The 56973-nt window shown below is 71.1% G+C and carries 56 protein-coding genes (1 of these 56 only partly in view); 32 read left to right on the top strand and 24 right to left on the bottom strand.

The genetic code is table 11. The features are described from left to right. Together ADK67_RS15870 and ADK67_RS15865 are read left to right on the top strand one after the other, a co-directional pair. Positions 1–289, top strand: partial view of an aldehyde dehydrogenase family protein gene (locus tag ADK67_RS15870; protein WP_053717201.1) — the final stretch only. The gene continues 1250 nt to the left of window position 1, outside the view; only the last 289 of its 1539 coding nucleotides appear in the window; the start codon falls outside the window, past its left edge; it ends in the stop codon at positions 287–289. An 18-nt stretch (positions 290–307) separates the two neighbouring features. Then, a complete protein-coding gene (locus ADK67_RS15865; RefSeq protein WP_053717200.1) occupies positions 308–1444 on the top strand; it encodes an acyl-CoA dehydrogenase family protein in 1137 nt (378 codons plus the stop codon). A gap of 634 nt (positions 1445–2078) precedes the next feature. Here the strand turns inward: ADK67_RS15865 and ADK67_RS15860 are convergent. The 3 genes from ADK67_RS15860 to ADK67_RS15850 are packed head-to-tail and all read right to left on the bottom strand — an operon-like array spanning position 2079 to position 5209. After that, a complete protein-coding gene (locus tag ADK67_RS15860; RefSeq protein ID WP_053717199.1) occupies positions 2079–3578 on the bottom strand; it encodes an aldehyde dehydrogenase (NADP(+)) in 1500 nt (499 codons plus the stop codon). Continuing rightward, positions 3575–4396, bottom strand: coding sequence for an NAD-dependent epimerase/dehydratase family protein (locus tag ADK67_RS15855; protein ID WP_082403509.1), 822 nt, complete (start codon positions 4394–4396; stop codon positions 3575–3577). Before ADK67_RS15855 ends, ADK67_RS15860 begins: the two co-directional genes overlap by 4 nt. Positions 4397–4426: 30 nt before the next feature. Continuing rightward, positions 4427–5209 (bottom strand): IclR family transcriptional regulator, encoded by a 783-nt coding sequence (locus ADK67_RS15850; RefSeq protein WP_053717248.1) that lies wholly within the window; start codon positions 5207–5209, stop codon positions 4427–4429. Between the two features lie 729 nt (positions 5210–5938). On the opposite strand from ADK67_RS15850, the gene ADK67_RS15845 reads away from it, so the two are divergent. The 6 genes from ADK67_RS15845 to ADK67_RS15820 all read left to right on the top strand — a co-directional run bounded on the left by ADK67_RS15845 (position 5939) and on the right by ADK67_RS15820 (position 12025). After that, complete coding sequence (locus tag ADK67_RS15845) at positions 5939–6841, top strand: 5-dehydro-4-deoxyglucarate dehydratase (protein WP_053717198.1); 903 nt, start codon at positions 5939–5941, stop codon at positions 6839–6841. Beyond that, the gene (locus tag ADK67_RS15840; RefSeq protein ID WP_053717197.1) at positions 6838–8094 is read left to right on the top strand and encodes a glucarate dehydratase family protein; all 1257 of its coding nucleotides are present in this window, start codon (positions 6838–6840) and stop codon (positions 8092–8094) included. Before ADK67_RS15845 ends, ADK67_RS15840 begins: the two co-directional genes overlap by 4 nt. A 14-nt stretch (positions 8095–8108) precedes the next feature. Next, on the top strand, positions 8109–9230 hold the full coding sequence (locus ADK67_RS15835) for a hypothetical protein (RefSeq protein ID WP_231648207.1): 1122 nt from the start codon (positions 8109–8111) through the stop codon (positions 9228–9230). A gap of 216 nt (positions 9231–9446) precedes the next feature. Next, positions 9447–9932, top strand: a complete 486-nt coding sequence (locus ADK67_RS15830; protein ID WP_053717195.1) for a hypothetical protein — start codon at positions 9447–9449, stop codon at positions 9930–9932. An 89-nt stretch (positions 9933–10021) separates the two neighbouring features. After that, positions 10022–10537 (top strand): hypothetical protein, encoded by a 516-nt coding sequence (locus ADK67_RS15825; protein ID WP_053717194.1) that lies wholly within the window; start codon positions 10022–10024, stop codon positions 10535–10537. Positions 10538–10687: 150 nt separating this feature from the next. Then, a complete protein-coding gene (locus ADK67_RS15820; protein ID WP_053717193.1) occupies positions 10688–12025 on the top strand; it encodes a jacalin-like lectin in 1338 nt (445 codons plus the stop codon). A 4-nt stretch (positions 12026–12029) separates the two neighbouring features. Here ADK67_RS15820 and ADK67_RS15815 read toward each other — a convergent pair whose 3' ends face one another. Then, positions 12030–12284, bottom strand: a complete 255-nt coding sequence (locus tag ADK67_RS15815) for a hypothetical protein (protein ID WP_053717192.1) — start codon at positions 12282–12284, stop codon at positions 12030–12032. 107 nt (positions 12285–12391) lie between these two features. On the opposite strand from ADK67_RS15815, the gene ADK67_RS15810 reads away from it, so the two are divergent. Then, entirely contained in the window at positions 12392–13240 is an 849-nt protein-coding gene (locus ADK67_RS15810; RefSeq protein WP_053717191.1) for a helix-turn-helix domain-containing protein, read from the top strand. After that, positions 13237–13425, top strand: a complete 189-nt coding sequence (locus tag ADK67_RS15805; protein WP_053717190.1) for a DUF397 domain-containing protein — start codon at positions 13237–13239, stop codon at positions 13423–13425. The genes ADK67_RS15810 and ADK67_RS15805 overlap by 4 nt, the downstream gene beginning before the upstream one ends. Before the next feature lie 2 nt (positions 13426–13427). Here ADK67_RS15805 and ADK67_RS15800 read toward each other — a convergent pair whose 3' ends face one another. Continuing rightward, on the bottom strand, positions 13428–15083 hold the full coding sequence (locus ADK67_RS15800; protein ID WP_053717247.1) for a fumarate hydratase: 1656 nt from the start codon (positions 15081–15083) through the stop codon (positions 13428–13430). Between the two features lie 105 nt (positions 15084–15188). On the opposite strand from ADK67_RS15800, the gene ADK67_RS15795 reads away from it, so the two are divergent. Next, the gene (locus ADK67_RS15795; protein WP_157620433.1) at positions 15189–16124 is read left to right on the top strand and encodes a phosphotransferase family protein; all 936 of its coding nucleotides are present in this window, start codon (positions 15189–15191) and stop codon (positions 16122–16124) included. Positions 16125–16307: 183 nt separating this feature from the next. On the opposite strand, the gene ADK67_RS15790 is transcribed toward ADK67_RS15795, so the two are convergent. The 4 genes from ADK67_RS15790 to ADK67_RS15775 all read right to left on the bottom strand — a co-directional run bounded on the left by ADK67_RS15790 (position 16308) and on the right by ADK67_RS15775 (position 19798). Continuing rightward, positions 16308–17300 (bottom strand): sigma-70 family RNA polymerase sigma factor, encoded by a 993-nt coding sequence (locus ADK67_RS15790; protein WP_053717189.1) that lies wholly within the window; start codon positions 17298–17300, stop codon positions 16308–16310. Between the two features lie 202 nt (positions 17301–17502). Beyond that, entirely contained in the window at positions 17503–17928 is a 426-nt protein-coding gene (gene dtd / locus ADK67_RS15785; protein ID WP_053717188.1) for a D-aminoacyl-tRNA deacylase, read from the bottom strand. Then, the gene (locus ADK67_RS15780) at positions 17925–19412 is read right to left on the bottom strand and encodes a DUF7782 domain-containing protein (RefSeq protein ID WP_053717187.1); all 1488 of its coding nucleotides are present in this window, start codon (positions 19410–19412) and stop codon (positions 17925–17927) included. Before ADK67_RS15780 ends, dtd begins: the two co-directional genes overlap by 4 nt. Positions 19413–19459: 47 nt before the next feature. Then, positions 19460–19798, bottom strand: a complete 339-nt coding sequence (locus ADK67_RS15775) for a hypothetical protein (protein WP_231648206.1) — start codon at positions 19796–19798, stop codon at positions 19460–19462. Between the two features lie 49 nt (positions 19799–19847). Between ADK67_RS15775 and ADK67_RS15770 the strand changes: the two genes are divergently transcribed. Beyond that, positions 19848–20528, top strand: a complete 681-nt coding sequence (locus ADK67_RS15770) for a TetR/AcrR family transcriptional regulator (protein WP_157620431.1) — start codon at positions 19848–19850, stop codon at positions 20526–20528. Here the strand turns inward: ADK67_RS15770 and ADK67_RS15765 are convergent. Continuing rightward, the gene (locus tag ADK67_RS15765) at positions 20518–22011 is read right to left on the bottom strand and encodes a PucR family transcriptional regulator (RefSeq protein ID WP_053717186.1); all 1494 of its coding nucleotides are present in this window, start codon (positions 22009–22011) and stop codon (positions 20518–20520) included. The genes ADK67_RS15770 and ADK67_RS15765 overlap by 11 nt on opposite strands. A 236-nt stretch (positions 22012–22247) precedes the next feature. Between ADK67_RS15765 and ADK67_RS15760 the strand changes: the two genes are divergently transcribed. Continuing rightward, positions 22248–22562, top strand: coding sequence for a DUF3099 domain-containing protein (locus ADK67_RS15760; RefSeq protein WP_053717185.1), 315 nt, complete (start codon positions 22248–22250; stop codon positions 22560–22562). Here the strand turns inward: ADK67_RS15760 and ADK67_RS15755 are convergent. Next, complete coding sequence (locus ADK67_RS15755) at positions 22544–23434, bottom strand: carbohydrate kinase family protein (RefSeq protein WP_053717184.1); 891 nt, start codon at positions 23432–23434, stop codon at positions 22544–22546. The genes ADK67_RS15760 and ADK67_RS15755 overlap by 19 nt on opposite strands. Positions 23435–23465: 31 nt before the next feature. Next, positions 23466–24374, bottom strand: a complete 909-nt coding sequence (locus ADK67_RS15750; protein WP_053717183.1) for a pseudouridine-5'-phosphate glycosidase — start codon at positions 24372–24374, stop codon at positions 23466–23468. Positions 24375–24405: 31 nt separating this feature from the next. On the opposite strand from ADK67_RS15750, the gene ADK67_RS15745 reads away from it, so the two are divergent. Continuing rightward, positions 24406–24657 carry a DUF3039 domain-containing protein gene (locus ADK67_RS15745; protein WP_053717182.1) on the top strand — a complete coding sequence of 84 codons (252 nt, stop codon included), beginning with the start codon at positions 24406–24408 and terminating at the stop codon, positions 24655–24657. Between the two features lie 19 nt (positions 24658–24676). On the opposite strand, the gene ADK67_RS15740 is transcribed toward ADK67_RS15745, so the two are convergent. After that, positions 24677–25831 carry a YihY/virulence factor BrkB family protein gene (locus ADK67_RS15740; RefSeq protein ID WP_157620429.1) on the bottom strand — a complete coding sequence of 385 codons (1155 nt, stop codon included), beginning with the start codon at positions 25829–25831 and terminating at the stop codon, positions 24677–24679. Between the two features lie 174 nt (positions 25832–26005). Here ADK67_RS15740 and ADK67_RS15735 point away from each other — a divergent pair, with 174 nt between their 5' ends. The 5 genes from ADK67_RS15735 (at position 26006) to ADK67_RS15715 (ending at position 32568) form a co-directional block, all read left to right on the top strand. After that, positions 26006–27715, top strand: a complete 1710-nt coding sequence (locus ADK67_RS15735; protein ID WP_053717181.1) for a DEAD/DEAH box helicase — start codon at positions 26006–26008, stop codon at positions 27713–27715. Between the two features lie 179 nt (positions 27716–27894). Beyond that, on the top strand, positions 27895–29028 hold the full coding sequence (locus tag ADK67_RS15730) for a sugar ABC transporter substrate-binding protein (RefSeq protein ID WP_053717180.1): 1134 nt from the start codon (positions 27895–27897) through the stop codon (positions 29026–29028). Positions 29029–29151: 123 nt separating this feature from the next. Further along, positions 29152–29925 carry an ATP-binding cassette domain-containing protein gene (locus ADK67_RS15725; RefSeq protein ID WP_053717179.1) on the top strand — a complete coding sequence of 258 codons (774 nt, stop codon included), beginning with the start codon at positions 29152–29154 and terminating at the stop codon, positions 29923–29925. Positions 29926–29963: 38 nt separating this feature from the next. Further along, a complete protein-coding gene (locus ADK67_RS15720) occupies positions 29964–31394 on the top strand; it encodes a sugar ABC transporter permease (RefSeq protein WP_053717178.1) in 1431 nt (476 codons plus the stop codon). Between the two features lies 1 nt (position 31395). Then, positions 31396–32568 (top strand): ROK family transcriptional regulator, encoded by a 1173-nt coding sequence (locus tag ADK67_RS15715; RefSeq protein ID WP_053717177.1) that lies wholly within the window; start codon positions 31396–31398, stop codon positions 32566–32568. Here ADK67_RS15715 and ADK67_RS15710 read toward each other — a convergent pair. The 6 genes from ADK67_RS15710 to ppgK form a co-directional block, all read right to left on the bottom strand. Next, complete coding sequence (locus tag ADK67_RS15710; protein WP_063797611.1) at positions 32461–34575, bottom strand: tetratricopeptide repeat protein; 2115 nt, start codon at positions 34573–34575, stop codon at positions 32461–32463. The two genes, ADK67_RS15715 and ADK67_RS15710, sit on opposite strands and share 108 nt — an antisense overlap. 8 nt (positions 34576–34583) lie before the next feature. Continuing rightward, positions 34584–34934 carry an RIP homotypic interaction motif-containing protein gene (locus tag ADK67_RS15705; RefSeq protein ID WP_231648205.1) on the bottom strand — a complete coding sequence of 117 codons (351 nt, stop codon included), beginning with the start codon at positions 34932–34934 and terminating at the stop codon, positions 34584–34586. A 151-nt stretch (positions 34935–35085) separates the two neighbouring features. Continuing rightward, positions 35086–35265: a DUF7455 domain-containing protein gene (locus ADK67_RS15700; protein ID WP_015800348.1), complete on the bottom strand. Its 180-nt coding sequence runs from the start codon at positions 35263–35265 to the stop codon at positions 35086–35088. A 415-nt stretch (positions 35266–35680) separates the two neighbouring features. Next, positions 35681–37174: a vanadium-dependent haloperoxidase gene (locus ADK67_RS15695; RefSeq protein ID WP_053717175.1), complete on the bottom strand. Its 1494-nt coding sequence runs from the start codon at positions 37172–37174 to the stop codon at positions 35681–35683. 178 nt (positions 37175–37352) lie between these two features. Continuing rightward, positions 37353–38654, bottom strand: coding sequence for an RNA polymerase sigma factor (locus ADK67_RS15690; protein WP_053717243.1), 1302 nt, complete (start codon positions 38652–38654; stop codon positions 37353–37355). 197 nt (positions 38655–38851) lie between these two features. Beyond that, a complete protein-coding gene (ppgK, locus tag ADK67_RS15685; protein WP_053717174.1) occupies positions 38852–39613 on the bottom strand; it encodes a polyphosphate--glucose phosphotransferase in 762 nt (253 codons plus the stop codon). A 95-nt stretch (positions 39614–39708) separates the two neighbouring features. Here ppgK and ADK67_RS15680 point away from each other — a divergent pair, with 95 nt between their 5' ends. Then, positions 39709–40509 carry an inositol monophosphatase family protein gene (locus tag ADK67_RS15680; protein WP_082403513.1) on the top strand — a complete coding sequence of 267 codons (801 nt, stop codon included), beginning with the start codon at positions 39709–39711 and terminating at the stop codon, positions 40507–40509. Between the two features lie 464 nt (positions 40510–40973). On the opposite strand, the gene cei is transcribed toward ADK67_RS15680, so the two are convergent. Next, positions 40974–41696 (bottom strand): envelope integrity protein Cei, encoded by a 723-nt coding sequence (gene cei, locus ADK67_RS15675; protein ID WP_053717172.1) that lies wholly within the window; start codon positions 41694–41696, stop codon positions 40974–40976. Positions 41697–42126: 430 nt separating this feature from the next. Between cei and ADK67_RS15670 the strand changes: the two genes are divergently transcribed. After that, positions 42127–42426, top strand: a complete 300-nt coding sequence (locus ADK67_RS15670) for a DUF4193 domain-containing protein (protein ID WP_053717171.1) — start codon at positions 42127–42129, stop codon at positions 42424–42426. 208 nt (positions 42427–42634) lie between these two features. Here ADK67_RS15670 and ADK67_RS15665 read toward each other — a convergent pair whose 3' ends face one another. After that, positions 42635–43099 carry a DUF3093 domain-containing protein gene (locus tag ADK67_RS15665; RefSeq protein ID WP_053717170.1) on the bottom strand — a complete coding sequence of 155 codons (465 nt, stop codon included), beginning with the start codon at positions 43097–43099 and terminating at the stop codon, positions 42635–42637. Positions 43100–43123: 24 nt separating this feature from the next. Between ADK67_RS15665 and dut the strand changes: the two genes are divergently transcribed. Both dut and ADK67_RS15655 read left to right on the top strand, forming a co-directional pair. Then, the gene (gene dut, locus ADK67_RS15660; protein ID WP_053717169.1) at positions 43124–43591 is read left to right on the top strand and encodes a dUTP diphosphatase; all 468 of its coding nucleotides are present in this window, start codon (positions 43124–43126) and stop codon (positions 43589–43591) included. Between the two features lie 5 nt (positions 43592–43596). Further along, a complete protein-coding gene (locus ADK67_RS15655; RefSeq protein WP_053717242.1) occupies positions 43597–44256 on the top strand; it encodes a DUF3710 domain-containing protein in 660 nt (219 codons plus the stop codon). Positions 44257–44263: 7 nt separating this feature from the next. On the opposite strand, the gene ADK67_RS15650 is transcribed toward ADK67_RS15655, so the two are convergent. Further along, entirely contained in the window at positions 44264–44941 is a 678-nt protein-coding gene (locus ADK67_RS15650; protein ID WP_053717168.1) for an alpha/beta fold hydrolase, read from the bottom strand. A 105-nt stretch (positions 44942–45046) separates the two neighbouring features. Here ADK67_RS15650 and ADK67_RS15645 point away from each other — a divergent pair, with 105 nt between their 5' ends. The 3 genes from ADK67_RS15645 to ADK67_RS15635 all read left to right on the top strand — a co-directional run bounded on the left by ADK67_RS15645 (position 45047) and on the right by ADK67_RS15635 (position 46636). After that, positions 45047–45424, top strand: coding sequence for an OB-fold nucleic acid binding domain-containing protein (locus ADK67_RS15645; protein WP_053717167.1), 378 nt, complete (start codon positions 45047–45049; stop codon positions 45422–45424). Beyond that, positions 45421–46221 (top strand): DUF3159 domain-containing protein, encoded by an 801-nt coding sequence (locus tag ADK67_RS15640; RefSeq protein WP_082403506.1) that lies wholly within the window; start codon positions 45421–45423, stop codon positions 46219–46221. Before ADK67_RS15645 ends, ADK67_RS15640 begins: the two co-directional genes overlap by 4 nt. Positions 46222–46450: 229 nt before the next feature. Next, positions 46451–46636 carry a hypothetical protein gene (locus ADK67_RS15635; protein WP_053717166.1) on the top strand — a complete coding sequence of 62 codons (186 nt, stop codon included), beginning with the start codon at positions 46451–46453 and terminating at the stop codon, positions 46634–46636. Between the two features lie 367 nt (positions 46637–47003). Here ADK67_RS15635 and ADK67_RS15630 read toward each other — a convergent pair whose 3' ends face one another. Continuing rightward, a complete protein-coding gene (locus ADK67_RS15630; protein WP_053717165.1) occupies positions 47004–47660 on the bottom strand; it encodes a potassium channel family protein in 657 nt (218 codons plus the stop codon). Then, on the bottom strand, positions 47660–48496 hold the full coding sequence (locus tag ADK67_RS15625; RefSeq protein ID WP_442974147.1) for a potassium channel family protein: 837 nt from the start codon (positions 48494–48496) through the stop codon (positions 47660–47662). Before ADK67_RS15625 ends, ADK67_RS15630 begins: the two co-directional genes overlap by 1 nt. Here ADK67_RS15625 and ADK67_RS15620 point away from each other — a divergent pair. The 6 genes from ADK67_RS15620 to ADK67_RS15595 all read left to right on the top strand — a co-directional run bounded on the left by ADK67_RS15620 (position 48405) and on the right by ADK67_RS15595 (position 56670). Then, on the top strand, positions 48405–50414 hold the full coding sequence (locus tag ADK67_RS15620; RefSeq protein WP_053717163.1) for an APC family permease: 2010 nt from the start codon (positions 48405–48407) through the stop codon (positions 50412–50414). The genes ADK67_RS15625 and ADK67_RS15620 overlap by 92 nt on opposite strands. Beyond that, on the top strand, positions 50411–51640 hold the full coding sequence (locus ADK67_RS15615; RefSeq protein WP_053717162.1) for a class I SAM-dependent RNA methyltransferase: 1230 nt from the start codon (positions 50411–50413) through the stop codon (positions 51638–51640). Before ADK67_RS15620 ends, ADK67_RS15615 begins: the two co-directional genes overlap by 4 nt. A 74-nt stretch (positions 51641–51714) precedes the next feature. Then, positions 51715–53613 carry a 1-deoxy-D-xylulose-5-phosphate synthase gene (gene dxs / locus ADK67_RS15610; protein ID WP_053717161.1) on the top strand — a complete coding sequence of 633 codons (1899 nt, stop codon included), beginning with the start codon at positions 51715–51717 and terminating at the stop codon, positions 53611–53613. Positions 53614–53842: 229 nt separating this feature from the next. Next, positions 53843–54475: a slipin family protein gene (locus tag ADK67_RS15605; protein ID WP_053717160.1), complete on the top strand. Its 633-nt coding sequence runs from the start codon at positions 53843–53845 to the stop codon at positions 54473–54475. A 373-nt stretch (positions 54476–54848) separates the two neighbouring features. Beyond that, positions 54849–55526 (top strand): response regulator transcription factor, encoded by a 678-nt coding sequence (locus tag ADK67_RS15600; RefSeq protein WP_053717159.1) that lies wholly within the window; start codon positions 54849–54851, stop codon positions 55524–55526. Next, the gene (locus ADK67_RS15595; protein WP_442974149.1) at positions 55516–56670 is read left to right on the top strand and encodes a sensor histidine kinase; all 1155 of its coding nucleotides are present in this window, start codon (positions 55516–55518) and stop codon (positions 56668–56670) included. The genes ADK67_RS15600 and ADK67_RS15595 overlap by 11 nt, the downstream gene beginning before the upstream one ends. The last annotated feature ends 303 nt before the right edge of the window (positions 56671–56973 follow it).

The following is a 56973-nucleotide window of genomic DNA, read 5'->3' as shown; positions in this document are numbered from 1 at the left end:
CGAACTGCTGGCCGCGATGAACGCGAGCAACGGCGCGCTGGTGGCGTCGCTGTCGTGCGATGACGAGGCGGTCGCCCGCCGGCTGGCCGGTGAGGTGAACGCGTTCAAGTTCGGCCACAACAAGGCCCGCTCACGCGGCGACCGTGACGAGGTGTTCGGCGGACGCGGGGCGTCGTGGCGCGGCGCGTTCGTCGGCGGCCCGTTGTTGGTGCACGCCGTCACCGAAGGCCCGCCTGGCGAACGGCTCTACGGCAACTTCCCGTCGTACTCCCTGTACCCGCCCACCTGACGTCGGTCGGAGGCTCGCATGGCTGCCGGTCTGGACCGGATCGTCCGCGGCGTGGTCGCACCCGCCGCCGCGGCCGTCGACCGTGACGGCACGTTCCCCAGGGCGTCGGTCACGGCGCTGGGCGGGCTGCTCGGCATGACGATGTCCCGTGCGGTCGGCGGTCGTGGGTGCGGGCTGGCCGAGGCGTCGGACGTCGTCGAACGCGTCGCGGCGGCGTGCGGCAGCACGGGTGTGGTCCTGCGTTCGCACTTCGCGGCAGTGGCCGCACTGGACCGCTTGGGCGATCGGGCGTTGCGGTCGACGGTCGCGGCCGGCGGGCATCTGAGCACGGTCGCCGTCTTCACGCCGGGGTCGCACTTCCTGCTGCCGGCGGGCACGGCTTCGCGTCGTGGTGACGTGGTGGACCTGCGTGATCGAAAGAGCGGTGTCGTGGCGGCGGGGGAGGCCGACAGTTACGTCTGGTCGAGCGCACCCCTCGCCGCCCACGGCACCACCACGTTGTGGCTGGTGCCCGCCAACGCCCCGGGCCTGCTGGTGCCCGTTGACCGTCCGGGCATCGGCCTGCGCGGCACAGTCTCCACCACCGTCTGGGCAGATCCGGCCCACGTCCCCGTGGACTGCCTGCTGGGTGCCGACGGTCAATCGTTCGACACCGTCGTGCACCACGTGCTGCCCTGGTACGTCGTGCTGGGCGCGTCGGTGGCGTTGGGCATCATGTCCGGTGCCATCGACGCCGTTGCGCAGTACCTGGCAACCGCCGACCTGCTCCGCCTGCGTCTACGCGCCGACGCCGTGCGCGTGCTGCATACCGACGCCGTCGCCGCCGTGGACTGGGAACCTGACCGGGCGAGACGCAAGCTCTGCCAGCTGGCCGTGCACGCCGCCGAAGCCCTGGCCACCGTCACCGACCTGGCCCTGAAGGCGTCCGCCGACACACCTGCACCCACTCGAACCACCGTGGAACGCCACTTCCGCGAGGCGAGATCCCTGAACACCCACCCACCGACCGCGGACGCCTTCACCGAGTTCACCGCACGCGCCGAGCCGGATCACCCCAGGAGACCCGGCTCGGCACGCGACCAGCCAACTTCCGACCGGCCTCGGTCGACCACCCCGTCGCTGACCAGGCCGTCCGCTGATCACTGGATCCACTAACGAGTGAATCTCAGAATACGGATCAAAGGAAACGCCGTTATCACAACCTTGAAACGTCGGTTGAAACGAAGAGGAGGCCCGACCAACCCCCCGTCCGACCGCCCACTCGAACCCGAGCCCAACCCCGAGCCCCCCACCCGGAGTCCCACCCACGCTCGCGGTGCTCGCGTTGCGGCGGGCGAGGTGGTGAGCGCCGATCGGCTCACCGACGTGGTGTGGGGTGATCGGCCGCCGGCGGACACGGTGCAGACCCACATGTCGGCGTTGCGGCGGGTGCCGGGAGGGCCCGGCGCGATCGAAGCGCGAAGCTCCGGCTACGTGCTCGACGTGGCGACGGATCTGGCACAGGCCCAGCGCCTCATCGACGCGGCCGAACAAGCGAGGGACCAGGTTCGTCGCGTTGGAGGGCCGGAGCCACTTCCTGCACGTCGGCGACTCCCGTGCGGTCGTGGACGCGGTGGTGGGCTTCCTCGCCGAACCGCTCCCCGCGCCGTGATCACACACGCCTGAACAGCGCGAACGGGCCGGCTCAGCAGAGCTGAGCCGGCCCGAAGCTCGAAGCGCTCGAAGCGCTCGAAGCGCTCGAAGCGCTCGAAGCGCTCGAAGCGCTCGAAGCGCTCGAAGCCAGTGAGCCTCAGTGGACTCCGAGCACCCCGTCCACCCGGCGCGGGATGCCCAACGGGTTGCCTTCACGCAGCTCGGCCGGCAGCAGGGCGTCGGGCCAGGACTGGTAGGTCACCGGTGCCACCCACCGCCGGATCGAGGTGGCCCCGACGGACGTGTGGAGCGGGCTGGTGGTGGCCGGCCACGGGCCGCCGTGGTGCATGCCCCAGGCCACGGCGACACCGGTCGGCCAGCCGTTGAAGATCAGCCGACCCACGACCGGCCGCAGGGCCTCGGCGACGCGTCCCGCGTGCTCGTGCTCGGACTCGGCGGCGTGCACGGTGCCGGTGAGGGTGCCGGGCAGCCGGGGGAGGACGGACTCCAGTTCGGCCGGGTCGTCGTAGGTCACCACGACCGCCGCCGGGCCGAAGTGCTCCTCGGTCAGCTTGTCGAGGTTGTCCGCGAACGTCGCCAGCGGCACCTGGAAGAGGCGCGGTTCGACGCTCCAGCCTTCGGCGGGTGCGCTGCCCTCGGCGACCAGGTCGGCCAGGCCGGAGGAGGCCAGGTCGTCGGTGCCGGAGCGGTACGAGTCGCGCATGCGCTCGTTCAGCATCGGGCCGCCCGCGGTGGTCGTGACGGCGTCCGCCAAGGCCGGGACGAGGGAGGCCGGGGCGAAGAGCAGGCCGGGGTTGGTGCAGAACTGGCCGACGCCGAGGGTCAGCGAGCCGACGAACTCGGCCGCGAAGCCCTCGGGGCGCGCGGCGGCGGCGTCGGGCAGGACCACGGTCGGGTTGACGCTGCCCAGCTCGCCGTAGAACGGGATCGGGTCGGGGCGGGCGGCGGCCAGGTCGAACAGCGCGCGACCGCCCGCGGTGGAGCCGGTGAAGCCGACCGCCTTGATCGCGGGGTGCTTGACCAGCGTCACGCCGGCCTGCTGCCCGTGCACGATCCCGAACACGCCCGCCGGCACGACGGAGGCCACGATCCGCGCCGTCTCCCGCGACGTGCCGGGGTGCGACGGGTGCGCCTTCACGATCACCGGGCAGCCCGCGGCCAGCGCGGACGCCGTGTCGCCGCCCGCCACCGAGAACGCGAACGGGAAGTTCGACGCGGCGAAGACGCCCACCGTCCCCAGTGGACGGAGCATGCGCCGCAGCACGGGCCGCGGCGGGATGATGCCCGGGTTCGCCGAGTCCAGCGTCGCCTCCACGTAGCTGCCCTCGCGCAGCACGTCGCCGAACAGCCGCAGCTGGTTCGTCGTCCGCTTCAGCTCCGTGGTCAACCGCGGCACGCCCAGCGCCGTCTCGGCCTCCGCCAACTCCACCAGCTCGGCGGAAGCCGCGTCGAGAGCGTCCGCCACGGCGTCCAGCACCGAAGCCCGCTCCACGGCCGGCAACGACGACCAGGCCGGGAACGCCGCCTCACCGGCACGCGCCAGCTCGTCCACCGAGACGTCCGACGTCTCCGGCACGGCCTCGCCCACCGGCTCACCGGTCCGCGGGTTGTACCCCTGCACCGAACCGCCGCTCATCGACCGGCCTCCTTCACCGCGGTGTCGAACTCGGGCGTGCACCACACGCCGCCCAGGTACGTCAGGGCCGGGGAGTCGGGATCCGGCGAGCCCGCGGCCAGCACTTCCTCCGCGTAGACCTCGGAGTTGTCGGCGGACTTGTAGCCCAACGCCTCCGCCTCGCCCAGCGAGAACCACCGCCGCGTGTTGTCCGAGACGCCCCACACCACCCGGAACCCGGGCGACGGCGCCGACAGGCACGCCTCGAACAGTCGCGCCCCGTCGTCCGGCGACAGCCACGTCGACAACATCCGCGCGTCACGCGGCTTCTCGAAGCACGACCCGATCCGGACCGCGATCACGTCCATCCCGTACCGCGACGCGTACAGGCTGCCCAACGCCTCCAACGCCACCTTGCTCACGCCGTAGTACGTGTCCGGCTGCGGGAACAGGTAGTCGCCCGCCTCGCCGGCGGAACGCTCGTAGTACCCGACGGCGTGGTTGGAGCTGGCCAGCACCACCCGGGACACCCCGGCCCGCCGCGCCGCCTCCAGCACCACGTGCGTGCCGTTGATGTTGACGTCCAGGATCTCCGCCCACGGCCGCTCCAGGCTGTGCCCACCGAGGTGGATCACCGCGTCGACGCCCGCGCACGCCTCCTCCATCGCGGCCTGGTCGGTCACCGAGGCCGTGACCAGCTCGACCCGCTCACCGTCGGCGGCGGCCGGCAGCGGCGCGATGTCGAGCAGGCGCAGGGTCCGGTCCGGCGCGGCCAGTCGGGTGCGCATGAGCGTGCCGACTATGCCGGCGGCGCCGGTGATGAGGATTCGTCCGGTCACGTCGAGCCCTTTCGCAAATCGGAACAGGAATCAGCGGCCGAACTGGCGCAGCAGTTCGGTGATCGTGCGGGCCGCGTGCAGCAGCGCTTCGATGACCTGGCGCTCGTGGTCGGGGTCGAGCCTGCCCAGCGGCACCGAGCAGCTCATCGCGTCGAGCACCGGGTTGCGGTAGGGCAGGGCGACGGCGAAGCAACCGAGGCCGGGCGTGTTCTCCTCGCGCTCGTGCGCGTACCCGACGGCGCGGAACCCCGCGAGCTGGGCGTGCAGCGCCGGGCGTTCGATGATGGTGTTCGGCGTCAACGGCGTCAGCCGCGCGGGCAGGATCGCGTCGACCTCGGCGGGTGCGCGCGCGGCCAGCAGCGCCTTGCCGAGCGACGTGGCGTGCGCGGGCAGCCGCCGTCCGACGCGGGACACCACGCGCAGGTGGTGCTCGGACTCGCGGCTGGCCAGGTAGACCACGTCCGCGCCGTCGAGGCGGGCCAGGTGGACCGTCTCGTTGATCTCCCGGCGCACCTGCTCCATGACGCGGATGGCGACCTGCACCACCGGGTCGTGGTCGAGGTACGACGTGCCGACGAGCAGGGCGCGCACGCCGATGCCGTACGTGCCGCGGGTGGGGTCGAGCTCCACCCACCCCCGGGCGACGAGCGTCTGCAACAGCATGTAGAGGCTCGACTTCGGGTAGCTCAGCTCGCGGTGCAGTTCGGTCAGGGTCAGCGGGCGGTCCGATGCCGACAGCACTTCGAGCAGTTCCACAGTCCGATCGGCCGACTTGACCGCGTTCGGCCGAGCGGGTGACGCGGGTCCAGTCACCAAGTCCTCCACGGGAAACGTTCCGGCAACACGCTCTTGACACGTCGCTGCGCCGATTCTTACAGTCCGCCCAACACGTTCACAAGTACGACCCCGCTTCACATATATGAACAGTATGGCCGTGAACAGGAGTCGCCGTCCATGACACTCTCCCGCCGGTGCGCCACGGCCGTCGCTGTAGTGACCGTTGCGGGCCCGATCACGCACCCGACCTGCGGCTACCGGCCGTCCGACGGAGCGGCGCACCGCCACGCGCCGCCCTCGGCCCGAACGCGCCGCGCCGCGAGGTCGACCAAGGTCTACACGAAGTCTCCCGGCGCGCGGCTCCGCGTCGAGGCAGACCCCACCGGGACGGCGGCCTCCGCCGAACCGGTGAATTCCCGCGAACGGCCCGGTTTGCGCAACTCCTGGACTCGGGCCGTCCATTCGCTCAGGGTGGCCCGGTGACACCGGTCGACACCGCCTTGGACGTGGGGGCGACGGCTAGTGGCGGCGGTGCCGTCGCGGCCCACCCCGTGGGGCGATCCCGACATCGGGGTCGCCCCACGGAACCGCGCCCGAACCACTGTCACGTCGGCGGGGACTCGCTCATCAGCGCCGATGGTGCCCCTGCTGCTCCACTTCGCCGCGTCAGCGCGTTCGCCGCCTGCGCGCTGCCGCGCGAGGAAACGCACAAGTCCTTCCTGCGTGGGATCACCACGGGAGCGATCAAGGGATGAAGGTCTGGGTATGCAACTGGATGGGGTGCTGTTCTTCCCGGTGACGCCGTTCGACGCGGACGGCGCGCTCGCGGAGGACGTGCTGGCCGAGCACGTCAAACGAGGGGTGGCGGCGGGCGCGGGCGGCGTGTTCGTGGCCTGCGGCACGGGCGAGTTCCACGCGTTGGAGCCGTCGGAGGTCGAACGGGCGGTGGCCGTCGCGGTCGAGGCGACCGCCGGGCGGGTGCCGGTGTTCGCGGGCGTCGGCGGCCCGCTGCCGACGGCCAAGCGGATCGCCCAGGCCGCCGAGCGGGTCGGTGCGGACGGTCTGCTGCTGCTGCCGCCGTACCTGGTGACCAACCCGCCGAAGGGGCTGGTCCGGTACGTGACGGAGGTGGCGGGCGCGTCGAACCTGTCGCTGATCGTCTACCAGCGCAACAACGCGGTGTTCACGCCGGAGACGGCGGTGGAGGTCGCGTCGCTGCCGACCGTGGTCGGGTTCAAGGACGGGCTCGGCGACATCGACCTGCTGCACCGCATCGTGCTCGCGGTGCGCTCGGCGATCGACAAGCCGTTCCAGTTCTTCAACGGCCTGCCGACCGCGGAGCTGACCGTGCCCGCGTACCGGGGCATCGGCGTGGACCTGTACTCGTCGGCGGTGTTCTGCTTCGCGCCGGAGATCTCGCTCGGCTTCTACCACGCCGTGCACAACGGTGACGACGCGTTGGTCAACCGGTACCTGCTGGAGTTCTACAAGCCGCTGGTCGAGTTGCGCGACAAGGTTCCCGGCTACGCCGTGTCACTGGTGAAGGCGGCGGTTCGGGCCACCGGGCTCGACGTCGGCGGCGTCCGCGCGCCGCTGCTCGACCCGACGCCCGAGCACGTGGCGGAGTTGGAGAAGGTCGTCGCGGCCGGTCGGAGCCTGTCCGCATGAAGATCACCGACATCGTCATCACCCCCGTCGCGTTCCGCGACCCGCCGCTGCTGAACTCGGTGGGCGTGCACGAGCCGTGGGCGCTGCGCACCATCGTGGAGGTGCACACCGACGAAGGGATCTCCGGGCTCGGCGAGAGCTACGGCGACATCGGCCACCTCACCCGCATGCGCACGGCCGCGCCCGCGCTGGTGGGCCTGGACGTGCACGCGTTGAACGAGATGCACTCGCGGATCGCGACGTCGCTCGGCGGCGAGGCGGGGTCGGACCGGCACGGGCTGACCGGGCCGCTGACCGTCGAGTCCACTGTGGACCGGGTGTTCTCGCCGTTCGAGGTCGCGTGCTGGGACATCCGGGGCAAGGCGCTCGGCCGCCCGGTGAGCGACCTGCTCGGCGGTGCGGTGCGGACCGCCGTGCCGTACAGCGCGTACCTGTTCTACAAGTGGGCCGGCCACCCCGGCGCGGAGCCGGACGAGTTCGGCGAGGCGCTCGACCCGGCGGGCATCGTGGCGCAGGCCCGGATGCTCATCGAACGGCACGGGTTCGGCTCGATCAAGCTCAAGGGCGGCGTGTACCCGCCCGGGCAGGAGATCGAGGCGATCCACGCGCTGCGCGAGGCGTTCCCGGACCACCCGCTGCGGCTGGACCCCAACGCGGCGTGGACGCCGGAGACGTCGCTGAAGGTCGCCGAGGAGCTCGACGGCGTGGTCGAGTACCTGGAGGACCCCGCGCCGGACATCGACGGGATGGCGGAGGTCGCGGCACGCGCGCCGATGCCGTTGGCGACGAACATGTGCGTGATCGCGTTCGAGCACATCGCCCGGTCGGTGGAGGTGGACGCGGTGCAGGTCATCCTGTCCGACCACCACTACTGGGGCGGCCTGTCGCGGTCGAAGGAGCTGGCCGGGATCTGCCGGACGTTCGGCATCGGCCTGTCCATGCACTCCAACTCGCACCTGGGCATCAGCCTGGCCGCGATGACGCACCTCGCCGCGTCGACGCCGAACCTGAACTACGCGTGCGACACGCACTACCCGTGGAACGCCGCGGACGACGTGATCACCACGCCGTTCACGTTCGTGGATGGCGCCATCCCGGTGCCGACCACGCCCGGGCTGGGCGTCGAGCTGGACCGGGACGCGTTGGCGCGGCTCGCGGAGAACTACCGGACGTGCGGCCTCGTGCAGCGCGACGACACCGGTTACATGCAGAAGCACGACCCGTCTTACGAGAGGAAGCGCCCCCGGTGGTGACCACCGTTGCGCACGTGTACCCCTGGGATGTCGTAGGCGACCCGGCCGCCGTCGACCGGATCGCGTCGTTGGGTGTGGACGCGGTGGCCCTCGCCGCGTCGTACCACACGGTGCGGGCCGCGACGCCGTTCCACCCTTCGCGTCGGATGGTGGACGCGCGGCACGCGGCGTTCTACCTGCCGGTGCGGGAGGAGGCGTGGCGGGGCAAGCGGCTGGTGCCCGCTACGCCGTCGTGGATGGAGGGTGACGACTCCTACGGCTCGGCGGCCGAGGCCCTGCGGGCGGCCGGGTTGCCGGTGTACGCGTGGACCGTGCTGACGCACAGCAGCCGGCTGGGCGATGCTCATCCGGACGTGGCCGTGCGTAACGCTTTCGGTGACCTGTACCCGTACGCGCTGTGCCCGGCGAACGACGACGTGGTCGAGTACGCCCGGACGCTGGTGTCCGAGGTGCTGGAGCTGGGGCGGCCGGACGGGATCGTGCTGGAGGCATGCGGGCCGCTGGGGTTCTTCCACGGCGGGCACCACGAGAAGACGGATGGCGCGGACTGGTCGGCGGTGCAGCAGAAGCTGCTGTCGCTGTGCTTCTGCGGGGCTTGCGTGCGGCGTTATGACGACCCGGAGGGGTTGCGGGCGCTGGTGCGCGCGGGGGTCGACAACGCTGTCACCACCGTGGAGGAGGCTCTCGGCGAGCGTGCCGCCTCCGTCCGCGACGTGCGCACCGGGCTGTCCCGTGCGCTCCGCCGTGACCTCGTGGGGTTGATCAGGTCGACGTCGCCGGGCACGCGCATCGCCGCGCACGCGACGGCCGACCCGTGGGGCACCGGACCGTTCGCCACGGTGGCCGGGGGAGTCGACGCCGACGTCGACGTGCTGACCCTGACGTGCTGGCCGGGCGTGGACGCGTCGCTGCCCGCGATCCGCGCGTTGCGGGCGGAGGCTGACGTGCGCACTGCCGCGTATGTGCTGGCCCTGCCGCCGAAGCCGGCGGACGGCGACGAGCTGCTGAAGGAGTGGCTGGCCTACGCGGAGGCCGGCGTCCAGGAGTTCCACCTGTACCACGCGGGCCTGGCCTCGGCGGCCCGCCTGGACGCCCTCCGCCACGCCATCACCGGCCTGAACCACTCCCTCCGCTAACCCGCGTGTCCTACGTTCCGAACGCGCGTGTCCTACGTTCAGGTACCCCATGTTGAACACTCGGAACAGCCGAGCCGGTGTTCTGAACGCTCAACATGGGTGTTCCGAACGTAGGACACGCGTGACGCGAACGTAGGACACGCGCGGGTTCACTGGATTGGGTAACTGTGAAGAAGGGTGGGCAACCCGAGGGGTGGGTTGGTCCGTCCTTGGAGCATGAGAAGCCTGGGAACCGCAATCGGCGCGGGTGTGCTGCTGGTCGTGCTCGCCGCCTGCGCAACGTCCACGCCCGTCGGTTCGGGCAACGGTGGGCCGACGCTGACCACCTCGGCCTCGTCGGAGGCACCGGCCACGACGCCGGCGGAGCCGGAGTTCGAGAGCGCCGTGCCGCCGGACGGCAAGGAAGTGCCCAAGGACAAGATCGACGCGGCCGCCGTCCCCGAGGGCAACCCCACCACCACGTGGACCGAGGGTGACGGCAGCGTGCTCGGCGTCATCGCCCAGGAAGCCGGCTGCGGCAAGGCGAGCGTCGAGATCGCCGAGCAGAACGCCCAGGTGGTGAAGGTGGTGCTGGTCGAGACCACGCCGCTCGACCAGCCGGTCTGCACGATGGACATCCGCTACCCGCCGCTGACCGCGAAGCTCGACGCGCCGCTCGGTGACCGCACGGTCGTCCTCAGCACCCGACAGGACCAGAAGTAAATCCCTCCGGTGCCCGGTCGACCTCGTCCCGGTCGGCCGGGCACCGAACACCTTTGCAACCCCACGACCCCGAGTACCGTCCTTCAGCTATGAGGAACGTCAAGGTCGCCGTCGCCTTCACCCTGCTCGCGCTCGCGGGGTGCAGCACCACCACCGGCAGCGCCCCGCCCGGCGAGTCGTCCAGCACGGTCACCACGACCGGTTCGCCATCGGCTCCGACAACGTTGTCATCCTCCGGTGACGCCCAACCGACCCCGCCACCGCAGAGGACCAGCGCCGCGCCGCTGGAGGGGCCGACCGAGGTGGCGGCCGCCCAGGTCGACGCGGGCACCCTGCCAGACCACTACAAGCGGCAGGCGTGGACGTCGGCGGACGGCCGCACGATCCAGGTCGTCGGCGTCGGGGGCGGCTGCCGGACGGCGAGCGCCGAGGTCACCGCCCAGTCCGGCGACCAGGTGTTGATCACCCTCGTCACCACGGTCAGCACACCGCCGCCGGGCCGCAACTGCACGCAGGAACTGCGCGACGTGCCGCTGAACGTCACCCTCGACGCACCCCTCGGCTCACGCCGCCTCGTCCTGGAGGCACGCCAGGGCCGGGCCTGACCGCCACGCGAAGCCGAGACCGCCGCGGGAGCGGAAGGCGCGGGAGCGGAAGGCGCGGAGGGTGCGGGACGGCGCCGACCGGGTGAATACCTGAGGAAGTTTCGCGTCACGGGTTCCGGCGTCACGGGGGGACCGCCAGACTCCGATGGCGTGAGACGACCTCTCGGCCTCGTGCTCGCCGTCGTGCTCGCGACGGCGGGCACCACCGCGCTGACGACCGCAACGACCGCATCCGCCGCGCCCACCACGGCCGCCGACACCAGCGGGCAGTTCTCGGTGTTGACCTACAACGTCGCCGGGCTCCCGGAACCGCTCTCCGGGTCGGACCCGGCGAAGAACACGCCGCTCATCGGCGCCCGCGTCCGCGACTACGCGGTGGTCAACGTGCAGGAGGACTTCAACTACCACGCCGCCCTCTACGCCGCCGACAACCACCCGCACCGCACGCCGACCAGCGGGGGAGTGCCGTTCGGCGACGGCCTCAACACGCTCTCCGCCTACCCGTACAGCGACTTCACGCGGGTGAAGTGGAGCCAGTGCAACGGCACGGACTGCCTGACACCCAAGGGCTTCACGCACGCCCGCCTCCGCCTGGCCGAAGGCGTGTACGTCGACCTCTACAACGTCCACGCCAACGCCGGCAGCACGGACGCCGACCTGGCCGCCCGCCGCGCGAACATCACCCAGCTGTCGCAGTACGTCACCCGGAACTCCGCCGGCAACGCCGTGATCATCATGGGCGACACCAACACCCGCTACACCCGTACGGGCGACAACATCCGCGACCTGGTCCGCGCCAACGGCCTCACCGACGCCTGGGTCGAGCGGGTCAGGGCAGGTGTCGAGCCCGCCGCCGGCGCACCCGCGCTGGTGTGCGACCCGGCGAACGTCACGGAGACGTGCGAAGTCGTGGACAAGGTCTTCTACCGCGACAACGCCCACATCGACCTCACCGCCACCTCCTACCGCAACGACCACGCCTCCTTCCTCGACCCGGACGGCAAACCGCTGTCCGACCACTACCCGCACGCCGTCGACTTCTCCTGGCGGCTGGCCGACCACCTGCGCCTGAGCGACCAGTTCGGCGGCCCGCACGGCACACCGTTCACCGACGTCGAGGCCGTAGACCCCGGCGCGACGGTGCGCGAGGTGACCCTGAGCGGAGGCGCACGCCTCGACCGCGTCGGGCTCACGCTCGCCGACGGCACCGCGCTCGCCCACGGCGGCACCGGCGGCACCCCGACGTCGCTCACCCTCCAGCCGGGCGAGCACCTGACGGCGGCCACGCTCACCCAAGGTCAACGCGACGGCCGCACCCGGATCTTCTCCGTCCGCATCACCACCAACCTCGGCCGAACGGCCGCCGCGGGCACGCCCACCACCGACCAGGTCACCTTCACCGCGCCCGCGGGCTGGCACATCGCCGGCTTCACGGGCCGCGCCGGCGCCGAGGTCGACAAGCTCGGCGTGATCTACACCCGCGGCTGAGCGCTCACTCGGCGGTCGCGAAGGACGCCACCCCGTCCCACGCCAGCCACAGGTCACCGTCGACCTGGTCCTCGTCCGCGGCGATCGTGCCCGTCTCGCCGACGTAGAGGCCCAGGTCGCACCGGTGGGCCAGCAGCGTGCGCTCCATCCACGCCTGCAACCCCTCCTGCCCGTCCACGGGCTCCCGCGTGATCGTCCGGAAGTACACCCCGGTCCCGGACGTCTCGATCAAGCTCACCTGGTAGAAACGCGACCCCATCTCCGCTCACTCCCCGCTCATGGTTGTATACTCGCTGAATTCGGGACGACTATCTCGTACGTACAGGATGTGGACAAGTCCCGATCGGGTGATGATCGAGGAGAGCGATGACCAGCCCACACCGCAGTGCCGCCCGCATCCAGATCGGCACCACGCTGCGCCGCATGCGCGAAGAAGCCGGCGTGCCCCGGGAACGGGTGGGCGAGGTGCTGCACTGCACGATGACCAAGATCAGCAACATCGAGAACGCGATCAGCGGCGTCAAGCAGGCCGAGCTGGAGAAGCTGCTCGACCTCTACCGGGCCGACGAGGCGACCCGCGAGGACCTGCTCACGCTCAACTCCGAGGCGCACCGCCGCCGGCCCAAGAGCAAGATCGGCGGCACGATCCAGCCCTGGCTGCGCCGCATCCTCGACGTGGAGGCCATCGCCACCGAGGCCCTGTACTCGTCGTTCGAGCTGCTCCCGGCCGTGCTGCAGACCGAGGAGTACGCCCGCACGCTGATGAGCGGCATCGGCCTCGGCGGTGAAACCTTGGAGAAGAACCTCCAGCTGCGCCTGGAACGACGTGCCCTGCTGACCGACCGTGAACCGCCGCTGAAGCTGTGGGCGGTGATCGCGGAGCCGGCGTTCCGGGCGAACGTGGGCGGCCCGGAGGTCATGCGCGACCAGCTCAAGCACGTGCTCGCGATGACCGAGCTGGACAACGTCGTGGTGCAGGTGATGCCGCAAGGGGCCGGGGCGCACGCGTTGACCGGTACTACGCTGACCTTGTTCCGGCTGCCCGACAAGCTGCCGTCGCTCGTGAGCGTCGACACCCCGTACGGCGCCCAGTTCGTGGACGGGCACGACCAACTGGAGAAGACGAGCCGGTGGTTCGACTACACCCGGGCGAAGGCGTTGGGGGTGGAGGAAAGCCGCGAACTCCTGACCCGGATCACGGAGGAGACCACATGACCCTGAAGCCCGGCGAGTGGACGAAGTTCAGCGGCGGAGGCGACAACTGCGTCGAGGTCATGCGCACGGCCGACGAGGTGCTGGTCCGCAACAGCAACCGGCCTGAAGAAGTCCCACAGCGCTTCACGTACAGCGAGTGGGACTTCTTCACGCGCGGCGCCAAGCTCGGCGTGTTCGACCTGTAGAGCTACTTCCGGAACGAGATCTGGAGGGTCGGGGCGGAGGTCTCGGCGAAGAAGTCGTTGCCCTTGTCGTCCACCACGACGAACGCCGGGAAGTCCTCCACCTCGATCTTCCAGACCGCTTCCATGCCCAGCTCGGCGTACTCCAGCACCTCGACCTTGCGGATGCAGTCCTGGGCCAGCCGCGCCGCCGGTCCGCCGATCGAGCCCAGGTAGAACCCGCCGTGCGTGGCGCACGCGGCCGTCACCTGCTTGGACCGGTTGCCCTTGGCCAGCATCACCAGCGACCCGCCGGCGGCCTGGAACTGCTCGACGTAGGAGTCCATCCGACCGGCCGTCGTCGGCCCGAACGACCCGGACGCGTACCCCTCGGGCGTCTTGGCCGGTCCGGCGTAGTACACCGGGTGGTCCTTGAGGTACTGCGGCATCGGCTCGCCCGCGTCCAGCCGTTCCTTGATCTTGGCGTGCGCGATGTCCCGCGCCACCACCAACGGCCCGGTCAACGACACCCGAGTCTTCACCGGCAACGCCGACAGCGTCGCGCGGATCTCCGACATCGGCCGGGTCAGGTCGATGTTCACGACCTCGTCGGACAGGTTCTCGCCGGTCACGTCGGGCAGGAAGTGCGCCGGGTCGCGTTCCAGCTGCTCCAGGAAGATGCCCTCGGGGGTGATCTTCGCCTTGGCCTGCCGGTCCGCCGAGCACGACACCGCGATGCCGACCGGGCAGGACGCGCCGTGCCGGGGCAGCCGGATCACGCGCACGTCGTGGCAGAAGTACTTGCCGCCGAACTGGGCGCCGATGCCGAAGTTCCGGGTCAGCTCCAGCACCTGCTGCTCCAGGTCGACGTCCCGGAACGCGTGCCCCGCGGCGGAGCCCTCGGTGGGCAGGCCGTCGAGGTAGCGGGCGGACGCGAGCTTGGCGACCTTCAGGTTCTGCTCGGCCGACAGACCGCCGACGACCACGGCGAGGTGGTACGGCGGGCACGCGGCCGTGCCGAGCGAGCGCAGCTTCTCGTCCAGGAACTTGGCCAGCCGCGACGGGTTCAGCAGCGCCTTCGTCTCCTGGTACAGGAACGTCTTGTTGGCCGAACCGCCGCCCTTGGCCATGAACAGGAACTCGTACTTCGGCTCCACGCCGGGCGCGGTGAACAGGTCGATCTGGGCGGGCAGGTTGGTGCCGGTGTTCTTCTCGTCCCAGAAGTTGACCGGCGCCATCTGCGAGTACCGGAGGTTCAGCTCCTGGTAGGCCTCGAAGATGCCGCGTGACAGTGCCTCTTCGTCGGTGCCGCCGGTGAGCACGGACTCGGTGCGCTTGCCCATCACGATGGCGGTGCCGGTGTCCTGGCACATGGGCAGCACGCCGCCGGCGGAGATGCACGCGTTGCGCAGCAGGTCCATCGCGACGAACCGGTCGTTGCCGCTGGCCTCGGGGTCGTCCACGATCGCGCGCAGCTGGGCCAGGTGCGAGGGCCGCAGCAGGTGCTGGATGTCCCGGATCGCCTCCTTGGCCAGCAGCGTCAACGCGGCAGGCTCGACTTGGAGGAACGTCCGGCCCGCGGCCTCGACGACCGACACGCCGTCCGGCGTCACGAGCCGGTAGTCGGTGTGGTTGTCCTTGGCCAGCGGCAGGACGTCGGTGTACTGGAAGGTCGGTGCCAGAAGGTTCGACGAGGTCACGTCGCGGGCTCCCTTGCGCGCTTCGGGTTCCGCCGAACTTATACCGATCGCGCCGCCGAGTCCGTACGGCGTGGTGTGATTCGCATCGTGTTCGACAGCCTCACCAAGCGCCGGCTCCCCGTAGCCGCCCTCGATGCCCTGGTCCGGCGCGTCCTCGGCGTTCCGCTCGCCGCGCACGTCGAGCTGACCGAGGGCATGTTCAACACCGCCTACCTGCTCACCGCGGCCGACGGTCGCGAGACCGTGCTGAAGGTCGCGCCGCCGCCGGACGTGCCGCTGCTCACGCACGAGCGCGGCCTGATGCGCACGGAGGCGTTGGCGTTCGAGCTGATGGCGGCGCACGGCCTGCCCGTGCCGGAAGTGCTGCTCCACGAGGACGACTTCTTGCTGATGACGGCCCTCAAGGGCGAGTCGTGGCGATCGGCGCGGCCGCGGCTGAGCGACGCCGAGCACGGCGCGCTGCGGCGTGAGCTGGGCGCGATCGTCCGCGAGCTGCACACCATCCGGGGTGACGTGTTCGGCTACGCCCAGGGCCCGAACGCGGCGACGTGGCGCGCGGCGTTCATGGCGATGGTGGACGCGGCGCTGGCCGACGCGGAGCGGTTCGGCGTGGAGCTGCCCGACGTGCGGCCGGCGGTGGAGGCCCAGGCGCACCTGTTGGACGAGGTCACCGAGCCGGTGCTGGTGCACTTCGACCTGTGGGACGCGAACATCTTCCTCGCCGGCGGCCGGGAGGAGGGCTTCCGGATCGAGGGGATCATCGACCCGGAACGGGCGCTGTTCGGCGACCCGTTGGCGGAGATGGCGACCGTGGCGTTGTTCACCGACCTGGACGACGACTTCAAGGCCGGTTACGGCATCTCGGGGTTCACCGAGGCCGAGGAGACCAGGATCGCGCTCTACCGCGCGTACCTGTGCGTGGTGATGATCGTGGAGGGCGTGCCGCGCGGTTACGCCGGCGAGGAGCACGAGGCGCACGTGCGGTTCTTCCGCGAGAAGCTCGTGGAGTACCTGGGGCTCTAGGAAATGCGGAAGGCCGGGCCGGCCCCCGACCGCCCCGACCTTCCTCAGCGTGCGAGCACCTCCGCGTAATGGGGCGGAGGTGTCGCTTGGCTCGTGTAACGCACGACCGTGCCGTGACTGGCGTCACAAGTCAATCCCGCGCAGCGGTGACCGACCCCTGAATCGTCGCTGTATCGCGTCAGCTCAGCTCGCGTAGGCCCGCAGCTTGGCGGCCCGCTCGCCCTGCCGCAGCTTCGACATGACCTCCCGCTCGATCTGCCGCACCCGCTCCCGCGACAGCCCGAACTGCTTGCCGATCTGGTCCAACGTGCGCGGCTGGCCGTCCTCCAGGCCGTAGCGCAGCCGGATCACCGCCTGCTCGCGCTGGTCCAGCGTGGCCAGGACCCGGCGCAGGTCGTCCTGCAGGAGCCCGGAGATGACCGCGCTCTCCGCGTCCGTGGCGTCGGAGTCCTCGATGAAGTCGCCGAGAGGGGCGTCCTCCTCGGTGCCGACCGGCATGTCGAGGCTCACCGGGTCGCGAGCGTGGTCGAGCAGGTCGACCACCTTCTCCGGCGACAGGCCCGACTCCTTGGCCAGCTCCTCGTTGGTCGCCTCACGGCCCAACTGCTGGTGCAGGTCCCGCTTGATCCTGGCGAGCTTGTTGACCTGCTCCACGAGGTGGACGGGCAGTCGGATCGTGCGACCCTGGTCCGCCATTCCCCGCGTGATCGCCTGGCGGATCCACCAGGTCGCGTAGGTCGAGAACTTGAAGCCCTTGGTGTAGTCGAACTTCTCCACCGCGCGGATCAGGCCCAGGTTCCCTTCCTGGATCAGATCGAGCAGCGGCATTCCGCGGCCGGTGTATCGCTTCGCAAGCGAAACGACCAACCGGAGATTCGCTTCGAGAAGGTGGTTCTTTGCCACGTGACCATCGCGGATCAACGCGCGCAGTTCACGCTGGCGATCTTCCGGCAGGTCCGGATGGGTCTCCAGCTTGTGCTGCGCGAAGACGCCCGCCTCGATCCGCTTGGCGAGCTCCACTTCGTCCGCCGCGGTCAGCAGCGCTGTCTTGCCGATCCCGTTCAGGTACACCCGAACCAGGTCTGCGGCCGGTCCCTGGGCGTCGAGGTCCAACTCGGCGCTCGTGGTGGTCGTCTCGTTCCCGACCTGACGGTCGAGGAGCTTCGGGACGGTCATGGAGCTCCCTCCCCCTTGTGTCGCGGGCTGGCAGTGCGGTCGTGTCGCACACTCCGCGCTGCGCTGCGCGGCACACCTTTCGGTGTCTGACACTGGGGGAAACGCGAACCGGGCCGAAATGGTTCCCGCTTCCCACGACCAGAAGACGTCACTGCCGTCACAGCGGTTGCGCCGCGAATCCTGAGGATTGGCTGAGAAGGATCTAGAGTTCCACCAACACGGTGAACGGACCGTCGTTCACACTCCGCACCGACATCATCGCGCCGAACCGTCCCGTTTGTACCCGGGCGCCCTTCCGGCGCAGTTCCGAGACCACTTCCCCGACCAACGGCTCGGCGTGCTCCGGCCGGGCGGCGGCGGTCCACGACGGCCGCCGCCCCTTCCGCGTCTCTCCGTAAAGTGTGAACTGGCTCACCACGAGCAGGGGTGCGCCGGTCGTGGCGCACGACTCCTCGTCCCTCAGGACGCGCAACTCGTAGAGCTTTCGGGCCATCACGTGCGCCTTGTCGGCGGTGTCGTCCACGTGCACGCCGAGCAGCACCAACAGGCCCGGCTCGTCGATCGCGCCGACGACCTCGCCCTCCACGGTGACCGACGCCTCTGTGACACGTGCCACAACCGCTCTCACGCGGGGACCACCATGCCGTGCCGGACGAGGTCGCGGACGACCGGGAGGGCGGACTCGGCGAGCGCGTCGGCGTCCAGGTCGTGCGCGTAGGCCAACAGGGTGACCAGGTCCTCCAGTGGCAGCGCGCCCCGGAAACCCGCGAGCAGCTTCGCCGCGGTCTCGTCCAGCTCGTGCTGCCAGCCGGGGCCGTCCACGCGGTGCAGGCGCCGCACGACGGCCTCCCAGCCCTCGTCGGTGGGCGAGGAGACCTCTTCCAGCAGCACGGTCTCCGGCACGGTGAACCGGGTGCCCAGGAGCGTGGCGTTGTCGGTGGCGCGCAGCCAGGCGACCCGGTCCAGCCAGGCGGCGGACTCGGGGCCCAGCGGGTCGTCGAACGCGTGGCGCAGGTCTTCGCACACGACCTCGGCGTGCTGGGCGTCCGTGCGGCGGAGCGTGACGAAGCCGAACCCGATGCCCTCGACGTCGTTCTCGGCGAACCAGTCCAGCCAGGCGGCGGCCTTGGCGCGTCCTTCGGCGCTGCGCGGGTCGACGCCCGCGTCGCGCAGCCACGTGCCGACGTACAGGGCGGGGTCGGCGACGTCGCGCTGCACGAACCAGGCGTCCACGCCGCCGCGCGGCAGCCACGTGGAGACGCGGTCGGCCCAGTCCTCGCCCTTGCGGTGCAGCCAGGAGGCCAGGAGCTGGCCCACGCCGCCCTCGTTGAGGAACGCGGGCATCTGGCGCACGACCAGGGCGCTGGCGTCGTCACCGGCGAGGCCGGAGTCGCGGTAGGTGTAGTCGACCCGGGGCGGGCCCACCACGAACGGCGGGTTGCAGACGACCTGGTCGAACCGCCGGCCGCGCAGGGGGCCGAACCACTCGCCCTGGCGCAGCTCGACGTCGACCTCGTTGATCCGGAACGTGCCCGCGGCCAGGGCGAGCGCGCGTTCGGACAGGTCGGTGGCGGTGAGCTTCTCGGCGTGGCGGCTCGCGTGCAGGGCCTGTACGCCGCAGCCGGTGCCCAGGTCGAGCAGGGTGCCGACCGGGCGGCGCGACGTGGCGCGGGCGAGGCTGATGGACGCGTGGCCGACGCCGAGCACGTGGTCGGCGGGCACGGGGCCGCCGCGCTGGTCGGCGTCCTGGTCGGCGATGACCCACCAGGAGCCCTCGTCGTCGCCGTAGGGGCGGATGTCGAGCCCGGCCCGCAGGCCGTCGCCGTCACCGCGGAGCACCTCGGCCTTGACGGCGGTGTCCAGGTCGACGTCCGGGAGCGCGGCCCGCACGGCGGCCTCGGACTCGGTGTCGCCGAGCAGGAACAGGCGGACCAGGGTGCCGAGCGCGCCGGCGTCCCGGGTGGCCCGCCGGGCGGCCTCCGGTTCGCCGCGGCCCAGGGCGGCGTGGGCCTGGGGTCCGAGGACGTCGACCACGCCGTCCGCGTCGTAGTCGGCGGCTCGGAACGCCTCGCGCAGCCGTGTGGTCAGGTCGGCAGAAAGATCAGGGAGCACGTCGCCATGGTCTCGCGCCCCACCCGGTCGCGCCGGACCAGCCCCCGTCACGCGAGGCCGGCCACGAAGTCCGCGAAGTTCCGCTCTGTCTGCGCGCGGAAGCCGATGAACAGGCGGTTGGCCAGCGGCACGGCCCACCGGCCCCGCCGGGCGACGTTGCGGACGCGGTGGGTGAGCCGTGCGCCATCGGCCGTCGCGTCCACCTGGTACTCGCCGCGGTACCACCAGCCGCCCTGCACGGCGACCGTGCGCAGCTCGCGGTCCACCTCGATCCGGCCGCCGCCGGCCTCGGTGATCGCCGCGACCACCTTCGCCAGCACGGCGTCCGGCGCCACGGGCACGGTCGCGGACAGCTCCACCATCGGCTTTCGAACAGTGTTCGTCACGCGAACGATGTTCCAGACGAACGGTGTTCGTGTCAAGTACGGTGTTCGCATGACGCAGGACCCGCCCTGGCGCACACCACCCCTCAAACCGGCCGCCAAGCCGCGCCTGTCCCAGGAGCTGATCGTCCGCACCGGGCTGGACGTGCTGGTCCGGGAAGGTCTCGACGCGGTGAGCATGCGGCGCGTCGCCCAAGCCCTCGGCACGGGACCGGCGTCGCTCTACGCCCACGTCGCCACCAAGGACGAACTGGTCGAGCTGATGCTCGACCAGGTCCTGGAAGAGGTCCCGCTCCCCGCGCCCGACCCGGACCGCTGGCGGGAGCAGGTCCGCGAGCTGCTGCGCGCCCAGGTCCGGGCCATGCAGGCGTACCCCGGCATCGCCAAGGTGGCCTGGCAGGTGATGATCCCGGTCGGCCCGAACGCCCTGCGCCACGCCGAAGCGCTGCTCAGCCTCCTGCGCGCGGGCGGCCTGTCGCTCACCCGTGCCGCGTACGCCGCCGACGCCCTCGCGCTCTACACCAAGGCGTTCGCGTACGAGGGCAGCACGTGGACCGCGGTCGACCAGACCGAGATCGCGGCCCGCGGGCGGCAGATGGGGGAGTACATGAGTTCCCTGCCGCCGGACGCGTTCGCGAACATGCTGGCCACCGGGCACCTGTTCACCGCCGAGACCGCCGCCGAGCGGTTCGAGTTCGGCCTGGACATGCTGCTGGGCGGGCTCAGGGTGTGATCGCCAGCGTGATGGCCATCGCCAGCCGCTGTTCCGGGTCGTCCAACGGCAACGACGTCACCGCCGCCATCCGCTGCATCCGGTACCGCAGCGTGTTCGGGTGCACCGACAGCACCCGTGCGGCCTCCCGCGAGTCGCCCTGAGCCGCCAACCAGGCCCGCAACGTCAACGCGTACTGCGTGCCGTGCTCGGCGTCGTGCCGGATGAGGTCCGCCACCGGCCCGCGCGCCGGCAGCCGCCCGGCCTCCGCCACCGCCGCCAACCGCCGCAGCAACACCCGCGCCCACGCCCGGTCGTACACCACCGGCTCGCCCTCGGACAGCGCCAGGCACTCGTCGGCCTCGCCGCGGGACGCGGGCAGCGACGCGGCGTCCGCCCGGCCACCGACCCCGGCCAGCACGACGGCCTCCGCGGGCAGCTCACGGCCCAGCGCGCGCACCCAGTCCACCGCCGCCGACGGGTCGTCCCCGCACGGCAGCACGGTGTAGAGCACGTTGCCGAACAACGCCGACCGGCCGGGCCGCGACCAGCCGAAACCGGCCGTCGCCCGGGAGAACGCCAGCAGCGCCGCACCGTGCTCGCCCTCGCCGGCGTGCGCCTGCACGGCGATCACCCGCAGGTCGGTCGACGGCAACCCCAGCCGGGCCAGGTTCGCGGGCAGCCCGGAGTCCAGCGCCTCGATCACCAGGTCCGCCTCGGCCTGGCGCTCCAGGTCCGCCGACGCCCGCGCCCGCAGCAGGTGCAACGCCGCCGTCCGCGCTCCGTCCACCAGCGCCGCCGCGCGCACCGCGTCCACCGGGTCGTCCACCTCGACCCACACCGAACCCAGCAGCTCGCGCCCGGCCCGCACCGCCGCCACCAGCCGCCCGCCCAGCTGGTCGGTCAGCTTCGGCACGAACAGCGGCTCGTCGGACCTGGCCAGGTGGGTGAACACGCCGTAGTCGTCCAGCGCCTGCCAGGCCTCCTCCGGCACCCGCCTGCCCAGGATCGTCTGCACCCGCACCGGGTCGACGCCCTGCTGCCGGTACGAGTACGCCAGCACCCGGGACTGCTGGTCCTCGATCGTCACGGGCCCGCCGACCACCGCCGCGATCACGTCCGCCACCGCGAACAGGTCACCGGCGCCCTGGCCGCCGAGCACGAGGGTCTGCGCGACGTTCGCCAACTGCCCCCACGGCACCGACGGGTCCACCAGCAGCACCGCCGCCCCGGACCGCTTCGCCGCCGCGAGCACCCGTTCGTCCAACGGCGGCGCCCCGTGCAGCACGACCGCCGCCGCCGCGGTCGACCCGACCAGCCGTGCCGCCGCCGTCGGCGAGGGCACACCCAACCCGAGCAGCACGTCGTCCGCCGCGGCCGCCGTGTGCTCCGCCGGATCGTGCAGCGCCACCCCGCGCAACTCCACGTCCCGCCCGCGTGGCGCGCAGCTCAGGTGCGTGCCGAGGCTCCCCAGCACGTCGACCAGGCGATCAAGGGCGACCACAGCCCGGATGGTAGGTCACGCCACTCCGCCACGCGGCCGATCGACCACCCCGCGACATCGCGTCGATCGTTCGCGACTCATTCTCCGGCGATCACGCTTTTCGATCGTCGGAGAATCAGGCGCGAACGATCGACTTCCGGGCGATGTCGCCGCCGTCTGCGGAGCAGCGGCCATCAACACAACGAAAACGCAAACCGCAGGTATCCGTCCCGTCCGCGTGGTGGGACGATAGAGGCATGGTCAGTCCCGAGCGCGACGGCACACCGGTGCTCATCACGGAGGCGGCGCCCTCCTACGAGGAGCAGCACGCCGCGCGCAAGCGCAAGTACGCGATCATGATGGGCGCCCGCATCCCGTGCCTCATCCTGGCGATGGTCTTCTACCAGACGTGGTGGCTGGCCCTGGCGTTGATCGTGCTGTCCGTGCCGCTGCCGTGGATGGCCGTGCTGATCGCGAACGACCGGCCTCCCCGCAAGGCGGAGAAGGCCAGCCGTCTCGTCAAGGAGCACCGGGCGATCGAGTCGCGCCCGCATCACATCATCGAAGGCTGACCCGCCCCCGAAGGCTGTGCCCCGACCGCGGACACCGCCCGTGCCGCCGCGCGCACCCCGCCGAGCAGCGCGTCCAGCCGCGACCCGCCGGACAGCCACGCCGCCAGCAACCCCGCGTCGAACGCGTCACCGGCGCCCGTCGAGTCCACGCACTCGACGTCCTCGGCCGGCACGGACAGCACACCGTCCCGGTCCACCCAGCTCGCGCCGTCCGCGCCGGACGTCAACGCCACCGCGCCCACCACGTCCAGCAGGGCCGCGGCCGACGCCGGCTCCGCCGACCCGGTGAGCGCCACCAGCTCCTCGGTGTTGGGCAGCAGCAGGTCGACGCCGCGGATGTCGTCCAGGAACCCGTCGTAGATCAACGCCGACGACTGCGGGTCCACCGACGTGGTCAGGCCCGCCTCACGGGCCGCGCGCAGCACCGCCAACCCGGCGGGCCGCGACGACGCGTCCAGCAGCACGTACCCGGACAGGTGCAGGTGCGAGGCGTCCCGCAGCAGCCCCTGGTCCAGGTCGCCGGGGGAGAAGCGGGCGTTCGCGCCCCGGTCGGGCAGCATGCTGCGCTGGCCGGTCTCGTCCACCAGCACCACCACGCAGCACGTCGCCGCCTCGGTGTCCACGGCGAACGCGCACCGCACCCCGGCCGACGTCAGCTCGGCGTGCACCTGGCGTCCGGCCGAGTCCGCGCCGACCCGCGCCACCAGCACCGGCGACGTGCCGCACGCGGCCAGCCACACCGCCGTGTTGGCACCCGCGCCGCCGGGCTCGATGGTCACTGCCGCGCGCGAGTCGCCACCGTGCACGATGGGGCCGGCGTGCCGGGCCACCACGTCCAGCCCGGCGTCGCCTACGACGACGATCCCGGTCACGCCGCCCCCTCGCCGAGGCGGGCCGATGACCTCACGACGCCAGCTCCACGGCCACCGCCGCGGCCAGGGTGGCGTTCGACACGACCAGGGCTTCGTTGGCGTCCAGGCTCACGCCGCCGCTCGCGGTGTGGAAGTGCTCCAGCAGCACGGGCGTGACCTCCTTGCCGTGCACGTTCCGCTCGCGCAGCAGCTCCAAGCCCTCCGCCAGCAGCCGTTCGTGCAGGTCGGCGTCCATCTCGAAGTCGACCGGGATCGGGTTGGCCAGCAGCACGCCCGCGGCACCGGGCACCCCGCGGTGCGCCGCGACGACGGCGGCGGCGTCGGCCGCCGAGTCCACCCGCCACGGCACGCCGAACTCCGATTCGCGCCGGTAGAACGCGGGGAAGCGGTCAGTGCCGAAGCCGATCACCGGCACCGAGCGGGTCTCCAGCAGCTCCAGCGTCGCGCCCATGTCCAGGATCGACTTCACGCCCGAGCACACCACCAGCACCGGCGTCGTGGCGAGCACGTCCAGGTCGGCGGAGACGTCCCACGTCTCGCGCGCGCCCCGGTGCACGCCGCCCAGACCACCGGTGGCGAACACCCCGATGCCCGCGGCGTGCGCCAGCGCGGCCGTGCTCGCGACCGTCGTCGCGCCGTCGCGCTGCAACGCGTACGCCGCGCCCAGGTCCCGCCGCGACAGCTTGACCAGGTCGTTGGCCGGGTCGCACACGTAGTCCAGCTCGGCGGGGGTCAACCCGACCTTGGGCACGCCGCCGAGCACGGCGATCGTGGCGGGCACCGCGCCCGCGGCGCGCACCACGCCTTCGAGCCGTTCGGCGACTTCGCGGTTGCGGCCGGGCGGTAGCCCGTGGGACAGGATCGTGCTCTCCAACGCGACCACCGGCCGGTTCTCGGCCAGGGCGGATCGGACCTCTTCGGTGACGCTCGGCGTGCTCACGAGGGGCCATCATCCCAGGTACGCTGTTCGCGTGAGCACGCAGACTCTGCCCGAGGTGGAGACCCGGCCGGAAGGCACGGACCACACCGGGGACGACACCCCGAAGATGTTCCACTACGTGCGCAAGGCCAAGATCGCGGAAAGCGCGGTGATGGGCACGCACGTGGTGGCGTTGTGCGGCGAGGTGTTCCCGGTGACGAAGTCGCCCAAGCCGGGCTCTCCCGTCTGCCCGGAGTGCAAGAAGATCTTCGACGGCCTGCCTAAGGGCGGCGGCGGCGAGTAAGTCCGCACGCTAGGACGCACTAGGACGGCCCCGGCACCGACCCGCCGGGGCCCGAGCCCTGCCCGCTCACCGGCGTCTCGCGCGCCGGTCGGCGCTCCACCGGCAGCGGCACGGTGTGGTTGGTGTCCGCGGGCGACGGCGCGGTGTGGTTCAGGTCCGGCCTGGCGTCCGGCGGCGGGCCCTGCCACGTCTGCTTGCCCTCGTCCGACCGGATGCGCTCGGCCGCGCGCTCCAGTTCCAGGCGCTGCCACCGCCGCCGCTGGCGCCGGGTCATCCTCGCCGGCCACATCTCCTGCAACGCGCTGTTGAAGTACGCGCCCAGCGTGATCGCCAACCCGATCAGGTAGGCGAACAGCAGGAACGCGATCGGCGTCGCCAACGCCCCGTACGTGTACCCGGTGGTCGTGATCCACTGGATGTAGAGCCGCAGCCCGATGGACGACAGCAGGAACACCGCCATCGCCAGCACGGCGCCCGGCACCAGCCGGTGCCACGGCAGCTTGTTCGGCAGCGACAGCTTGTAGAGCGTCGCCAGCGCCACCACCAGCAGCACCGCGATGCCCGGGTAGTAGAACGCGCTCAGCCACGACTCGATCGTCGGCTGCCACGACGTCGGGAACACCTGCGGCAGCAGGTCGGGACCCAGCGCCACCACCGGCAGGCCGATGATCAGCAGCACCAGGCTCGCCATGTACAGCAGCAGCGCGAAGATCCGCTGCCACACCTCGTTGCGCACGCCGTACTGGTCGTGCGCGGCGGTGATCGCGTCCACGAACGACGACATCGCCGACGACCCGGCCCACAGCGAGATCAGGAAGCCGACCGAGACGATCTCGCCCTTGCCGGTGGTGAGGATCTGGTCGACGGTGGGCACGATCACCCCGTTGACCACGTCCTGGCTGAAGATCGTCCGGCACGTCGAGATGATCCGGTCCTTGACCGCGCTCACGACCTCCGGCCCGAACCAGTCGCCGAGGTACCCGAGGCTGCCCAGCAGACCCAGCAGCAGCGGCGGGAACGACAGGACCTGCCAGAACGCCGCCTCGGCCGCCTCGGAGAAGATGCTGCCGTCCCAGGCCTTGGACAACGTGCGCGCCAACAGACGCAGGGGTCCCTTGCGACCCGCGCTGCGTGCTGTCTCGTCCCTCGGCGATCCCATCGCAACATCAAGCATGGTGCATGCCGGGTGATTTCGCGGCATCGGCGACCATGCGGCACGCGCGCAGCGGGTAGGCTGTCGATGCCCTCGACGGTCACCCGCACCGAGGGCATTTGCGTGTCCACCACCGCAACACCGCCGCACGACCCCCGCGGCACCGCCGCTGATCAGCGCAGAAAGGGTTCGAGGTTGTCGCAACCGCAAGTCGCCACGACCCGTCCCCTCCGCGCCTGGCAGCGCCGCGCGCTCACCAAGTACCTGGCCGCGAAGCCCAAGGACTTCCTGGCCGTCGCCACGCCCGGCGCGGGCAAGACGACGTTCGGCCTGCGCGTCGCCGCCGAGCTGCTGGCCGACCGCACGATCGAGGCCGTCACGATCGTCACGCCCACCGAGCACCTCAAGCACCAGTGGGCGCAGGCGGCGGCCGAGGCGGGCATCGCGATCGACTCGAACTTCCGCAACACCAACGCGATGACCTCCCGCGACTACCACGGCGTCGCGCTCACCTACGCCCAGGTCGCCGCCCACCCGATGCTGCACCGGGTGCGCACGGAGAACCGCAAGACGCTCGTGCTGCTCGACGAGATCCACCACGGAGGCGACGCCAAGTCGTGGGGTGACGCGATCCGCGAGGCGTTCACGCCCGCCGTGCGGCGGATCTGCCTGACCGGAACGCCGTTCCGCTCGGACGACTCGCCGATCCCGTTCGTCAGCTACGAGCCGGGCCCGGACGGCGTGCAGCGCAGCCGCGCGGACCACTCCTACGGCTACGCCGACGCGTTGCGCGACGGCGTGGTCCGGCCGGTGATCTTCCTGGCCTACTCGGGCGAGGCGAGCTGGCGCACGAGCGCGGGCGAGGAGTTCTCCGCCCGGCTCGGCGAGCCGTTGACGCAGGAGCAGACGGCGCGGGCGTGGCGGGTGGCGCTCGACCCGACGGGCGAGTGGATGCCGTCGGTGCTCAAGGCCGCCGACATGCGCCTGACCCAGCTGCGCCAGGGCGGCATGCCGGACGCGGGCGGGCTGGTGATCGCCACCGACCAGACCGTGGCCAAGGCGTACGCCGAGATCCTCAAGCGCAGCACGGGCCACGACGCGACCCTGGTGCTGTCCGACGACCCGAAGGCGTCCGGTCGGATCGCCGAGTTCGCCGCCTCGCAGGACCGCTGGCTGATCGCGGTCCGCATGGTGTCGGAAGGCGTGGACGTGCCGCGGCTGGCCGTCGGCGTGTACGCCACCAGCGCCTCGACGCCCCTGTTCTTCGCCCAGGCCGTCGGCCGGTTCGTGCGGCAGCGCGCCAGGGGTGAGACGGCCAGCGTGTTCCTGCCCAGCGTGCCGGTCCTGCTCGGGCTGGCCAGCGAGCTGGAGCAGCAGCGCGACCACGTGCTCGGCAAGCCGCACCGCGAGAAGGACGGCTGGGACGACGAGCTGCTCGCCCTGGCCAACCAGGCCAAGGACGAGCCGGGCGAGGAGGAGAAGGCGTTCACCGCGCTGGGCGCCTCCGCCGAACTCGACCAGGTGATCTACGACGGCTCGTCGTTCGGCACGGCGGCGTTCGCGGGCAGCGACGAGGAGCAGGAGTACCTGGGGCTGCCGGGCCTGCTGGAGCCCGACCAGGTGCGCGCGCTGCTGCGGCAACGGCAGGAGAAGCAGCTGGTCGAGGCCAGCAAGCGCCCGGTCGCCGCGCCGCCGCCCGCCGCGACACGCCCGGCGAGCGTGCAGGAACGGCTGGCGCAGCTGCGCAAGGAGCTCAACACCCTGGTGGCCATGCACCACCACCGCACGAAGAAGCCGCACGGCAAGATCCACAACCAGCTGCGCGAGTACTGCGGCGGCCCGCCGACGGCGATGGCCAGCATCGAGCAGCTCGAGGAGCGGATCGCCACGCTGCGCTCGTGGTGACCTTTGTTGTGACCTGACGTAACGGACTACTGCATTAGACGTAGTCAGATGTCCGTTCGGTTACCTCCTCGTTAGCGCATCGTGCCTACTTTACCGGTCAAGTGTGCTTCCGGTCACCGCCTGTCCCGGCATACGTTGTGCGCCACAACATTTACGCTCCTGCGTGAAAGGGATGGCGGATGCGCAGCAAGAGCCTCGCTCTCATCGCCCTTGGCACCGGCCTTGCCGTTGCCATGACGGCATGTGGCGCCAACACGTCCGGCGGGAACACCGCGCCGGACACCAACACGAACAGCGGCTCGGGCGGCGCGAAGGTCGGCGTCATCCTCCCCGAGACCGCCAGCTCCGCTCGCTGGGAAGGCTTCGACAAGCCGCTGCTGAAGAAGGCGCTGGAGGCCGAGGGCCTCCAGGCGGACATCCAGAACGCCCAGGGTGAGGCCCAGAAGTTCTCGACCCTCGCCGACGGCATGATCAACGCCGGCGTCAAGGTCCTGATCATCGCCACGCCGAACAGCGAGATCGGCGCGACGGTCGCGAAGAAGGCCGAGGCGCAGGGCATCCCGGTCATCGACTACGACCGGCTGAACCTGGGCGGCAGCTCGAAGTACTACGTCTCGTTCGACAACGAGAAGGTCGGCGAGCTGCAGGGCCAGGGCCTCGTCGAGGGCCTCGCCGCGCTGGCGCCGACCAAGAAGCCGGCCGAGATCATCGAGATCGAGGGCGCGCCGACGGACAACAACGCGACGCTGTTCTACAACGGCCAGCAGAAGGTCCTCAAGCCGAAGTACGACGCCGGCGACCTGAAGCTCGTCCAGTCGAAGCCGATCGACAAGTGGGACAACCAGGTCGGTGGCACCACCTTCGAGCAGATCCTGACCGGCAACGGCCAGAAGGTGGACGGCGTGGTCGCCGCCAACGACGGCCTCGCGGGCGCGATCATCACCGTGCTGAAGAAGTACGGCCTGAACGGCAAGGTCCCGGTCACCGGCCAGGACGCCACCCCGGAGGGCCTCCAGGCCATCCTGCGCGGCGACCAGTTCATGACCGTGTTCAAGCCGATCAACGAGCAGGCCGAGGCGACCGCCAAGCTGGCCGCCGCGCTGGCCAAGGGCGACACGGCCGCCGCCGACAAGATGGCGACCGGCGTCACCAAGGACACCACCGGCAACCGGGACGTCAAGTCGGTCCTGCTGCCGGCGCAGCTGATCACCAAGGACAAGGTCAAGGTCGTCGTGGACGCCGGCTTCGTCAAGGCGACCGATGTCTGCGTCGCCGACCTGGCGGCCGTCTGCACCGAGCTCGGCATCAAGTAAGACAAGGCTCGCGCCGGGGCGGGGTGTGGGAGACGCACCCCGTTCCGGCGCGCCCACCCACGTGTGGGGCTGCACCCGAGAACGGGTTGGACCCCTTCAGACGGGTTAGACGGAGGAATTCCAGTGAGCGAGCCGATCCTCGAGCTGCGCGGCATCAACAAGAGCTTCGGTCCCGTGCACGTCCTGCACGACATCGACTTCGACGTGCACCCGGGCCAGGTCACCGCCCTCGTCGGCGACAACGGCGCGGGCAAGTCGACGTTGGTCAAGTGCATCGCGGGCATCCACCCCACCGACTCAGGCCAGGTCCTGTTCAACGGCGAGGAAGTCCACATCCACGGCCCGCGTGACGCCGCGCACCTGGGCATCGAGGTCGTCTACCAGGACCTCGCGCTGTGCGACAACCTCGACATCGTGCAGAACATGTTCCTCGGCCGGGAACGCGGCAAGCTGGGCCTGCTCGACGAGGCCGACATGGAGCAGGCCGCGCGCAAGACGCTGACCTCGCTGTCGGTCCGCACGGTCAAGTCGGTGCGCACGCAGGTCGCGTCGCTGTCCGGCGGCCAGCGGCAGACCGTGGCCATCGCCAAGGCCGTGCTGTGGAACAGCAAGGTCGTGCTGCTGGACGAGCCGACCGCGGCGCTCGGCGTCGCGCAGACCCGCCAGGTCCTCGACCTGGTGCGCAGGCTCGCCGAGCAGGGCCTGGGCGTCGTGCTGATCAGCCACAACATGAACGACGTGTTCGAGGTCGCCGACCGCATCGCGTGCCTGTACCTGGGCCGGATGGCGGCCGAGGTCAACACCAAGGACGTCACCCACGGCCAGGTGGTCGAGCTGATCACCGCCGGCCGCTCCGGGGACCTGGGCATCGCCCGCCCCGAAACCGCGACCATCTGATGCCGCCGCGCAAAGCTCCCCACGACGAGGAACGCAGCATGTCCAACACCACGAGCGAGACCGCCCCGGACGCCCCCCAGGGCGCGGCGATCTCCGACTTCGGCATCGACACCACGTCCCAGTCCACCGGCGAGGCGGTGCGCGACTACGCGGCCCGGCTGCGCGGCGGCGAACTCGGCTCCCTGCCCGCGCTGCTCGGCGTGGTCGTGCTGCTGATCGTGTTCAGCTCCCTCGCGGACACCTTCCTCACCCTGGGCAACATCGCCAACCTCCTCGCGCAGGGCGCGAGCGTCGTGATCATCGCCATGGGCCTGGTGTTCGTCCTGCTCCTGGGCGAGATCGACCTGTCCGCGGGCACCGCGTCCGGCGTCACCGCCTCGGTGATGGCGCTGCACCTGATCCACGGCGGCAACCTGCTCGGGGGCATGGGCGACACCGTCTTCTACCTCTTCTGCGGCCTGCTGGCGCTGGCCGCCGTGCTGGCCGGGATCATGCGCATCTGGGCGGGCGTCGCCCTGTCGGTGGTGGCACTGGCCGTCGCCCTGATCGGCGTGCCCGCCAACCCGTGGGTCGAGATGCTGCTGGCCGTCTGCGTCGGCGCCGCCATCGGCTGCATCACCGGCTTCCTCGTCGCCCGCGTCGGCATCCCGTCGTTCGTCGTGACCCTGGCGCTGTTCCTCGCCTGGGGCGGCGTCATCCTCCAGTTCATCGGCGAGGGCGGCACGCTCGGCCTGCGCGACGACATCATCTTCAACGTCGCCAACGGCAACTTGAGCACGGCGGGCTCGTGGGCGCTGTTCGTCGTCGCCGCGGGCGGCTACGGGGCGGTCGTGCTCGGCCGCCACTTCAGCAGGCTGCGCCGCGGCCTGGTCGCGTCGCCCACCCCGATCGTGCTGGTCAAGGTCGGCGCGGTCCTCGTGCTGGGCGCGGTGGCCACCTACGCGTTGACGCTCAACCGCTCCAAGAGCGACCTCGTGGTGATCACCGGCGTGCCGTTCGTGGTGCCGATCGTGCTCGTCCTGCTGGTCATCGGCACGTTCGTGCTCGAGCGCACCCGCTACGGCCGGCACGTCTACGCCGTCGGCGGCAACCAGGAAGCCGCCCGCCGCGCCGGCATCAACGTGGCGCAGATCCGGATGAGCGTGTTCGTGATCGCCTCCTCGATGGCGGCCATCGGCGCGATCGTCTACTCGTCGAAGGTCGGCTCGGTCGACCCGAACGCGGGTGGCGGCAACACGCTGCTCATGGCGGTCGGCGCGGCCGTGATCGGCGGCACGTCGCTGTTCGGCGGCAAGGGCAAGCTGCGCGACGCGGTCATCGGTGGCGCGGTGCTCGCGATCATCCAGAACGGCATGGGCCTGCTCGACCAGCCCGCCGCCGTGGTGTTCATCGTGACCGGTCTCGTGCTGCTGCTGGCGGCGAGCGTCGACGCGCTGTCCCGCCGCCGGGCGGCGTCCGCCGTCCGCTGACGTGAGCCCACCGACCGCGGGAGCCCGACCCGACGAGGTACGAAGGCACAATCGAACGGCGCTGCTGCGCCGACTGCACGTGGACGGGCCCTCCACCAGGGCCTCGCTCGCGGCTGAGCTGGGCCTCAACCGCAGCACGATCAAAGCCCTGGTGGACGGCCTGGCCGAGTCGGGCGTGGTGGCCGAACGCGTGCCGGCGCAGCGCTCCGGCGCCGGCCGGCCGTCCCTCCTCGTGCTGCCGCAACCGCACGCGGCCGTCGTGATGGCCATCGACGTCCGCGTCGAACAGGTGGCGATGGCCATGGTCGGCCTCGGCGGCGACATCCTCGGCCGGGACTCGTGGAACCTGCACCACCGGTCCCGCGATCCCGGCGAGGTGATCACGCACATCGCCGACTCGGCCAAGCTCCTCGCCGACGAGCTCGACGTGCAGGCGGTCGGCGTCGGCGTCTCCGTGCCCGGTGTGGTGCGCCGCGCCGACGGTCTCGTGCACGAGGCGCCGAACCTGCACTGGACCGACGTGGCGCTGGGCGAACGGCTGTCGTCGGTGCTCAAGGTCCCCGTCCAGGTCGGCAACGACGCCGAGCTGGGCGCCTTGGCCGAACACGTGCGCGGCGCGGCGCGCGGATCGTCGGACATGGTCTACATCTCCGCCGACGTCGGCATCGGCGGCGGCGTGATCTCCAGCGGCCAACCGCTGCGCGGCACCGGCGGGTACGTCGGCGAACTGGGGCACATGGTCGTGCGCCCCGGCGGCCGCCGCTGCTACTGCGGCTGCCAGGGGTGTTGGGAGACCGAGGTCGGCGAGGCGGCGCTGTGCCGTGCCCTGGCCCTGCCCGAAGACGCGCCGCGGGGGACGGTGGTGGCGGAGCTGCGGTCGTTGGCCGGTTCGCCGGACAGCGTCGCGCACCGGCTGGGCGAGTTCACCGAGTGGCTGTCCATGGGGTTGATCACGGTGGTCAACATGCTCGGGCCGGAACTGGTGGTGCTGGGCGACTTGTTCACCGCGCTGCCGGAGTCGTTGGTGGACCAGCTGCGGCGCACCGTGCAGAAGCGTTCGCTGGTGTCACGTGCCGTCGGCGGGACGAGGATCGTCTCGTCGCCCCTCGGCCGTGACGCCAAGCTCATCGGCGCCGCCGAGCTTGCCTTCGAGCCCGTCCTGGGCGAGGTCTGACAGGACCTGGATGGATCGGCGCGTGAGTACGACGTCGGGGTGGGCGGGTCCGAGCACACGCAGTTGGTCGGCCAGCACCGCCTGGAGCTCGGTGATCGCGACTGGACCACGCCAGAAGGCCAGGGTGTAGTGAGCGGCCAGGGTGCCGGGGTGATCGGGACCCTGGACCCGGCGGCGGTCGTGCAGCAGTTGTTCCAGCTCGACCATCGCGCGCGCGTAATCGCCTGTTTCCGCACGCAGGCATGCGAGGTTGTGGCGGGCGAGGAAAGTGCGGGGGTGGTCGGGTCCGATGACCCGGAGGTGGTCGGCGACCACCCGTTCGAACTCCGCGATCGCCTCCGCGCGGCCACCTGACTCGATCCGCCACCCGGCGAGGTTGTTCCTCGTGAAGACGGTGTCCGGGTGGTCCGCGCCCAGGACCCGGAGTCGGTCGGCGAGCAACTGCTCGAACTCCGCGACCGTGTTCGCGGTGTCGCCTGCCACCGCTCGTCGGTTGGCGAGGTTGTTCCTGGCGGTCAGGGTGTTCGGGTGGTCCGGCCCGAGGACGCGGGCGGAATCCGCGACCACGCGCTCGTACTCGGCGGCGGCTTCGACGTGGTGCCCCGCCTGTCCGCTCCAGTACGCGATGGCGTTGCGGGTGTGGAGGCTGTCGTGGTGGTCCGGCCCGAGGTGGTGTTCCGCTTGTCGTCTCAGGTCTCGGAAGTAGTCGATGGCCTCAGCGAGCAGACCTGCGTCGCCCAGGGATCTGCCCGCGTGGAGCAGGACCGCGTGTCCCTCCGGTTCCCAGAGCGCCGGCGACGTGTGGCTGTGCAGCGCGTTCGTGGCGGACCGGAGAGCCGCGGCCAGGGCGCTGTCGGTCGCGTGTGCCGGCCAGGCGAGGAGGAGCGCGTTCGCCGCGAGGTGCGCCAGGGGAGTGAGCCGCTCCGGCTCGATGGTGTCGCGGACGGCGCGTTGGAGCAGCGCGTGTGCCTGAATCGTGCTGGTGTCGAGGGTGATCAGGCTCAGCCGGTGCAGGCATCCCAGCGCGTCACCGACGGCATCGGCATCCACATCGAGGTGCGCCAGGACATTGGCCCTCGTGACCACCGCGACCGGGGTACCGGCGGGATCGAGCAGGCTGATGATCTCCAGCAGTGGTCGCGCGAGACCTTCCGGGCGGAGCGCGTCGGCGCGTTCGATCGACAACGACCAAGTCGCCGCGACCGTGGCCTGGTGCTCGTCGGGCAGTTCGCCTGCCGCGGGCAGCACCTGGGCCAGGGTTCGGCGGTCTGCCAATCGTTTGCGGTAGTCGGCGACGGTGAGCAGTGGCTTGTCCGCGATGAACGCGGTGGCCTGCGCCAAGGCCAGTGGCAAGTGACCCAGATCACTCGCCAGTGCTCGCAGGTGTTCGGTGTCGCGACCGGGGAGCTTCGCGGTCAGGTAGGCCAGTGACTCGGCCTCGGTGAACACGCCGACCTCGATCAACCGGCGATCGTCACGGGACAGCGCGGCATCACGGCGGCGGGTCGTCACGACGACCTGACCGGTCGGGGTGTTCGGCGGCCACAAGCCCTTGAGGTCGGCGGGGTCCTGCACGTCGTCCAGGACGATCAGCCACCGCCGGCCGGTCGAGCTGAGCCACGTCTGGAAGGCGGCCGCCGCGTGCTCCGGGCTGATCCCGGGTGCGAGGTCGCGCAGCACCCGGCCGGCGGCCTCGGCGTAGCCGCTGATCACGGCGGTCCGCGTCACGGCCGCGAGCCACACCACCAGGTCGACCGACTCGTCCCGCCACACGGCGTGCGCGTGACGTGCCGCCAACTGGGACTTGCCGACACCGCCCAAACCGGACAGGACGATCCCGGACATTCCGGCCAACTCGGACTCGGCCGCACGGCGTTGGTACCGGTCCGCGACCGGCGGCAGCACGCCGACCCGCACGGGCCACGTCACCGGCGTCACCGGCGGCAGGTGGACGTGCTGGGTGTTCCCGTCGCCGACCTGCACGCCGAGGTTGTCGCGGACCTCCATCGGCGGAGCTACTTGCCGAAGTTCAGCGTCATCGTGTTGCCGTCGCCGATCTGCACGCCCTGGTTGTCGTGCACGTCGACGCGGTACTTGGCCGCGTTCTCCGGGTCCGCCAGCTCCAGCACCCGGCGTGCCGCCGCGACCAGCTCGGCATCGGCCCCGGCGTCCGCGGCGGTCAGAGCGGCCTTCAGGTCCTCGGGGTCGGTCGGCTCCTGCTCAACCCCACCGCGGCGCAACGCGCGCCGTGTCAGCGACTTCAGGCCCTGGTACGCGTCCTTCACGGCGGTCGAGGCCGTGTCCGTCACGCCCGCCGCCGCACCGGCGGCCAGCGCCGCCACCACGAGGTCAACCGACTCGATCACCACGCACCACTCCCGCCCGCGTCCGTCACCAACAGTATCGGCGAGACCACGACAAACGTGTCCGCCGAAAATGAGGGGGGCGGGGATCCTCTCGGATCCCCGCCCCGGACGGCTAGGGTGCTACGAGCCCCTTGGCCGGGACTCGTGGTGTTCAGCCCTGCTGCAACTCGGCAGCGAGCTCACGCAGCTTGGTGCTGTGCTCACGGGCGTGGTGCCCGCAGAACAGCAACTCGCCCCCGGAGGGGAGCACGGCGCGAACCTGGGCAGCAGCCCCGCAGCGGTCGCAGCGGTCGGCAGCGGTCAACGCGGGGCGGGTGAGCGTCGTAGTCATGGAAATCTCCCTCCGTCCCGGCACCGGGGATCGGTGCCCTCACACCTAGCTGCGACCACTTCGCATCTGGCGGGTGCGCCGTGTTCGCTGCCTTCACTCTTGCAGACGTTCGGGCGGAAGTCAGTGTTCCCCTGACCGTGGCGACCCGCGTCACTCCTGATTTACCCGGCGCCCGGGTGGTCGGAACCTGTCGTTTCCACCGGTTCGATCCGCCCGTGCTCACGTTCCGCTGTCGTGCCAACGGTTTTCCGACCTGCGAATACGGCGTTCGACGCACCCTTGATGCTCCAGAAGGGCGGTCCTCGCGAGTCCTCGGTGTGACGGGTAACACTTTGGTCAGCCCAGAGCGAACACGGCGCCGCGTTCCACGATCCGGACATGATCCGTCCGGTTCACGAGCCGTTCGACTGCCCGTTCAGATGGTCACGCGCCGCCCGTCGAACCGCGTCAGGCCGAACGACGCGTCCTCGTGGTTGACCCGGACGTGGTCCCGCAGCACCCCGATGCCGACCGCCTCGCCGAGGAGCAGGGACTCGGTGAAGTCCGACCGCCAGTGCACGCCGCCCATGTTCCGGGCGGTCGCGACGTTCGCCGCCACCTTGTCCAACTCGCCGCCGACGGTGAGCGCCTCGCCACCGGTGTAGGGGACGAGGGCCGTGCCGGCGGCGTTGGCCACGACGGGCTTCGGCAGCGCCCACGACTCGTCGAACCACGCCTTCAGCACCGTGACGCACGCGCCGGCGACGGTCGCGTGACCCGAGCCGTACGACGGGTGCGTCGGCGAGCCCTCCGGGAACGCCTGCGGCAGCAGGTACGAGCCGTGCTTCTCGTAGGTGAGCTTGACCGCCTCCGAGTCCAGCACCTCGCGGTCGATCATGGCGTAGTCCCGCAGCCCGGACAGGTGCGCGTGGATCCGACCGCCGAACGCCTCCGGCCGCAGCCTGCGGTGCACGTACCACTTCTGGAACCACATCGCCTTCAACGCCCGCGTCGCCACCTCGGTCACCAGCGACAACAGGTGCGGCGGGCCGTAGGTGCCGAAGCCGATCTGGTTGGCCGAGTGCCGGTACGGGTTGCCCGCGTCGACCGGCGCGTTCAGGTCGAGCAGGATCAGCGCCGCGTTGAGGTACGCCTCGTACAACGCGTCGAAGTGCACGTAGTTGGCCATGTCGCGGCCGTTGCGCAGGTACCGGCGGTTGACGTGGTCCCGCTTGATGGGCGGCGTGCTCCCGCCCTCCTGCACCGCCCGCCACGCGTCGAAGTCGGTCAGGAAGTCGCGGTCCGGCCGCACGGTGTCGTGCAGCTGCGGTATGCGCAGCGTGCCGTACTGGACGTCACGCAGCAGGAACTGCGACAGGAACGGTCCCCGCAGGTCACCGCGCGTGCCGCCGCGGAAGATCGTGGCGGGCGTGACGCGGCCGTCGACCTTCGGCGCCCGGTAGTCGCTCAACCGCGACAGCTCGTCCGCGGCCTGCGCGATCAACGGGTGGCCGTCGTACTCGGTGAACGGGATGTCCCTGGTCAGGGCCATCCAGTACAGCTCGACCGCCTCGGCCGAGTTGCGCGCGCTGTCGATGCGCGGCGCGGGCGGCACGGCCAGCGACTGCGGGTCCGGGCCCTCCAGCTCGAACGCCAGGCCGGCCTGCGGGTTGGTGAGCTTGACGCCCCGGCCGAGCGGGATCCGCTCGAAGTCCTCCGACCGGCCGGTGGCCAGGGCCCTGAGCAGCGTGTTGTACGCCTCGGGGCGCACCTCGCCGACCTCGTCGTGCGGCAGGCCCTTGCTGTAGTTGGCGACGTACGGGTAGTCGCCCTCCTCGCCGTTGTTGACGTGCTCCGGCCACGGCTGCCGGTCCAACGCCTCGGCCGAGGCCAGGCGTGAAAGGCGTGCTTCAGTGCGACGTTCCGTCATGGACTTCCCCCTGTGTCGGCGCGCCCCAACGCCGCCCCCCGGCGGCTGCGCCACCACCAGAACAGCACGGAGAGTGAGCGCGAGCATCGGCCAATCGGGTGAAGAAGCACAAAAGAACCAGGGCCCCTCGACTGTTCGGTCGAGAGGCCCTGGCTCAGAGTGATCTTCAGCCTGGGTATCAGTCCAGGTAGTCGCGCAACACCTGCGACCGCGACGGGTGCCGGAGCTTCGACATCGTCTTCGACTCGATCTGCCGGATCCGCTCGCGCGTCACGCCGTAGACCTGGCCGATCTCGTCCAGCGTGCGCGGCTGGCCGTCGGTGAGGCCGAACCGCAGCCGCACCACACCCGCCTCGCGCTCGGACAACGTCGCCAGCACCGACTGCAGCTGGTCCTGCAGCAGCGTGAACGACACCGCGTCCACCGCCACCACGGCCTCGGAGTCCTCGATGAAGTCACCGAGCTGGCTGTCGCCCTCGTCACCGATCGTCTGGTCGAGCGAAATGGGCTCCCGGGCGTACTGCTGGATCTCCAGCACCTTCTCCGGGGTGATGTCCATTTCCTTGGCGAGCTCCTCCGGGGTGGGCTCGCGGCCCAGGTCCTGGAGCAGTTCGCGCTGGATGCGACCCAGCTTGTTGATGACCTCGACCATGTGCACCGGGATGCGGATGGTGCGGGCCTGGTCGGCCATCGCGCGGGTGATCGCCTGGCGGATCCACCACGTCGCGTACGTGGAGAACTTGTAGCCCTTGGTGTAGTCGAACTTCTCCACCGCGCGGATCAGGCCGAGGTTGCCCTCCTGGATCAGGTCCAGGAACGCCATGCCACGACCGGTGTAGCGCTTGGCCAGCGACACCACGAGCCGGAGGTTCGCCTCCAACAGGTGGTTCTTGGCCCGCTCGCCGTCCCGCACGATCCACCGCAGGTCGCGGCGCATCTGCGGGGTCAGCTTCTCCTGCTCGTCCTCGGCCCGGCGCACCCGCTCGGCGGCGTAGAGGCCGGCCTCGATGCGCTTGGCGAGTTCGACCTCCTCCTCCGCGTTGAGCAGCGCGACCTTGCCGATCTGCTTGAGGTAGGCGCGGACCGAGTCGGCCGAGGCGGTGAGCTCGGCGTCCTTGCGGGCTTGCCGCAGGGCCTCCGACTCCTCCTCGTCCCAGACGAAGTCGCCCTCGCCGGGCTTGGCCTCCTCCTCGGCGGGCTCCTCCTCGACCGGCTCGTCGATCAACTCGACGTCGTCGACCAGGTCTTCGGCGTCTGGAGCGCCTTCGAGGTCTTCGGGCTCCTCGCCGTCCTTCTTCACCTTGCCAGGCGCGGCAGTGGCGGCCTTGGCGGCCGTCTTGCGCGGCGCCCGCGTGGCCGTCTTCCCCGCCGCGGCGGTCTTCGCCGCCGGCTTCTTCGCCGGGGCCTTCCTCGCCGAGGTGGCCTTGGGCGTCTCCTCGGCGTCAGCCTTAGCTGCCTGAGTCGTCTTCGCGGCTGCCACGTACGCCCTTTCGCGACTGTCGATCAAGGCCGACCGAAGGGCGCGAACCTCGGTCGCCTGAGTACGGGGGATCCCCCGCCGGATCGTTCGTCAGCGGGGCACCGTTCCATTGTAACGACGAGAATCGCGTGCCGTTGCCCCCCGGCGTCATCCGAGGTGGTCCGGCACGCGTTCTCGCAGGTGGAACGCTGCGGAAATCAGTGCCGGAGACCTTGCGCGGCGGCCACGGCGGCGCCCACGATGCCCGCGTCGTTCTTCAGCGCGGCGGCCACCACTTCGGTGCGCACCTCGAGCAGCGGGAGCCACTTCTCCGCCTTCTTGCTGACACCGCCGCCCGCGATGACCAGGTCCGGCCAGATCAGGTTCTCCAGCACGTTGATGTACCGGGACACGCGGGGCGTCCACTCCGCCCACGTGAGGCCCTTGTCCTCCTTCACCGAGGCCGCGGCGCGCTTCTCCGCGTCGTGGCCGTCGACTTCGAGGTGGCCGAACTCCGTGTTGGGCACGAGCTCGCCGTCCAGGAACAGGGCGCTGCCGATGCCGGTGCCGAACGTCAGCAGGACCACCAGCCCGTCCCGGTCGACGCCGGAGCCGAACCGCATCTCGGCGATGCCGGCGGCGTCGGCGTCGTTGAGGACGACGACCTGGTCGGCGGGCCTGCCGAGGCGCTCGGCGAACAGCGCGGCCGCGTCCGTGCCGATCCACGCCTGGTCGACGTTCGCCGCCGAACGCGCGACACCGTGCTTCACCACACACGGCAGGGTGACGCCGACGGAACCGTCCCAGTTGAACTTCTCGACGATCTCGGCGACCACGTCGGCGACCGCGTCCGGGGTCGACGGCTGGGGCGTGGTGATGCGCAGGCGCTCACCGTCCAGCGCCCCCGCTTCGAGGTCCACGAGCCCGCCCTTGATGCCGGAACCGCCGATGTCCACGCCGAACCCGCGGGTCATGCCCATCCCCGTGGCCCTTCCTACTCGATTCAGTAACCGTGGCCGCAGACATTAGCCTGCAGTTCTCCGATAGTCCCGTGAGAGTGACGCAGGAGGAACAGTTGCGTTTCGATCCGCGCTCATTGGTCGACGTCGCCGTGCTCGTGGCCCGCGAAGCGGGCGACCTGGCCGTGACCATGCGCGATGCCGCCGTGACCGATGTCGACACCAAGAGCAGCGCCACCGACGTGGTGACCGCCGCCGACCGTGCGTCCGAACAACTCGTCCGCAGGAGGCTCGCCGAGCTGCGGCCCGGTGAGCCGGTGATCGGGGAGGAGGAGGGTGGCAGTGCCGCCATCGAGGGCCTGACCTGGGTCGTAGACCCGATCGACGGCACCGTGAACTACCTGTACGGGATCCCTCACTACGCCGTGTCGGTCGCCGCGCAGGTCGACGGCGCGTCCGTGGCGGGTGCCGTGGTGGAGCCCGTCAGCGGTCGGGTGTGGACGGCGGCGCGGGGCGGTGGCGCGTGGCTGGACGGCCGGCGGCTCCAGGTGTCCGATGCCACCCGATTGGATCTGTCCCTTCTGGGTTACGGCTTCGCCTACCGGGCGGAGCGGCGGCAGCGGCAGGCGGACACGTGGGCGGGCCTGGCGACCCGGGTGCGGGACATGCGGCGGGCCGGTGCGGCGTCGCTGGACCTGTGCGCCGTGGCGGCGGGTCGGCTGGACGCCTACGCCGAGCACACCCTGGGTCGGTGGGACTGGGCGGCGGGGGCGTTGCTGGCGTCGGAGGCGGGCGCGGTCGTGCACCTGCCGGGGGAGGCCCCGGAGCTGGGCGCGGACGCCACCTTCGCCGCCGCACCGGGCATCGCGGACGCCCTGTTCACCGCTCTCGTGGAGTGCGGCTTCGGCAAGGTCTGACCGGCCGGGCTGCCGGCTGCCGCTGGGTCCTGCCTGCCGCTGAACGGCCAATTGCCCGCCGAGTTCGGTCCGCCGCTGGGTCCGGTTTGCCGCTGAGCCCGGTCCGCCGGTGGCCCACTGGGTCCGGTCTGCCGCCGTGCTGTCGGCCGCTGAGCGCCGGTCCGCCGCTGGGCGTATGGGCGTGGCCGCTGGGCGTCGTGCTGTCGCAGGGGTCCTCCGGCCAGGGGGACCCCTGGATTCGATCAAACCACGAAGGACCGACAGTCGGCGTGAGCCGTGGGTGGGGTTGTGGACAACCCCGAGTCTGATGGATAACTCCAGCTCAGACCGGCCGTCGCCCCGCTCCGGTCAGCACCCGGCATCGTGTCCCGCTCGGTCAGCACGCGCAGTCGTGCCCGCTCCGGTCAGCAACTGAGGTCGGCGTCCCGCTCCTACCAGCAACCGGCGTCGTTCCCGGCTCCCGCTCAGCACTGGATGTCGCGGGCGCCCTTGAGGTTGTCGGCGTTCAGCGACAGCGGCGTGGAGCCCTCGGCGGCCTGGCCGCCCTGCTGCTCCGGCTGCTGCATCGCCCACTCGGCGAGCTGGTCGAGCACCTTGCGGGCGTCGCTGTTCGGCTTCACCTCGCTGAACTTCTGCCCGATCGCCACGTCCACCGTCGCGTCCTGGCGCTCGTCCCGCACCAGCTCCAGACAGGGCTCGACCAGGCTCAACGTCCGCGCCGCACCCGCGCCGGGCGCGCCGAACCGGATCTGGCCGCGGCACGTCATGTCCTGCGCCGGGTACACCGGGTCGTTGCCCGGCTCGGCCGCCTGCTTCATGCCCAGCTCGGCCAACGTCGTCGCCACGAACCGAGCCTGGTTGCGCTGCGTGCTCGCGTTGAACACGCGGAACTGCACGCCGCCGACCGGCACCGGATCGGTCCGGTCCAGGGCGTCGTGCGCGAGCACCGTTCCCAACGGAGGCGGCGGCTCGGCCGCGGGTGCGGCGGGCGCGCCGGACGACGGCGAGGGCACACCGCCCGGCGGGTTGCACTTGATCGCCGCGTCCACGTCGCCCGCGTCCGACAGCACCCGGTTCCACACCACCACCGCGGTCACGGCGAGCACCAGGAAAAGGATGAGGGCCGGCAACGGTCGCCGCTTCCGGTACCGCGACGACCCGCTGCTCCCCGTACCGGGTCGTCCCACGTCCGTCGACCTCCCCTGGCGCAGTGTTGACAGTGATCAGGCTATGCCGCGCCCCGCCGCCCCGCGTCTCGGGCGGGTGTGTAGCGGGGTGCGATCACCCGGTCGCGGACGGTCAACGCCCTGGTCGGGCAGCGGAGCACGGGAGGACCGGGTGGGTGGTGCCCGTCCAAGCCTATCTGGCCAGCGTGGGAAGGGCCTGTCACCCGTCTGCTCAATTAGGGGGAACCCGCTGCGCGACCCCCCGATCAATGAGCTACCCTCTCGGCGCTCCGCGCACCGCCGGACACCTGAAAGCGTCGACGAACAGGGGGTTGGCGCCCGGCCGCACGAGCGAGACCTCCGTCACTGGGGACGGAGGGCACAAATAGGGGCGCTGGTGCGTTAACCAGCGACACGAACAGTCTCCGTTGACCGCAGGGGTGAAAGAAGTATGGCGACCGACTACGACGCACCGCGTCGCAGCGAGGCGGACGAACTCGCTGAGGACTCCCTCGAGGAGCTGAAGGCGCGGCGCAACGAAACGCAGTCCGGGGTCGTCGACATCGACGAGGACGCGACCGCCGAGAACTTCGAGCTGCCGGGCGCCGACCTGTCCGGTGAGGAGCTGACGTTCAAGGTCCTGCCGAAGCAGGCGGACGAGTTCACGTGCTCGAAGTGCTTCCTGGTGCACCACCGCAGCAGGCTGGCCGAGGAAGTCAACGGCCAGTACATCTGCCGCGACTGCGCCTGAGGCACGTCCACCGGGCACGAACCCGCACGACACAGCACCGCCGAACGACCAGCACCGCACCGCACGACCGGCACCAAGGCACGACCACAGCACGACCGCACGACCGGCAGCACCAGTGTCACCGCACGACCGAACACGCACCTACGACCAGACCTGGGCGCTCACCCCCACCGCCGGGGTGGCGCCCAGTCCCCGTTGCCGGTCCACGTCACCGATCGCGCAGCAGGGCCGCCAGCTTCTCCGCCGAACGCACGCTGAACAGCCAGTACGGCGTCGGGTCCGCCGGGTCGCGCAGCTCGACCCGCACCATCGGCCCGATCCAACCCCGGTGGGTGACGAACGCCATCGGGTCCAGGTTCGGGCCCATGGCCTTCCGCTTGCTCTTCGCGTCGAACACCTCGACCTCGCCGAGCAGGTCCAGCGGCACGTGCGCCTGCCCCACCCGCAGCTCGCCGCCGGACACCTCGACCTTCGCCGAACCCATCCGCACGATCAGCAGCACCGCCAGCGGCACCGTGATCACGTACGGCAGCCACGACCGCACGCCCGGGAAGCCCATGTGGATCTCGGCGGCCAGCAGCACGGCCGCGGCCAGCGGCAGCGGCCAACCCCACCAGGGCACGTACAACCGCTCGCGGAACGCGATCGGGGCGGTCACAGCAGTCTCGCTCACGCCACCAGGGTAGTCTCGCGCGCCGTGCCCAGCGTCGAGGTCCTGTTGTCCCGGCTCGATCCCGCCGTGCCGCTCCCGGCCTACGCCCGACCGGGTGATGCCGGCGCCGACCTGGTGACCACCACCGACGTGGTGATCGAACCGGGGGAGCGCGCGGTGGTAGGCACTGGTGTCGCGATCGCGTTGCCGGAGGGGTACGCGGGGTTCGTGCACCCGCGTTCCGGCCTGGCCGCGCGCGTCGGCCTGAGCGTGGTCAACACCCCGGGCACGATCGACGCGGGCTACCGGGGCGAGATCAAGGTGTGCCTGGTGAACCACGACCTGCGCGAGCCCGTAGTGCTGACGCGCGGTGACCGGATCGCCCAGCTGGTGGTGCAGAAGGTGGAGCACGCGGTGTTCCGCGAAGTCGACGAGCTGCCCGACTCCGCGCGGGGCGCGGGTGGCTACGGCTCTACAGGCGGGCACGACGTGCTCGCCCGGACGGAGGGGTGAAGGCGATGTTCGGAAAGCGCCGCAAGCGCGGTAGGCACTCCGCGAACCGGGGGACGGCGCAACCCGAGGTCGAGTTCGACGGCGCCGAGGAGGCCGAGGACGGGCCGTTCGACTCCACGCAGGCCCCGGACGACGGCCTGAACCGGCTGGACCTCGGCTCGATCCGGCTGCCGGTGCCCGAGGGCGCGCAGCTGCAGGTGGAGATGGACCCGGCGGGCGCGGTGCGGGCGGTGCACCTGCTGACGACCGCCGGCCAGCTCACCGTGAGCGCGTTCGCCGCGCCGAAGCACGACCGGCTGTGGCCGGAGGTCAGCGGCGAGATGATCGCCCAGTTCAAGAGCGACGGTTTCCGGATCCTGCGGGAGAACGGCGAGTGGGGCGAGGAGATCATCGCCCGGAACACCACGGCGTCACCGGGAAGGACCGCGTCCGATCAAGAGGTGCACCTCCGGGTGATCGGCGTGGACGGACCGCGGTGGATGCTGCGGGGCATCGCGGCGGCGCCCACGGAGGAGCAGAGCGCCAAGGCGACCGACGCCCTCTACGCGTTGTTGCGGGACACGGTCGTGGTGCGCGGTGAGCAGGCGATGCCGGTGCGGACGCCGTTGCCGATCGAGCTGCCCGAGGCCATCGCCCGGCACATCCAGGCCCAGCAGCAGGGCTGAGACCCGGTCAGACGGGCACCGACACGGAGAAGTAGGCGTCCAGCGCGGCGCGGCCCAGGGACTCCCGGTCCGCGCCCAACGCCGCCAACGTCGTCGTGCGCAGAGCGGCACGGGGGAGTGCTCCGACCCACGTCCGGGCGACTTCCAACGGGTGAACGGGGTCGTCGGTGCAGGCCGCGACCCCCACCGGCGCCGTGAGCCTGCCCAGTTCGGCCACCGTCGGCGCGGACGACCCGGCGGCCTCCCGCAGCACGTCCGCGAGCCGCGCCCCATACCTTGGCCAAGCCCTCCGCAGCTCGTCGCCGAGCCACCCGTCGACGCCGGTCAGCGCGGTCTCGACGCCCGCCGACTCCACCACCGAGGCGCTGGCCCGTGCCGCCGACGCCGCCGGCGCGCCGTCCGCCGCGCCGTTCCAGGCGGGCAACGCCACCAGCACGCCCGCGCACCGCTCGGGGTGCCGCACCGCCCACGCCGCCGCCACGTGCGCGCCCAGCGACACCCCGCCCACGACCAGCGGCGTGCCGTCCCAGGCGGCGTCCAACGCCTCGAAGTGCTCCCGGACGCCCCGTGACGCGGGCGCGACCAGGGCCAACCCGGCCTCGGCGAGCGGGCGGGCGAACACCGAGGAGATGAACACCTCGTCGGACGCGGTGCCCGGCAGCAGAACGGCACGTGACGACCTCATGACGTGACATCCTCCCCCAGTCGGATACCCGGTCGGGTGCACCCGGTTACGCTGGCTGTTGGACGGGCTTCGTCGTCGAGGCCCCGCGCATTCCAGGAGTCGGGGATGACTGGTACTGGGGGTGGCTACTGGCGCCGCCTCGTGCGTCGGCTGACCACCGACGTGAGCGAGTTGGACGCCGACGACCTGTCTCGAAAAGCCGAGGCCGTCGGGGCCATCCGCGCGTGCGACTGCGAGTCCGGACAAGAGGTGACGGTGTTGGGTCGGTTGCGCAGCGTCGAGCTGTGCCCGCGTGACGCCGCGGCCACGCTGGAGGCGGAGTTGTACGACGGCACCGAGGGCGTGACGCTGGTCTGGCTGGGCCGTCGCCGGATCGCGGGCATCGAGCCTGGTCGCACCATCAAGGCCAGAGGTCGGATCGCCGTGCGCGACGGGCGCAAGGTGCTCTACAACCCCTACTACGAGCTGCAGAACGCTTCATGACATCGGTGAAAGAGTCCGAGAAGCAGCCCACTCTCCTCGAGCAGATGGGCGGCGTGAGCGGCCTGCTGTTCTCGTCGCTGCCCGTCGTGGTGTTCGTGCTGGTCAACGCGTTCGCCGGGCTCATGCCGGCGATCTGGAGCGCGCTCGGGTTCTCGGTCGTGATCGGCGTCGTGCTGGCCCTGCGCAAGGGCTCGGTGCAGCCGGCCGTCTCGGCGGTCTTCGGCGTCGGCATCGCCGCGTTCATCGCCTACCGGACCGGTGACGCCAAGGGCTTCTTCCTGTTCGGCATCTGGCAGAGCCTCGTCTACGGCGGCGGCTTCGTCCTGTCGATCCTGGTCAGGTGGCCTCTCGCGGGCGTGATCTGGTCGTTCCTCAACGGCCAGGGCACGGCGTGGCGCAAGGACAAGGCGAACGTCCGCGACTACGACATCGCCACCCTCGTGTGGGCGCTGGTGTTCATCGCCCGGTTCGTGGTGCAGCGGTGGCTGTACGACGAGGCGTCGGTGGGCTGGCTGGCGGCCGCGCGCCTGGCCATGGGCTACCCGCTGATGGCGGTGGCGCTGTTCGCCACGGTCTGGGCGGTGCGCCGCTCGGACAAGCGCCTGAAAGCCACCCTCGCCCGCGAGGAGGAGGAGAACCGGCAAGCCGAGGAACGCCTCCGGGCGCAGGCCGAGGCCGAGGGCAAGCGGAACATCTACGACCAACTCCTCGACCCCTCGACCGACGAGGCCCGCGGCGGCGTCACCGACAAGCCACGGGACGACACCCCCGCGCCCGCTCGCGCCGAGGAACGCTGACCCACCCGAGCTACGCCCCACCGGTCCCGCAGCACGCCAACGGGCCGGTGGGGCGGCTGGGGTCGCCTGCCGCCCGGTCACGGGTAGCGCCTAACGCGCCAGGCGGAGGCCACCGGCTCGCCGGCCACAACGCTCAGGGTGACCGGCAAGGCTCAGCGATATCCTTGACACGCGCTTCGTGCGCGTTGTGTGGCGCGTGCGATCACCGGCCGTCTTCGGAGGAGGTCGCGTGAAGATCTTCGACAAGGAACCCACCACGGTGGACATCGCGCAGAACCTGCTGGACGCGGCCCGCCAGTGGCCGCTGGGTTCGCAGGAACGCGCCAACCTCCTGGCCGAGGCCCAGCTCATCGTGTCAGTGGACATCATGACGCGCAGCAGGACGGCGTTCGGCGCGATCGACCGCCCGCGATAAGACCTGCCATCCGCGGAACGTGCGATCACCGGCGTGAACTGCGGTGACGGACCTCGCATCCCACCCCCGCGGGGAACCGGCAGAACAGAGCCTGCCGCGACCACGCCACCGCCTGCCGCCGCGAGGCTGCCGCCAGGAGACACCCGCGTAACGGCTGCACAAGCTCACAGGTGACCCACGGCCACCGGCCGTCACACCTCGCCCGAACGCGTGTTTGCGCAGGTGAACGGCTTCGCAGGCGTCCCCGCCAAGGGGACCCCTGCTTTTATCTTTCCGGAGGGAACCGACAAGAACCGGCCGCTCGCCGCTGCCTGTGGACAGCCCGAACGCCTGTGGACAACGTGACCGCTTGTGGACAAGCCGGGCGTCAGTACCCCAGGGCCGAACGGATCTCCTGCTCCACGTCCGCCGCCGCCACGAAGAGCAGTTCGTCCCCGCCCTCGAGCGTGTCGTCCGGCGTCGGCACGATCACGCGGCCGCCGCGCAGGATCGTCACCAGGGCGGCGTCCCGCGGCAGAGCCAGGCCGTTCACCGGGGATCCCGCCAACGGAGTGTCGCCCGGAAGAGTGATCTCGACCAGGTTGGCCTGACCCTGGCGCAACGTCATCAGCCGCACCACGTCCCCGACCGTCACCGCCTCCTCCACCAGCGCGGACAGGATGCGCGGCGTCGACACGGCCACGTCCACCCCCCACGACTCGGTGAACAGCCACTCGTTCGCCGGGTCGTTCACCCGCGCCACGACGCGCCGCACCGCGAACTCGGTCTTCGCCAGCAACGACACGACCAGGTTGACCTTGTCGTCACCGGTCGCCGCGATCACCACGTCGCACAGCTGCATCCCGGCGTCTTCCAGCGACGACAGCTCGCACGCGTCGGCCTGCACCCACTCCGCCTGCTCCACGGTGTGCGGCTCGAAATGCGTGCGGTCACGTTCGATCAGCATCACCTGGTGCCCGTCGGACACCAGCTCGGCCGCGATGGAACGACCCACCGCACCGGCACCCGCAATCGCGATACGCACTAGCTCTCCTCGGGCGCGTGGGCCGCGGCGGCGGCCACGTCGGTCACGGTGCCGGACAGGGCGGCCACGTACACCTGGTCGTCGGCCTGCAGCACGGTCTTCGAGTCGGGCAGCACGCCGGTGCCGAACCGCATCACGAACGCCACCCGGCTGCCGGTGGCCTCCTGCAGGTCGCGCACCGTGCGCCCGACCCAGTCCTCGTGCAGCTCCAGCGGCAGGACGGCCACCGTGCCGGACGGGTCGCGCCACGCCGTCGCCGTGCCCTCGGGCAGCAGCATCCGCAGGAACCGGTCGGTCGACCACGGCACGGTCGCCACGGTCGGGATGCCGAGCCGCTCGTACACCGCGGCGCGCTTCTCGTCGTAGATCCGCGCGACCACCGCCTCCACCCCGAACGTCTCCCGCGCCACCCGCGCCGAGATGATGTTGGAGTTGTCGCCGCTGGACACGGCCGCGAACGCGCCCGCCCGCTCGATACCGGCCTCGATCAGCACCTTCTGGTCGAAACCGTTGCCGACGACCTGCTGGCCGTGGAAGTCCGGGCCGAGTCTGCGGAAGGACTGCGCGTCCTTGTCGATCACCGATACCTGGTGGTCCAGGCGCTCCAGGGCCTTGGCCAGGGACGAGCCCACCCGGCCGCAGCCCATGATCACCACGTGCACGAAAGCCTCCTGAACGACGCCTACGGAGAACCTACCCACGATTACTCCGACCAGGGGACCTGACCCCTTACGCTTTCGACCCGTGTCCAAGCTCGCAACCGCGGCCAAGCGCCTCCTGGTCGGCAGGCCCTTCCGCAGCGATCGCCTAGCCCACACCCTCCTGCCCAAGCGCATCGCCCTGCCGGTGTTCGCCTCCGACGCGATGTCGAGCGTGGCCTACGCGCCCGAGGAGATCTTCCTCGTGCTGTCGGTGGCGGGTCTGTCGGCCTACGCGCTGGCGCCGTGGGTGGGCGTGGCGGTGGTCGTCGTGATGCTCACGGTGGTGGCGAGCTACCGGCAGAACGTGCACGCCTACCCCTCCGGCGGCGGCGACTACGAGGTCGCTACGGTCAACCTGGGTCGCAGAGCGGGCCTCACCGTGGCGAGCGCGCTGCTCGTCGACTACATCCTCACGGTCGCCGTCTCGATCTCGTCGGCGGCGGCGAACATCGGCTCGGCCATCCCGTTCGTGGCCACCCACAAGGCTGAATTCGCGGTCGTCGCGATCGTCCTGCTCACCGCCGTCAACCTGCGCGGCATCCGCGAGTCCGGCAGCGCGTTCGCCATCCCGACCTACGCGTTCATGGCCGGTGTCCTCTTCATGATCGGCTACGGCCTGGTCCGCGGCTTCCTCATGGGCGACGAGATGCGCGCCGAGAGCGCGGGACTGGAACTGCGCGCCGAGGACGACCACCTGATGGGCCTGGCGTTCGTCTTCCTCGTGCTGCGCGCCTTCTCGTCCGGCAGCGCGGCGTTGACGGGCGTGGAGGCGATCAGCAACGGCGTGCCGGCGTTCCGCAAGCCGAAGTCGCGCAACGCGGCGACCACGCTGCTGGCGATGGGCCTGATCGCGGTCACGATGCTGATGGGCCTGATCGTGCTGGCCCAGCTCACCGGCGTGAAGATGGCCGAGGACCCGGCGCACCAGCTCGTCAACGCGCCCGAGGGCTACGAGCAGAAGACGATGGTCGCCCAGATCGCCGGCGCGGTGTTCGAGGGCTTCCCGGTCGGGTTCTTCTTCATCACCACGGTCACCGCGCTGATCCTCGTGCTGGCGGCCAACACCGCGTTCAACGGCTTCCCGGTGCTCGGCTCGATCCTCGCCCAGGACCGCTACCTGCCCCGCCAGCTGCACACCCGCGGCGACCGGCTCGCGTTCAGCAACGGCATCGTGTTCCTCGCGGGCGCGGCGATCGTGCTGGTCATCGCGTTCGACGCCGAGGTCACCAAGCTCATCCAGCTCTACATCGTGGGCGTGTTCGTCTCGTTCACGATGAGCCAGACCGGCATGGTCCGGCACTGGAACCGGCTGCTCAAGACCGAGACCGACCCCAACGCCCGGCGCCGGATGCGCCGGTCCCAGTCGATCAACGCGTTCGGCCTGGCGCTCACCGCCTCGGTGCTGGTCGTCGTGCTGATCACGAAGTTCACCCACGGCGCGTGGATCGCCATCGCCGCGATGGCCGCCCTCTACGCCCTGATGACGGCGATCCGCCGGCACTACGACCGGGTCGCCGAGGAGCTGCGCCAGCAGGAGCGGCAGAAGTTGCTGCCCGCCCGCAACCACGCCATGGTGCTGGTCTCCAAGCTGCACATGCCGACCCTGCGGGCCCTGGCGTACGCGAAGGCGACCAGGCCGGACATGCTGGAGGCGGTCACCGTGAACGTGGACGACGGCGACACCCGCCGCCTGGTGCGGGACTGGGAGAAGGAGAACTTCAAGGTGCCGCTGAAGGTGATCGAGTCGCCCTACCGCGAGATCACCAAACCGGTCCTGGACTACGTCAAGCGGGTCCGCACGGACAACCCGCGCGACGTCGTGACCGTGTTCATCCCGGAGTACGTGGTCGGGCACTGGTGGGAGCAGTTCCTGCACAACCAGAGCGCGCTGCGGCTCAAGGGCAGGCTGCTGTTCCAGCCCGGCGTGATGGTGACGAGCGTGCCGTGGCAGCTGGCCTCATCCTCGAAGGTGACCGACAAGGACGACGCGATCGTGCCCGGCGCGATCCGCCGCGGCCTGGACAACCGCGGCCAAGAGAAGGACGGCAAGTGACGGCGACCTGGAAGCAGCGGCTGATCGAGGTCGAGGTCGGCGCGGTCGCCCACGGCGGGCACTGCGTCGCCCGGCACGAGGGCCGCGTCGTGTTCGTCCGGCACGCCCTGCCCGGCGAACGGGTGGTCGTGCGGATCACGGAGGACACCGGCGGCTCGTTCTGCCGCGGCGACGCCGTCGAGGTGCTGGAGGCGTCACCGGACCGCGTGCAGGCGCCGTGCCCGTTCGCCGGTCCCGGCCTGTGCGGCGGCTGCGACTGGCAGCACGCGTCGTGGCAGGCCCAGCGCGAGCTGAAGGCGGCCGTGGTCAGCGAGCAGCTGCACCGGCTGGCGAAGCTCGACTGGGAGGTCATCGTCGAGGAGCTGCCCGGCGGCCCGGAGGACTGGCGCACCCGGATGCGCATGGCCGTCGGCCCGGACGGCCGCCCCGGCTTCCGCGCCCACCGCAGCCACCAGGTCATCCCCGTGGACGACTGCGTGATCGCCGTCCCGGACACCCTCGAAGACGTGGTCGACCGCACCTGGCCGCCCAAGTCCGAGCTGGTCATCGCCCGTGACGCGGGTGGCCGCACGCACGTCACCGAGATCGGCCCGCCCATCATCCGCCGAGGCCGTCCCGTCCCCGGGCCCTCCCGCCTGCGCCAGGGCAGCGGCACGGCCACCGAGCTGGCCGCCGGCCGCACGTGGAACCTCCGCTCCGACGGCTTCTGGCAGGTCCACCCGGCCGCCGCGGACACGTTCGCCAAGGTCGTCGGCGACTGGGCCGACTGCCGCCCCGGCGACCGCGCCTGGGACCTCTACGGCGGCGTCGGCCTGTTCGCCTCCGTGCTCGCCGACCAGGTCGGGCCCCAAGGCTCCGTCGCCGTGGTCGAGTCGTCGCACGGCGCCGTCGCCGACGGCAAGCTCAACCTCTCCGACCAGCCGCAGATCAGCTGGCACGTCGGCCGCACCGAAGCCGTGCTCGACACGCCCGACTTCACCGACCTGCCACCCGACGTCGTCGTCCTGGACCCGCCGCGCAAGGGCGCGGGCAAGGTTGTGGTGACCGCGATCGCACGCAGCCGACCCGCACGTGTGGTTTACGTCGCGTGCGACCCCGCCGCGCTGGCCCGCGACATCGCCTCGTTCGCCCAGCACGGCTACGAGTTGGCCCAGCTCAGGGCGTTCGACGCGTTCCCGATGACCCACCACGTCGAATGCGTCGCCCTGCTGGAGCCCGCGCGCTGACAGGCGTCTCAGTCCGTGGTCCGTAGACTGACCGGACGAATCGGGGACCCGAACCACAGGGCGAGGTGGAGCGAGTGACGCTGCTGGAATCCGTGCACGGACCGGCGGATCTGAAACGGCTGGGACCTGACGAGCTGGTCGCGCTCTCCGACGAGATCCGGCGTTTCCTCGTCGACAAGGTCTCCCGGACCGGGGGGCACCTCGGGCCGAACCTCGGGGTCGTCGAGCTGACCATGGCGGTGCACCGGGTCTTCGACTCGCCGCACGACTCGGTGGTCTTCGACACCGGTCACCAGAGCTACGTGCACAAGATCCTCACCGGCCGCCGCGACGGCTTCGACACGCTCCGCCAGAAGGGCGGCCTGTCCGGCTACCCCTCCCGCGCCGAGAGCGAGCACGACGTCGAGGAGAACAGCCACGCCTCGACCGCCCTCTCCTACGCCGACGGCCTGGCCAAGGCCTACCAGCTCGGCGGCCAGCGCAGGCACGTCGTCGCGATCGTCGGCGACGGCGCCCTGACCGGCGGCATGTGCTGGGAAGCGCTCAACAACATCGCCTCCGGCACCGACCGCCCCGTCGTCATCGTCGTCAACGACAACGGCCGCTCCTACTCGCCCACCATCGGCGGCCTGGCCGACCACCTCTCGTCACTGCGCCTGCAGCCCGGCTACGAGCGCGCCCTGGAACGCGGCAAGAACGCCCTCCAGGGCACCCCGATCGTCGGCAAGCCCGTCTACGCGGCCCTGCACGCGGCCAAGCGCGGCATCAAGGACGCGCTCAGCCCGCAGGCCATGTTCGAAGACCTCGGCCTCAAGTACATCGGCCCCGTCGACGGCCACGACCACCTCGTGCTCGAATCGGCGCTGCGCCGCGCCAAGTCGTTCGGCGGACCGGTCATCGTGCACACCGTCACCCGCAAGGGCAACGGCTTCGCGCCCGCCGAGAACCACGAGGCCGACCAGATGCACGCCACCGGCGTCATCGACCCCATCACCGGCGAGAACATCGGCCCGTCCAAGCGCACCTGGACCCACGTCTTCGCCGACGAACTCGCCACGCTCGGCGGCGAACGCCCGGACCTCGTCGCCATCACCGCCGCCATGCGCGGCCCGACAGGCCTGGACAAGTTCGCGGGCCTCTACCCGGAGCGCTGCTTCGACGTCGGCATCGCCGAACAGCACGCCATGACCTCCGCCGCCGGCCTCGCCATGGGCGGCATGCACCCGGTCGTCGCGATCTACGCCACCTTCCTCAACCGCGCGTTCGACCAGCTCCTGATGGACGTCGCCATGCACAAGCAGGGCGTCACGGTGGTCCTCGACCGCGCCGGCATCACCGGCCCGGACGGCGCCTCCCACCACGGCATGTGGGACCTGTCCATCTGCGGCCTCATCCCCGGCATCCACGTGGCCGCCCCCCGCGACGCCGCCTCGCTGCGCGAGGAACTCCGCGAAGCCGTCCGGATCTCCGACGCACCCTCCGTCGTCCGCTACCCGAAGGCTTCAGTGGGCCCAGACCTGCCTGCCCTCGAACGCATCGGCACGGTCGACGTCCTGCACCGCTCCGGCTCCGACGTCCTCCTGGTCACCGTGGGCGCGTTCGGCGAACTCGGCCTGGCCGCCGCCCAACGCCTCGCCGACCAGGGCATCGGCGTCACCGTCGTGGACCCGCGCTGGGTCTTCCCCATCGCGAACGACCTGATCGGCCTGGCCGCCAACCACCGCCTCGTCGTCACCGTCGAGGACGGCGGCAGGCACGGCGGCTTCGGCTGGACACTGGCCGCCGCACTCCGCGACGCCTCGGTCGACGTGCCACTGCGCGACCTGGCCATCCCCCAGGCGTTCCAGGAGCACGGCGAACGCGGCGAAGTCCTCGCCGACATCGGCCTGACCGCCCAGGACGTCGCCCGCCGCGTCACCGAGTGGGTCGCCGCCACCGAGCCCGCGGAAATGGGCGCGACGGTCGAGAAGTAGCCCGGTTACCCTCCTCCCGCCCGGTCAGCGGCTCGGACGGCACTGCCGACCCCGAGTCCCGCGATCACAGCCGGGCACACCTTTCAGAGAGGCGCGTTGCCAACGCGGCGGGTTCACCCCCAAGCCGCGACCCCGGTCGACCACGGGGCGTCGGGCCCTGCGAGCCCCGTGCTCCCGCCCACCGCCCCACGACCGGGGTCGCGGTCCGCGCAACGCAGGAGGAGGCCCGGTGAAGCACACCCTCATGCCGTGGGAACGCGGCGTGGTCTTCCGGCACGGCAAGCTCACCGAGGTCCTCGGCCCCGGCCGCCACCGCCGCGGCTTCCGCCACCAGGTCCGCCGCCTCGACGTCCGCCCCCGCTCCCAGACCCAGGGCTGGCAGGACATCCCCACCTCCGACGGCGTCCTGATCCGCGTCACCCTCGTCCTGGTCTGGTCGATCTCCGACCCCGCCCAGTACGTCCAGGCCGCCGCCACCCCCGAGGTCGAACTCCACCTCCTCACCCAGATCGCCCTCCGCACCGCCGTGCTGACCCGCGCCCACGACGAAGTCGACCAATCCCGTGAGACCCTCGCCGCCGAAACCCTCGCCTCCGTCGCCCCCCGCGCCGCCGACCTGGGCATCGACCTGCGCGAAGTAGCCGTCCGCGACGTCGTCATGCCCACCGAACTCCGCAAAGCCGCCCTCGCCGAAATCCTGGCCCGCTCCGAAGCCCGAGCAGCCCTCGAACGCGCCCGCGGCGAAACAGCGGCCCTGCGCTCCCTCCTCAACGCCGCCCGCCTGGCCGAGGACCACCCAGCCCTCCTCCAACTGCGCGCCCTCCAAACCGCCAACACCGTCGTCCTCGAACGCAACCGCTAACCCCACCACCGCCCACCACCACGCCTCTGCCCTTCCTCCCCAAAGGAAGGGCTTCGTGTCATCCCGCCGACCTGGCTCCGCCCTACCGCGCGTGTCAAGGGGGCCGTTCACCTCTACCCGCGGCTTGCACTGCTGGCCGCCCCCTTGACGCGGGTGGTAGCCCGTAGGGAGGTCGGTGGGATGACACGAAACCCGACCAACAACGGCCCCGGCGCTTGACCTGGCAGTCGGAGTCATCCTGCTGATCTGCCCGTCCGGCGAGGACTCTTTTGATCTTTTCTCCCTCGCTCCACCCTCGCTCCGACAGCTCTCCAACAGCACGTCGACACTTCACGCTAAGCACCTTCTCAGGGATGTGTGGCACCTTTGTGGGGTGCGGATCCTGGTAGTCGAGGACGAGGTGCCGCTGGCCGACGCGATCGCGCGTGGCCTGCGGCGCGAAGGTATGGCGGTCGACGTCGCCTACGACGGCGAGACCGGCCATGAGAAGTCGACCGTGACGCGGTACGACGTGGTCGTGCTCGACCGCGATCTACCCGGCATGTCCGGCGACGAACTGTGCAAGGAGATCCTCAGCTCAGGAGCCCTGACCAGGGTCATGATGCTCACCGCGAGCGCCGGCGTGGACGACCGCGTCGCCGGCCTGTCCCTCGGCGCCGACGACTACCTGGCCAAACCGTTCGCGTTCCCCGAACTGGTCGCCCGCGTCCGGGCCCTCGCCCGCCGCGCCACCCCGGCCACCCCGCCGCTGCTCACCGCTCGTGACGTCGAGCTCGACCCGGCCCGCCGCACGGTGCGCCGCGCGGGCCAGCCCGTCGAGCTGACCCGCAAGGAGTTCGGCGTGCTGGAGGTGCTGCTGGCCGCCAAGGGCTCGGTGGTCTCCAGCGAGGAGCTGCTGGAACGCGTCTGGGACGAGAACGCCGACCCGTTCACCACGACCGTCCGCGTCACCGTGATGACGCTGCGCAAGAAGCTCGGCGAACCGGGCATCATCGACACGGTGGTCGGCTCCGGCTACCGCGTGCCCACGGCAGGTTCCGCTGAACTCTGAGCTGGCCCGCAGGCGCGGACCCGGGCTGCGGACGCGGCTCACCCTCCTCGCGACCGGTCTGGTCGCGTTCGTCAGCGGCCTGCTGCTCCTGCTCGGCTGGCTGCTCGTCGGCCGGGTCATCGCCTCTTCTCCCCGCTTCGCCGAGGGCAGCACCGTCATCGTGGACGGCCGCGAGGTCGACGCCGACGCGCTCATGGACCTGCTCGGCGAACAGGCGCGGGACGACGTGCTGCGATCCGGCTCGATCGCTTTCCTCTGCGTGGTGGCCGCGGCGGCGCTGCTCGCGTGGACCATCACCGGGCGCGTCCTCCAGCCCGTGCACGACGTGACCGACGCGGCCCGCCGGCTGTCCGCCGAGTCCCTCGGTGAGCGGCTGCGCCTGGCCGGGCCCCGGGACGAGGTCGCCGAACTGGCCGACACGTTCGACGAGATGCTCGACCGGCTCCAGGCGGCGTTCGAGTCGCAACGGCGGTTCGTCGCCAACGCCTCCCATGAGCTGCGCACTCCTCTCGCCGTCATCCGGACCGAGCTCGACGTCACGCTCGCCGACCCTGATGCCGACGAGGCGGAGCTGCGCCGCATGGCGGGCGTGGTGCGTGCCGCGACGGAACGGGCCGAGCAGCTGGTCAGCGCGTTGTTGCTGCTCGCGCGCACGGACGGGCTCGGCTTGGCCGTGCATGAGCCGGTCGATCTCAACGCCGTCGTCGAGTCCGCGTGGCGGGCCGTGCGGGCGGAGGCGGAGGAGCGCCAGCTGCGGGTGTCGTTCGTGACGGCGCCCGCGCCCGCCGTCGGCGACCCGGCGTTGCTGGAGCGCATCGCGGGGAACCTGCTGGAGAACGCCGTGCGGCACAACCTGCCCGGTGGGTGGATCGAGGTGCGCACCGAAGGTGGGGCCGAGTGGACGTTGCTGCGGGTGTCGTCGTCCGGGCCGTTCATCGCTCCGGACCGGGTGGAGGAGCTGTTCGAGCCGTTCCGCCGGGGTGGCACCGACCGGACCGCGCGCACCGGCACCGGGCTCGGGCTGTCCATCGTGCGGGCCGCCGTCGCAGCTCACGAGGGTCAGGCGCACGCCACGGCGGTGCCCGGCGGTGGGCTGTCCGTGGCCGTGCACCTGCCGTCCACGCCGCATGGAAAACTCGTCTGAGTGGTCCCGATCACACATGATCCGGTTTGAGGGTCGCCGCAGGGGGTACTACCTGCGCAGACGTGCCTCCAGACCCCCGATTTGTCTCCGCGTTGGGCGGGGTGTAACTTTCTCTCTGCCAGCGCGGAACGGGCCGGAGAGAGACCGGAACGGAGCGCGGCGGACATCAGCCCCAGATCGACTCGCTGCACAGCGATGAGTGACGGTGAGCGCGTGTTCTTTGAGAACTCAACAGCGTGCCGAATAGCCAGTAAATTTATGAACCTCGTCAAGAGGTTTCCTTTGAGATTGTTACTGGACAAC

Source organism: Saccharothrix sp. NRRL B-16348 (assembly GCF_001280085.1).
Classification (GTDB): Bacteria; Actinomycetota; Actinomycetes; order Mycobacteriales; family Pseudonocardiaceae; genus Actinosynnema.
Note: the sequence above shows the minus strand (reverse complement) of the source record. Positions and strands in the feature narration are given on the sequence as shown.

Bases quoted from the DNA above. Each gene is read 5' to 3' on its own strand.
- ADK67_RS15830 (WP_053717195.1), top strand. From the start codon at position 9,447: ATGAGAAGCCTGGGAACCGCAATCGGCGCGGGTGTGCTGCTGGTCGTG.
- ADK67_RS15860 (WP_053717199.1), bottom strand. From the start codon at position 3,578: ATGAGCGGCGGTTCGGTGCAGGGGTACAACCCGCGGACCGGTGAGCCG.
- ADK67_RS15805 (WP_053717190.1), top strand. From the start codon at position 13,237: ATGACCCTGAAGCCCGGCGAGTGGACGAAGTTCAGCGGCGGAGGCGAC.
- ADK67_RS15760 (WP_053717185.1), top strand. From the start codon at position 22,248: ATGGTCAGTCCCGAGCGCGACGGCACACCGGTGCTCATCACGGAGGCG.
- ADK67_RS15640 (WP_082403506.1), top strand. From the start codon at position 45,421: ATGACATCGGTGAAAGAGTCCGAGAAGCAGCCCACTCTCCTCGAGCAG.
- ADK67_RS15825 (WP_053717194.1), top strand. From the start codon at position 10,022: ATGAGGAACGTCAAGGTCGCCGTCGCCTTCACCCTGCTCGCGCTCGCG.
- ADK67_RS15730 (WP_053717180.1), top strand. From the start codon at position 27,895: ATGCGCAGCAAGAGCCTCGCTCTCATCGCCCTTGGCACCGGCCTTGCC.
- ADK67_RS15720 (WP_053717178.1), top strand. From the start codon at position 29,964: ATGTCCAACACCACGAGCGAGACCGCCCCGGACGCCCCCCAGGGCGCG.
- ADK67_RS15815 (WP_053717192.1), bottom strand. From the start codon at position 12,284: ATGGGGTCGCGTTTCTACCAGGTGAGCTTGATCGAGACGTCCGGGACC.
- ADK67_RS15710 (WP_063797611.1), bottom strand. From the start codon at position 34,575: ATGGAGGTCCGCGACAACCTCGGCGTGCAGGTCGGCGACGGGAACACC.
- ADK67_RS15865 (WP_053717200.1), top strand. From the start codon at position 308: ATGGCTGCCGGTCTGGACCGGATCGTCCGCGGCGTGGTCGCACCCGCC.
- ADK67_RS15810 (WP_053717191.1), top strand. From the start codon at position 12,392: ATGACCAGCCCACACCGCAGTGCCGCCCGCATCCAGATCGGCACCACG.
- ppgK (WP_053717174.1), bottom strand. From the start codon at position 39,613: ATGGGCATGACCCGCGGGTTCGGCGTGGACATCGGCGGTTCCGGCATC.
- ADK67_RS15770 (WP_157620431.1), top strand. From the start codon at position 19,848: ATGACGCAGGACCCGCCCTGGCGCACACCACCCCTCAAACCGGCCGCC.
- ADK67_RS15645 (WP_053717167.1), top strand. From the start codon at position 45,047: ATGACTGGTACTGGGGGTGGCTACTGGCGCCGCCTCGTGCGTCGGCTG.
- ADK67_RS15740 (WP_157620429.1), bottom strand. From the start codon at position 25,831: ATGCTTGATGTTGCGATGGGATCGCCGAGGGACGAGACAGCACGCAGC.
- ADK67_RS15625 (WP_442974147.1), bottom strand. From the start codon at position 48,496: ATGCGCTTGGGCAGGAGGGTGTGGGCTAGGCGATCGCTGCGGAAGGGC.
- ADK67_RS15700 (WP_015800348.1), bottom strand. From the start codon at position 35,265: ATGACTACGACGCTCACCCGCCCCGCGTTGACCGCTGCCGACCGCTGC.
- ADK67_RS15845 (WP_053717198.1), top strand. From the start codon at position 5,939: ATGCAACTGGATGGGGTGCTGTTCTTCCCGGTGACGCCGTTCGACGCG.
- ADK67_RS15650 (WP_053717168.1), bottom strand. From the start codon at position 44,941: ATGAGGTCGTCACGTGCCGTTCTGCTGCCGGGCACCGCGTCCGACGAG.
- ADK67_RS15655 (WP_053717242.1), top strand. From the start codon at position 43,597: ATGTTCGGAAAGCGCCGCAAGCGCGGTAGGCACTCCGCGAACCGGGGG.
- ADK67_RS15840 (WP_053717197.1), top strand. From the start codon at position 6,838: ATGAAGATCACCGACATCGTCATCACCCCCGTCGCGTTCCGCGACCCG.
- ADK67_RS15695 (WP_053717175.1), bottom strand. From the start codon at position 37,174: ATGACGGAACGTCGCACTGAAGCACGCCTTTCACGCCTGGCCTCGGCC.
- ADK67_RS15670 (WP_053717171.1), top strand. From the start codon at position 42,127: ATGGCGACCGACTACGACGCACCGCGTCGCAGCGAGGCGGACGAACTC.
- ADK67_RS15790 (WP_053717189.1), bottom strand. From the start codon at position 17,300: ATGACCGTCCCGAAGCTCCTCGACCGTCAGGTCGGGAACGAGACGACC.